The organism is Bradyrhizobium sp. McL0615 (assembly GCF_049993905.1).
GTDB lineage: Bacteria > Pseudomonadota > Alphaproteobacteria > Rhizobiales > Xanthobacteraceae > Bradyrhizobium.
The window spans coordinates 6,019,362-6,073,743 of sequence record NZ_CP188254.1; the positions used below are offsets into that span (position 1 = coordinate 6,019,362).

A 54,382-nucleotide genomic window follows, 5' to 3' on the forward strand; every position below is an offset into this window, starting at 1 on the left:
GCATGCAGAAGAGCAGCAGGCGGGCGAACATCTGCGCCAGCCGGCCCTTCTCCCCGTGGTGGCCTTTCATTTTTGCGGGCAGAATGGTGACGCCAAGCAGCGGGGTGAACAGCACTGCGACGATCCACGATACGATCAGGGAGACCGCGATCACCACGAACAGGGTGAAGGTAAATTCGCCGGCATTGCTGCTGTTCAGCCCAATCGGGATGAAGCCCGCGACGGTGACCAGCGTGCCCGTCAGCATCGGAAAAGCGGTCGACGTATAGACGTGGGTCGCCGCCTTTTCCAGCGGATCTCCGACCTCCAGGCGGGCCACCATCATTTCGACGGCAATCATCGCGTCATCGACCAGAAGGCCCAGCGCGATGATCAATGCACCCAGCGAAATTCTCTGCAATGAAATGCCGGCATAGTTCATCACCACAAAGGTGATGGCGAGAACCAGCGGGATCGCAATTGCGACCACAAGCCCGGCGCGCATGCCCAAGCTGAGAAAGCTGATGGCGAGAACGATGACCACCGCCTCAAACAGCGCTTCGGTGAACCCCGACACGGCATGTTCGACGACAACAGGCTGATCGGCGACCAGATGAACGCCGACGCCGATCGGCAGGTCGGCAATGACCTTTGACATTTGCTCCTTCAGCGCCTCGCCGAAGTGAAGCAGGTTCGCGCCGGACTTCATGCCGATTGCAAGCCCGATTGCGGGCTGGCCGTTGTACCTGAACAAAGTCTTGACGGGATCGGCATAACCGCGCGTGATGGTCGCGACGTCAGTCAGCGGAAAGAAGCGGTCGTTGATCCGGAGATTGACCGCGTTCAGGCTCGCCTCCGACGTGAAGCGGCCGTTCACCCGCACGCTGATCCGCTCGGCCCCCTCCTGGAACACGCCGGAAGGCGCGACCGCGTTTTGCCCTTGCAGGGAGGCCATGATCGAGCGGACGTCTAGGCCAAGGGCCGCGACCTTCCGAGTGGAGAATTCAAGGTAAATCACCTCGTCCTGCGTTCCCAGAATGTCGACCTTGCCCACATCCGGCACGGTCAAGACCTTGGCGCGGATACCTTCGACCTCGTCGCGCAGCTGACGCTGGGTCAAACCGTCGCTGGTGAAGGCATAGATGTTACCGAACACGTCGCCGAAGCGATCGTTGAAGCCCGGTCCGATCACTCCTTGCGGAAAATCTCCCTTGATGTCCGCGATCATGTTGCGGACCCGGACCCAGGTTGGCTTGACGTCAGCCGCCTTTGTCGTGTCTCGCAGATAAACGAACACGGTGGTCTGGCCCGCCACCGTCACGCTCTTGGTGTAGTCGAGCGATTCCAGCTCCTCGAGCTTTTTTTCGATCCTGTCGGTGACCTGGCGCGTCATCTCTTCAGGCGATGCGCCCGGCCACTGCGCCTGGATCACCATGGTCTTGATGGTGAAGTCGGGATCTTCCTGACGACCAAGCTGAAGGTACGCAAACAGCCCTGCCGCCATGAAGGCGATCATGAAATACCAGACGAGAGAACGATGGCGGAGCGCCCAGTCGGAAAGGTTGAACGACGTCATGGCTTCTGATCCTGTTCGATACGGACTTGTTGTCCTTGCTTGAGGCTGCGGATTCCGGCGGTCACGATGCGCGCGCCGGGGGCAAGCCCGCCGGCGACGCGGGCACCTGCGGGGTCGCCGGCGAGATCGACCTTGTGCAGCGACACGGTGCTCGCAGGCTGATCGACGACCCAGACGAAATTCGCGCCATCCCTGGCGAGCACCGCTGAGGCGGGAACGCGCAATGTCGGACTTTGCGCTTTGCCGAGCTTTGCCGTAACGGTCGTACCCAAGCGGAAGCTTTCGGGGGGATTGTCCAGCGCGATGCGGACTCGCCGCAGGCGTGTCGCGGGGTCCGCCTGCGGGGCGATCTCGCGAACCTTGCCTTCGACCTGCACACCGGGGAGCAGCTGCAAGCCGATCGTGAATGGCAAGCCAATTTCAAGCGGCACCGGGAAATCCTCCCCGATATCTACCACCGCCTCCCTGATATCGGGCCTCGCGACTGTCACGACATTTTGGCCAGGAGAGACCACCTGTCCGACTTCTGCGCCCACCGCGGTGACGACGCCGGCGAAATTGACCTTGATCTGTGCATAGCCCCGTTGCTCGATCGCCTTGACCAGGTTGGCCTGTGCGTGCGCCACCGACGCAGCGGCGCCAGCCCGCGCCTGCTCGGCATTGTCCAGCGTCTGCTTCGTGGTGGCGTCTGTTGTGATGAGGGTTCGCTGCCGCTCTTCCGTCGCTGTTGCGGTCGAAAGCTGCGCCTCGGCCTTCGTCAGCTCAGCCTTGGCGGAGCGTACCGTAAGCTCCAGAGCCGTGGGATCGATGACACCTACAGTTTGTCCTTCGCTGACGAGGTCGCCAACCGAGACGGGACGCCCGGTCAGACGTCCCAGGACGCGGAAGGCGAGATTGGTCCTGTACTGCGGCTCAACAACGCCTACGGCGACCATGCCCTCCGTGCGGCTCGGCTCAAGGACCATCGACAGCACGGGTCGTGCAGGGTCGGGCGCTTTCGCGTCCTGCTGACATCCAGCGAGCACCACGGCGGATGCAAATGTGCCGGCTGCAATCATCGTTCGCTTCTTCATGACTGGTCTCCCTCATATGTCACGGCCTGGCCAACGCTCAGCAGCTTGCCGCCATCGATCACGACGCGCTCGCCCGGTTTGATGCCCGCCTCGATCAGCACTTCACGGGCTTCATAACCGCCGATTGTCACCGGCTTGAGCGCAGCCGTTTTGGTCGCCGGATCGACGATCCAGACCGCGGGCTTCGATCCCGCCGCCGCCAATGCACTCCAGGGCAATGCGATCTGCTGCTGGGCTTTCGCTTTGACGGTTCCTGCAACGGCGCTTCCAAGCGTCATCGCGGCCGATGGATCATGAATGGCAACCTTGACGCGGATGGTCGCGCTCTTCGCGTCGATCGCAGGCGAGACTTCCCTGACATGCCCGCTCGCCGTCACGCCTGTGTCGGAGACGAGCGCCAGCGATACGCGACTGTCATCGAGATCGCCAAACAAAAGGGATTCGTAGATGTCGAACACGGCATCGCGTTCGCCGTCCTGCGCCAGCAAGAAAACCGGCTGCGCGGCCTGTACCACCTGGCCGACCTCCAAATTGCGCGCGGTGACCACGCCTGCCACTTCTGCGTGCAGCGCGGTATAGCCAAGGGCGTCTGTCGCCGTTCCCAGCCCCGCGTTTGCTGCCTCAAGCGCACCTTCTGCGGTTCGCAATCCTTCCTGCGCCTGGTCGTAGACCGTCCGCGTGGTGAAACCGCTTGCGATCAGCGCTTTCTGCCGTTCGAAGGTTACCTTGGCCACGCGCAGCTGAGATTCTGCGGCCAGCACCGCCGCGGTCGCGGCATCGACGTCGGCCTGCTGCTCCGCCGGATCGAGCAGAGCCAGGACTTCCCCAGCCTGGACACGGGCGCCAACATCGACATAGCGCGCGAGCACGCGTCCGCTGACGCGGAACGAGAGGTCGGCGCGAAAACGGGCCTGGATTTCGCCGGTCAGGGTGACGGAGGCTTGGCGGTCGCGCGGCTGCACGATCTCCGTACGCACGATCGCGGCACGCGTGACGGGAGTAGCGGCGTGATCGTTGCAGCCACTCAGCGCGATTGCGACAAGCGCGACCGCCAGGCTACCGGCCCAACTCAGCTTGCGTTTGCGGGCAGCTTGATCAACTACGGCGTTCTTCGCGGCATGATGTTTCATAGCAAGGCCATCTGTTAGCGGGGTGACAACAACTCGCCCAGCGCATCCGCCGCTGGACGGGGAGAGACCGGTTGGGCTCCGCGAGCCGGAGTCGGATCCGGTCGAGTTGCAACGGGGCGGCTGCCTCGATCCGGGCAGTTCGCTCCTGTCCAAAGCGCCGAGGCATCGGATGGGCTGTGCTTTGACCAGCGAGGTGAATGTACGATGCGACGCTTCGCCATCGCCCGGTCCGCCTGTCGCTCACGCCCTGCCAGCGGAATCGACAGGACGACGGACGTGAAATCGGTACCGAAGCCGCGCTCGAGCCGGCCGCCGAGACCTTTGGCAAGATCATTAGTGATCCGGAGGCCCCGTCCCGCGGCCCCCCGTGCCGGCCGTGACCCGTTATCCAGGACGACGCAATTCACCACCGTGCCGACCCGTGTCAGTTTGACCGTGATTTCTCCGGTCCGCGCCTCGAAGCAGGCATGCTTCGCGGCGTCGGTTACAAGTCCGTAGACGATCAATCCGAGCCGACGGCATCGCTCTGGTTGGAGCGGGAGAGATTCGGTTGCGAGTGCCAGCCGGATGTTCATTCGGTCCAGCAACGAACGACGCATAGCGGAGCCCATCATGCGGACGTACGTCGCGGCGTCGATCAGCGCCCTGCCCCTCGGCGTTGCGAGCGCCCGCTGCAAATCGGCATAGCCATGCAACAGTTCGACCATATCGCTTAAGGCCCGCTTGGCTTCGGACCCCTCAGCTCGGACGGCCGCAGCCGAGACGAGATTGATCGTCGAGGCGAGACCACTATTGATCCGGTGATTCAATTCGCGCAGCAGAATGCCCTGCTCCACAATTGGCGAGTCCGGGCTGCACATACTCACGGAGATCTCCTTTTCTAGCTGTAATGAGTGTCGCAGGCCCGCAGACCAAACAAGACATTAACTACACTATACCGTATATTTTCTTTTTCTTGCATTTCCTGCCTGAGGGTGTCAAGTGGGATCTTGATGCGCACAAACTCGTGATTAGGAGACGATGATGGCGAAGAACAAAAGCCCGAAACGCGGCCGGCCGTCCGCTGACCTTGCCGGCGACGTCCAGGCACGGATTCTCGATGCGGCTCAGCAGCTCTTTCTCGAGAAAGGATTTCGGAGTGCCAGCATCGACGAAATCTCCGAGTTGGCCCCTGCGAGCAAACCGACCATCTATGCCCACTTCCCCGGGAAGGAGGCGCTGTTCGTGGCTGTGGTGGCCCGAACCATCAGCGGATTAACAGATTTCGAGGGGTTCACGTCGGCAGGCCGCACCATCCAGGAAAAGCTCACCAATCTCGGCATCGAGATCGTGGAAAGATTCGTCGAGGACACGCTGGACCTCACGCGCGCGACGATCGCCGAGGCGCGGCGATTTCCCGAGTTGAGCCGAAATGTTCACGACGCGGCGCGCGACCGGGCGGCCGGGGCGGTTTCGCAACTCTTGAACGAGGCAACGCAGAGGATCGCGCGCTCACCTAAAGGACCTTTCAGCGCAAAGCGGAGCGTTGCGACCGCGCAGATGTTCATGGATCTCATCCTGCTTCCGATGCTTATGAGATCTCTGATGGGTGAGGACCTGAAGGATCTCAAAAAAGAGCTGCCAACGTTCCTGCACGAACGGGTCAATTTCTTTCTTGCGGCTTGCGAGGCAGACTGGAGGCCGTGAATCAGCCGCGGACCCCGCTCGCTATCCCACGGCTTTGGGACTTAAGTCCGCGGCCAGGTCGGTCGACTGAACCCACGGTGCGTGATGCAGGGCGCTTGCGCAGAAATCCAACATCTCGTCAAACGTGGGCCGAACGGTAGCCGCATTGATCCGCGACGGATTGAGATATCCATCCATCGCTTCAAGCAGGCAGCAGGTCATCGCCATCGGACTTCCTGGTCGCAGTTCACCGCTCCCCTGTCCGCCAGCAATGATCGAGCGCACAAGCCCTCGTATCCGGTCCGCGTAAGACAGCGCGACTTCCCAGTTCTCGCTTACTGCCGCAGCGACCAATTCGTGTAATTTGCTGTCGTTCTCCAGCCGATGTTCGTGCAGCTGCGCGATTGCGCTCAAAGCGGCCGCTAGACGCTCCAGAGCCGAGCCGCTCAAGAGAGCCGCAAGCGTTGCGGCCGCGGAGACCTGTTCGAACAAATCCGTCACGACCGCCTCTTCGATCACCTGCTTCGAAGCGAAGAAGCGGTAGACGTTAGCGGGCGACATCGACGCTCCGCGAGCAATATCGGCGACGGTAGTCTTCTTGAAGCCGATTTGGCGATGCAATCGGATCGCTGCTTGTACGATCCGCTGACGAATGCACGGCGATCCGGCCTGAGGTATGCGTTCCTGCATCGCTTGGCACCTCAGTGAGATGGGATCGTATGCAATTCGCGTCGGCAAGCTTCCCCGAAGCCACGCAAGGGATCCATTTCCTCCATGAAGTCAGGCAGATCGCCAAATTCGCGGTTTGGTGACAGGTAGGTTTCGATGATCAGGCGACCCGCCCGCTCCGCGGCTTGAACCACTTGATCGCTGGACAGAATCCTCATTCGCCCTATGAGCGCATACAGATTGACCAGTTGCGGAATCTCGGATTTGTCGCTGACGAGCGCGTCGGCGTAGACTCGGGAGGCCTCCTCGATGAAGCTTCGATAGAGCCGCTCGCGCTTGGAAATCGACCGGGCATGGTGACGCTCGCGAAGCCTGCGGCGCCGGGTCACCCATCCAGTTACGATCGTGGAGATCGCTCCGAATGCCGAGCCCCCAAACGCGGCGAAAGCGGGAGCATAAATCGTGTTCATATGGTCAGTCCTCATCTCTCGGGCCGAGGTTGCGGGATGATCCGATAGTCCTTACGGCAGCAGTTCCTGCAGCGCGGTCGAAGACGGCCCTGCAAGCATCGCTCAGTTCTGACTTTCTTTGCCTCAGACAGGCCTCCACATTTGTGGCGTCGGGGACGTAGCTAAGGCACAACCGGAAGGCGTCAGGCGTGCATGCGGCCCTCTGTTCGGGAGTGCCGCGGTTCTCCTGCGCAAAGGCAGTCCCATTGCCAAACAACGCCACCAGCATGACGATTAAGGTGTACTTGAACATTCAGAATCCTTTCTTCTGCTGGCATCGCGCGTTCGAACCAGAACGCAGCGTCATGCTCCGATTTCCCGCCCGTTTGAACTGCCTCAACACGAGCTTGTGAGTCTTCGCTCTTGACACACCCCGCGGCTCGGGTTGTATACGAACTATACGGTTTAGTGTATTTCTGGAGATGAGAATGTCAACACTTTTGTGGCCGCTAAAGGAGAATCCGTTCCCGGGGCTTGCGCTCGCATGCCTGAACCTGGTCGTGGCTCTGGCTCTCGTGGGCCTGAGCCTGCTGCTGGGTCTTGGTATTTCCTTGCTTGCCGGGCTGCGCGCGTTCGTCGATCGAGAGGCGGTACCGATCAAGCGGCAAGCCCAGCGGCGGTGGGCCACTTCATGACGCCAACCCTCCTCCTAGTTCGGAATTGCATCATCCATTCGGTCAATGTCTGACTCATTCTCGTTGAATGCGCATTCAACATGATTGAGTCGGAGCTCGTGCGAAGAGACGTCCAGCTATATTCAACCGAATAGCACTCCGCGCGCACCACCTCATGGCGCATTCGCGATTGATCCGAAACCCATGAGCTACGGTCCATGCGACTGGCGGGACAAGCGCCGCCATCTCGACGCTGCATCTGAGAACGAAACGGAAGCAACATGCCGCACACGCCAAACCGAACAGCCCACGAGCGGGCCTGGATCGCATCGAAAGGACTTCAGCGCGGGAGCCCGGCGCTGTGAGCAGGAGATCTGTTCTGTCCATACATGCGCGCGGTTTAGTCGATTCTCAAATTCCGCTGCGGAGTTATTTTCTGTGGGTCGGCGGGGCGTTGCTGGCGCTGCTGTTTGCAGCCGATTCCCTGCTCCCCGCGCCTCCGCCAAACAAGCTCATCGAATCGCATTTTACGCGACCACCGATCCGGATCACCTCCGATCTGAAGCGACCGGAAGCAGTTGTCATTGAGACGAGCCAGCCCGACCTCCTGCCAGCGCTCCCGGGCAAGGAGTTTGCCGTGACCCCATCCTCGCCGCCCGGTTCTGACGTGGCCGATGCGGTACGACAACCGCCCACGTCATTGTCCCAGCAAGCCGATGCGAGTGACGGGACCCCCGCAATCTCGTCTCGTGTCCGTGATACGCTGGCGCGGTTAGGTCTGGGAGCTTCCGATCAAGCCGCCTCAAGCAGGAGGCAGTTCGGCCTCGCGTCGGAATCACAGCGCATTTTCGCTCAGACCCGGCCAGTGAAGCTGCAGCGATCCGCTCGGCATCGGAATTTCGATACACGCCAATAAAGCCACCGGTCAGTCTTGACCAGCACAGGATCTACCTCATGTCCAAGAAGCGATTATTGGCGATTATCGTCTGGTTCGCCGCACTTGCTACTACGGGCGCGATAGCCGATGTCACCCATACACCTTTAGACGGCGCAAATCCGAGCGCTGCCACGCAGCGCGATGCTGCGGAGGCAGTGACCCGCCGCTTGCTCGATGAATTTCGCACCATAAAAATGCCGCTCAGCCAAGCGGTAGCGATCGCCGAGCATATACATGACGGTTCAAGGACCGCCGACATTAGCTTGGACATATCCGGTCCGCCCGTTTACCGAGTGCGGACGGTGAAAGATGAGCGAGTCTGGGAAAATGTTATAGATGCGAACACCGGAAGCGTTACAGAAACGGAAATTTCGTCATCGCTGACGGAGCTCGACCCAGAATATCTGGGCAACATCATTGCCCTGAAATCAGTTGAGCTAGAGCTATCGGACGCCGTACGCATCGCCGAGAAAGCTGCGGCGGGAAGCGCTCTTGCCGGAGGTCTAATGAAGCACGATGGCAAACTCAACTTCGTGGTTTTCATCGCCAGTGGTGATCGCTTGAAGGAGGTCATGCTCGAACCGCCCAGGTCCGGTAGGTAAAGGGCAAATCGCCACTGGCCGTGCAGCCTTTTCTGCCGGGTATTGAGCCGGAGGGGGCGAAGCCGCAGTCCTTGGCGCCCATTCGTCGATAGAACGGTGCGGCATCTGGGTCGGCTTCGATCAACATACGATAAGCACCCATCGCAGTTGCTTCGCTGGTAGCCCAGTGAATAGTTGCATCTTTACGCCACCACGAAGCATTGTCGGCTCGACGAACAACTTCAACAAATCAGCCTCGCCTCCGTTGACCTTGACTTGGGCGACGCCGACAACCTTGCCGTTCTCTTCCGCCACCGCAATTGGAGTTGATTGCAGTTCACATGCTTGAATGGTGAGTTCGCTGCGACAGGCTTCCATGAAGCCGCCGGCGGGCCCGTTTAGATGGCCGCGACTTTCAACCTACCCTCAGGTTTTCGGCGGATTCCTTCCCGCGGTTGGCCACCACTTCGAAGCTTACCTTCGCGCCCTCATTCAGGCTGCTCAGCCCCGCTCTTTCGACGGCCGAGATATGGACAAATACGTCCTTGCCGCCAGTGTCGGGCTGGATAAAGCCATAGCCCTTTGTCGCGTTGAACCACTTCACCGTACCTACTGCCACGTCGTTTCTCCCCATGGATTTTAGAACCCGATAAGAAGGTGACTGAAATCCGGCAGAATAATGGACCAATGCAACCCTGGCACGAAAAAAGCCGCCGCTGGGTTGAGACAGCGACGGCTCTACTCTCACTCTCGCGGGAGCTTGAGGCTACCCGCGATTGATCAGACATTATCGACTGCCAGTTAAGGAAAGGTGGCCTCCACCGTGAACCGGCGGGCCAGGAAGCGATGACTGTCTTAGTGATTAGCAGCTTTTTCAGAGGCTTCCGCAGCAAGCAGAACGGCGTCCCATGCCACTCCGAAGGCTACCATTTGATTTTGAACGCGGAGCGGGCGACGGTCCTTGTCACCAAAGCCCCTTTCGAAAGCCATCGCAGCTGTAGCCTTGAGCGCAATCTCATCGAAGTTGAGCGCCCGAACTTTCGCTAAGCTCATTTGGGCGTCGTGGTACACCTTTCGCGCGGCAGCCCAAGCGTTGTGAGCGGTCTCGTACTCGATTTCCTCCATATAACCACAACCGTGGCCCGATACAGACAATATTTTTCAGTCGGTTAGCGAACTTAGCGATGCCGTAGCGACATCGCCCCCTCCGCTAGCGACAAATCTTGGATGTGCAGACAGCGACTTAGTCGCACTCAGGCGACATTGCTTTTATCTTGCCCTACCCCCAACCCTGCTTCGTTTCCATATTTTGGAGGCATGGTTTTGCTCAAATTGCCAACCCGATAGCCCGCCCGTTTGTGGCAGGAGCGGTCAAGGTTATCGTCGCTCGCGTCAGCCGACGAAATAACACCTTCGAAGACCGAAAGTCAGAGCTCGATGCAAGGCGGAATTGCGATCGCCCGGACAAGAATCACTGCTCCGAGATGTATCCTGTTGATCGCATTTTTCGAACGGCGAAATCCCTTCTCTGAACGAAAAACTCCATCCGCTTCTCGTTAAAGCGGCGCAGGAAACACAAAAGGCCCCGCCCCCGAGGAGGCGGGGCTGGCGATCCAGAGCGATCAGTCGCCGCTGCGGCGCGACCAGATCAGGTTGTAATCTTCTTCGCCGTCGACCCTGACCAGCGAGGCGTAGACCGGAGCCGGGAAGCTCGGATCGTCGAGCTTGACCGAGAGATATTCCCGGTCGCTGTCGCGCGCGGTCTTTTTCCAGGCGGCGCCGAACTCGGTCGCGCCGGCGAAGATCCGGTAGTCGGGAGCCTTGTCATTGTCCTTCCCGGACGCAACGAACTTGGCCTTGATGCTCAGCGTCACCGTCTTGATCATGCCGGTGTAGCCGTTGTCCGAAGCGGTGAAAGTGCCGATGGTAGCCATGGTCATCTCCGTCTGTTGCTCGGGCCGCGTCCATCGCGGCCTCGATGGCGATCCTTGGCTCGGGGAGCGATCGGCCCGCAGCCACCAGGCCCGCAGCGCCAGCGGAGGACGGCGACAGCCTGCTTTTTTGTCTTGCGCGAGGAATGCCGCCACTTGGCGACAGGGGAAAAAAGCAAGTGCAGCCGTTGCGGGAAGGCGATCGAGGCTCTTGCCGTCCCTCGGGCTTGATTAGCCATTTGAGGGTGGGTTGGACGCGTGCCCGTGCCTGGACTGCCGGCGATTACCACGGCTGCCACCGCCATGGCGCGGTATTGGAAAACGGTGGGATCGATCAGAAAGAAGCCCACGTGTGCGCATTAAGCGCAATGCCAGTACGGCGCATAACCCAGGCGGACTCGGATCCATATTCGAAAAGGGAAACGACAACGCGGGCCAGAATCAGAGACCTCATGGCGCCCCGACACGCGAGGTCCTGACACGGTCAATGCCCAACGCTCGATCGCCTCGTGCGCCGCATACGCTAAGAGAGTGCGAAATCTGCGAGGCGACCCACTTTAGGTCCCATCGCTCCACGGGACTTCGCATTGACTGCTTGGGGCCGCAGGCCCTGATCAGGCGTGCGCCCAGTGGCGCATCGCCCTACTGCAATAACACCCGGAGAGCGTGAGCATAGCGACCCGAAGGGGCACGCGGGTCCGAGTGCGGCGACGAGGCCGGTTAACAGCGGCACCCGGGACAGGGCAGTGATAGCGATCGCCGAAGGCGAGCCCCCTTCCCGAGTGTCCCCGGCGAAGAGCTCCGCAGTCTCTGCGCGAGGGATCGAAGCCGGAACGGCCGAGACGCAAAGCGGCTCGGTTCACGAGAGCCCGGTGCGGCGAAGCCGCACGCGCCCGACGAAAAGCAGAGAATGCCAAGACGAGGCAATTGTTGCCAATTTCGCAATGCCTGAACGCCTAGCTCATCTTGTGCGAGACGTTCTTGGTGACCGTGTAGCACTGCAAGCCTTCGGTGCCACCCTCCCGGCCGTAACCACTTTCCTTCACGCCGCCGAACGGCGTTTCGGCGACCGACGCCACGAAGTCGTTGATCGAGAGATTGCCGACTTCGACCTCGTTGGCGAGCCGGTCGGCGTTCTGCGCTGACCGCATGAAAGCATAGGCAGCAAGGCCATAGGGCAGCGAATTGGCTTTGTCGATCGCCTCATCGATATCGCGAACGGGGTTAACCAGCGCGAGCGGACCGAATGGCTCATCGCGCATGACGCGCGCATCGTCGGGCACGTCGGCAAGCACAGTCAGCGGGAAGAACTAGCCGTTATTGCCGATACGCCGGCCGCCCGCGAGCGCTTTGGCGCCCTTTGACTTGGCATCAGCCACGAAATTCTCCATGGCGTCGATCCGGCGCGAATTGGCAAGCGGCCCAAGCTGTGTTGCCGGATCGCGCCCGTTGCCGACCTTGAGCTGCGCGGCCTTCTCCGCGAACGTGTCCGCAAAACGCTTGTAGATCGAATCTTGGACGAAGAACCGCGTCGGGGCCACGCATTGCAAGGCTACCAGCTCGCTCGAAGCGCCGTTGCGTCACCCGGATTTTCTAGTCGATGTCGAGCGTAGCGGAAACCAGTTGAGGTAACGAAAGTGTTTATGGGCTTGACGGTACTTCCGGACGGCATTGTGCTCTTATCATTGGCCGAAGGGAAACCATCTGAGGTCGTCGCGTCGCCGATCCTGTAGATGAGAGAGGTCAGAGAGCCATGAGCAACATGAAAAGCGGAATAAAAGGCCTCCTGGTTGCAGTCAGCGTCAGCGCGGGTCCGTTTCTCAACGCCCAAGCAGCAGAAGCGCAACAGGGTTCGACGCCACTTTCATCCGAGCAAATTGCCCAGATCGTGAGGAGCTCCGATCGCACTGCGGCAGATCGCGCCAATGATGGACGACGCAAGCCTGAGCAGATGCTGGGCTTCATCGGCATTCGTCCCGGTATCGTCGCGGTCGATCTCAGCGCGAGCGGTGGCTACACCACGGAATTATTAGCCCGTGCGATCGGCCCCTCGGGCAAGGTTTATGGTCAGAGCCGGCCGCGCGATCCAAACCGGGCAACCACGCCTCCGGTGGCGCCCGAAGGCAACAGCAACCCAGCCAGCACGCCGAGTGCAGCGCCAGCAACAGCGCCGGCAAGCGCGCCACGCCCATCCCCGGTTGCCCTCGCCGAACGCGAAAACAATCTCCGAAGCAATGGCGTTCAGGCCGCGCCGATCGTCGCGCTCTCCCGACCGTTCGAAGATCCCGTTCCGTCCGAGCTCGCGGCGGGAGGCGTCGATCTCGCGACCTTGATGTTTAACTATCACGACCTCGGACACCTCGGCGTGGATCGCGCGGCGATGAACAAAGCTGTCTTCGGCGCGCTCAAGTCGGGAGGCCTCTACGTTATAGCTGATCATTCGGGTCGGCCTGGAACCGGCATCTCCGAATCCGGTGCCTTGCATCGCATCGAAGAAGCGTTTCTTCGGCAGGAAGTCGAGGCGGCAGGATTCAAGCTGAGGGACGAAGGCAATTTCCTGCGCAACCCGAACGATCCCAGAGATAAGAATACGCCGGACCCGCCGCAACCGATGGACGAATTCGTGCTCAAGTTCGTCAAGCCGTGAGCGGTGCATGTCGCGTTAGGGTCTGGCCGACGCGTCGCAGTTCACTAGTCTAGGAGCGGGATTGTAAACAAGGAGGCGAACATGACCGCAATCTCCTCTTCACCCACCCGGCGCAGCCTGCTCGCAGGGTCAGCCGCAACCGGTGCCGTCAGCTTGCTTCCAATACATTTCGTCGCCGCACGCGCGCAATCGAAGCAAGGAGGGTCCCCGCTTGGTACGACCAAAGCCGACGTAATTCTTCCCTTCCGCGTCAGTGTCCGGGGTGAAGACCTCGCTAATCTCCGCCGGCGCCTCGCGTCCACGCGCTGGCCGACCAAAGAGCTCGTTGAGGATCGGTCGCAGGGTGTGCAGCTGGCAACGCTGCGGGCGCTCGCCCGCTACTGGTCGACTGAGTACGACTGGCGCAAGTGCGAGGCACGGCTGAACGCGCTGCCACAGTTCACGACCGTGATCGACGGGGTGAGGATTCATTTCATCCACGTCAAGTCCCGGCATGAGAACGCGCTGCCGCTGATCATGACGCACGGCTGGCCTGGCTCGGTCATCGAGCTCCTCGATACTGTCGGTCCCCTGACTGACCCGACCAAATATGGTGGCACTCCCGACGATGCATTCCACCTGGTGCTGCCGTCCTTGCCTGGCTACGGCTTCTCGGGTGAGCCGACCGAACTCGGCTGGGACACCGCCCGCATCGCGCGTGCGTGGGCGGTCCTGATGGATCGCCTCGGCTACACGCGCTACGTCGCCCAGGGTGGCGACGTAGGGGCGGCAGTGACGGATGCGATGGGGCGCCAGGCACCCAAGGGACTTCTCGGCATCCACGTCAACTTGCTCGCGGGTGTGGCGGCAATGTCCGACAAGCTGCCCGCAGAATCCGAGAAGGAACGCGCGGCGCAGAAGGCGGCCGCGACGTTTAGGGCAAGTGGCTTTGGCTACTTCCTTGAGCAGTCGACGCGGCCACAGACGATCGGATACTCCCTGCTGAATTCACCCCTCGGGCTCGCGAGCTGGATGCTCGACCATGACACGGACAGCTACTACAAGATTTCCCGAGCGTTCGTGGAGGGTAAGCCCGCGGGCAATCTCACCCGGGACAGCATCCTCGACAACATCACGCTGTACTGGCTGACGGGCACTGCGGCCTCGGCCGCACGGTGGTACTGGGAGGCCGGACAGGCCGCAGCCCGTGCGGCTGGCAAGGCTCCTCCGGCGGTCGCGGTTCCCGTGGGATTTACGACGTTCCCCGGCGAAATCTTTGCTGCGCCCCGAAGTTGGGTCGAGATTATGTACCCCGGCCTCGCCTACTTCAGCGAGGTCGAACGTGGCGGACATTTCGCCGCCTGGGAGGAGCCGAAGCTGTTTTCAGATGAGGTACGCGCAGCCTTCAGATCTTTGCGCAAATAACGGACCAGAGGGCGAGCGGACATGCCCGCGAAAGCAGCCTTGCGCCAGAAGCGGCCACTGGGAACGCGTCGCATTCGCACTCAAGAAAGCGCCGGTCCACGCTGATTAAACTCGGCGGCATGGAGCTTCACAAAATCCCGCATGTTGGTCGGCGTAGCGCCGGTGAGCTTGGACATGGTGTCCGTCATGCGGTCATAGCGCCCCTCCTTGTTCAATTCGGTCATGGCAGAGAGATGGTTGACGACGTGCTCGGGAAACCGGACCTGCCGAAGGCCTTCGCTCCACGCCTGGAGCGGGACGTCGCGATATCGGATGGGCCTGCCAAGCGCCTCGGAGAACACGTGCGCATAGTGATCCAGATCGGCCGATACCGGCCCCGTCAGGTCGTAGATTTGGCCGATATGCGGTGCGGGGTCGTCGAGGATCGCCGCTACCGCACGTGCCACGTCGACCGCCGAGATTGGCGAGATCTTGCCGCCGCCCATCGGCAGCGCCAACTCGTCGGAGGCCCGCACGCCGGCGGCGGCCAGCGTAAGAAAGAAGCCCTCAAGGAAGACTGTCGGCCGCATCGTGACGACCGGAAGTCCCGACCAGGACAGGGCCTGCTCCGCCAGCCAGTGCAACTTATGCTGCGGGCTCTTGGTCGTCTCGCTGATGCTCATCTGCGAGACCGTCATCTGCGACATGTTGACGAAAGCCTCGATGCCGTGGTGGCGCGCCACCGTGGCGATGTTGATCGTGGCTTCCAGGTAGGCCGCAGAGACAGACATTCCGAAATAGATGCGCCGGCAGCCTTCGATGGCGCGGTGCATCGAGGCGAGGTCCGTCAGGTCGCCCTGCACGACCTCTGCGCCGAGCCGCCGGAGCGCTTCGGCCCGCTTGTCCTCCCGCCGAACCAAGGCGCGCACCTTGTGTCCCCTTGCGAGCAGGAATTCGGTGAGGTTGCGGCCGATGCCGCCCACTGCGCCGGCTGCTCCGGTCACGAGGATCGGGTTATCGTGTTTATATTTCGTCGTCATGTTCCTGACCTCCGGTTACCTTCAAAAAACGATGTGGCGGCCTCGCTCGCGGGGGGGCGCTCTCAATTTCGTGCTGTGACCCGGCATCAACGCGCGGGCAATCCGGCCTGGCGCATGACGAAGCGCTGGATCCGCGGGATGACGACGATCAACATCGGCACTACCAAGACATAGCTCGTTGCCGCGGCCTTCAGCCATCGCCAGGTGAAATCGGGCTGGAAGCCATAGTTCAGTGCGAGTCCAACGAACGACATGCTGGTCGAGGTGATCAAGCCGGTGATCGAGGAGATGGTGGGTCCGATCAGTTTCGGCGGAAGGGCCATTTGCTTGCTCCGGGGAAAGAGGTTATTACTTATACGACGTAAAACTTATACAACGTAAAAGCAATAGGGCCGATGCCGCGAACCGCCGATCCGGAGCTGCCTCACAGGATTTTGAAGGCCGCCGACGCCCTGTGGCAGTCGGGCGGCGAAGAAGCCGTGACGATCCGCGGCGTGGCAGCCGAAGCATCCACCACGACCCCGACGGTCTATAGCCACTATGCGGACCGGGAGGCGATGCTGACGGCGCTGCGCGCGCTCGCCTTTCGGCGCTTCTCGGCCCACCTCGCAAAATCGCGCGATTTCCAGGACGTCTGTGTACGACATCTCGAATTCGGCACCCGCCACCCCCGCGATTATGAATTGCTCTATGGGCGCGGCTGGATGGAGCGTGTCACAGGAGATACACAAAGGGGCGAGATCGAACGATACGCCGCCCATATCGTGCGCGCCGGCGTCGATGAAACCAGGGCCGTGCGCGTTGCGTATCCGATCATGATGATGCTCCACGGCGTGGTGATGCATCGGTTGTTGAACAAGAAGCCGAGTCCCCTTGGCCGGACGATTGCTGCAGCCTGTCTCGAGGCCTGCATGACGCTGCTCGAAAGCGCGCGGCAGGGGAAATAGAGATGTCGGCGCGTTTATAGCGTATGAATCTGAGCCGCCGCTGGAATTTTGAATCACAGAAGCCGCAAGGAGACTGTCAGGCTTGCATCGCGACTAGGCCACGCGGTTGCGCATGGCGAAAGAGCGGCTTCACGAAATGAAGAGTCTCCCGGCTGCCCCCGGATCGACACTCCTTTTGATGCCGACCAATGCACGCTGCTCGGCATGTACGGTGTTATGCACCTGATTAGGATCCGCGAGGTTTATCCAACAACGGAGAACCTCAATGCCAGTCCTCAAGTCACTTTCGTTCACAGCCTCCTCAAGTTTACCCATGATCCCGTCCAGCAACGCCGGACCAAATTCGTCACCAAGCTCGAAGAGCAGAAGCTGGTCCTGAATGATTCCAACCACGTGCGGTCCGTTCAACGATGGACCAAGGTTAACGGCGAGCGACAGGCGACCACCAAGCAGCAAGCTGTCCGGCCCTGGTGGAAGACGGATCCGTCCGGCCAGGTCGTGATGTCAATCAAGTTTGGAGCCAAGCCATCGAGTTCGAGAAGGGCAAGGCCGGCATCGCAGTCCCGTCCAAGGACAAGCTCCCGACCGTGATCGATACCCTGATCGCAGCGGTCCGGGCCGGCGAGCTGGATGACTTGTTCAGCCAAGCGGCTAAGACCGGTACCATCGGCAAGACACGGAAGGCTGCTTAATCGTCTTGAGCCGGGCGATGGATGACCACCTCGCCCGGCTTCGTCGTGTCTACTTCTCGAAAGCCCCGTACACGACATTCTTCAAAGCTATACGTATCCGCCCGCGTTGCGACACAGTCTGCGCCATAAAGATGACGAACATATCTTCTTTTGGATCAATCCAGAACGTTGTGCCACCCGCCCCAGACCAGTTCATCTCCCCCACTGATCCTTCTATAGGGCTTACCCCGGCTTCGGTACGGACAGCAAAGCCAAGCCCGAACCCAAAGCCCGGACCCGGTAAGTAGTAAGGACCCGGCGTCACACCAGAGGCCAATCCGATATGATTGGAGCCCATGTAGGCGATGGTCTTCGGGCTCAGATAGCGCCTCCCTTCTAACGTGCCTCCATTTAAGATCATTTGCGCGAACCGGGAATAGCCGTTGATGGTGGAAACCATCCCCCCACCACCCGATTCCCACTTCTGTGCGAGGCGAGGGTCACCCATTACGGAGTTGTTGCCGATGGTCCTATCGTTCGGGAAAGGCTCCGCAACCAAAGACTTCTTGGCTGGATCGGTCACGTAGAAAGTCGTGTCTTTCATTCCAAGCGGGTCGAGCAGGCGCTCCTTCTCAAACTGATAGAGCGATTTTCCCGAAACGACCTCGATTACCCGACCGAGGATATCGGTCGATTGGCTATAGTCCCACGTCGTGCCGGGCTGATAGGCCAGTGGCAGCTTCGCTATCCGCTCGGCGAACGGCGTTGTCGGGGTCTTCTGCGTTCAGCTTAGCGTCCACGTAGGTCTTCTTGACCAGGCCCTCGCCAAAGAAGCCGTATGTCAATCCCGACGTGTGACGCATCAGGTCTTGAATGGTGATCGGCCGCCTAAGCGGCACTAGTTCCAGGCCCATTGTGCCGTCCTCGCCCTTCTTCTCGACGCCTACTTTGACGTCGGCGAATGCGGGAATGTACTTTGATAACGGCTCGTCAAGCTGAAGCTTGCCCTCCTCGACCAGCATCATGGCGGCCACGGTGGTTATGGGCTTCGACATCGAATAGATGCGGAAGATGGTATCGGGCGTCATCGGCTCCTTAGTGTTTGGATCTCGGACTCCGAGGCTGCTGAAGTAGGCAGTCTTGCCCTGACGCTGGATCATCATAATTGCGCCGGGAATCTTATTAGTGGCGATCTCGTTCTTGATGTACGCGTCGAGACGAGCGAGGCCTGCTTCATTGAACCCGGCTTCGGCTGGCTTGACGGGTACTGGGCCCTCCGCAAAAGCGCTGGGGGATGCGGCAATTAGCGCAGCAGTGATGACGAAGTTGCGTAAGCGTACGGACGTAAGCATCTGCACCTCCCTGGGCGTCGGTTTCTAGCTCCCGACGACGCGGCATCGCCTTAATGGCGGCCGATTGGAGTCGATACTTACTGAACGGGCGGTACGAGGCAAGAACAGAACGACCCTAACTTAAGCCAGCCATTCACGTTCGGGATCGCGGCACGCAGAGCAGCGGAGCTGCGACGCGCGACGGACTTGCCGCACCGGAGGGCAAAAAAGAAGGTCTTGCTGGGGGTTGAGGGGCAGCGCCCCGCAAGTCCCCACTCGCATAATGGCTCAAGAATCTCAGACGATTTGCAGCCTATCGCCGCGGTCTTAGATCACTCCGGCACGCGCGAAATCGCGAGTTGTTTATAAAATTGCGAGCGCGCGGGCTGTCCTGGGCTCAGAAATCTATGCAGAGCGTATTCGATGGCTACCAAAACGAGCTTCGGCGGACTAGATGCTTGGGTGGAGATGGAAGCACTTGGAAAAGAGTCCTGCTAACGGATTTACGCTGCTTCAATATCCACCGACAGTCTTCCTGGTCGAGTGGATGCCAAATACGTTACTAAAAAACGCATGTCGCGTTCCTAGTAAACTTCATTATGAGGAGGTTTGGGCTAGCTTCGGTCATACAGCGACGGCTAGGTCCAACTTCACTTCCCCGCCTTACGATCTCAACAAAATATGATCGCTAGCTCCTTCTGTGTCGGTCTGCCTTACTCCGAATCTAGAGCCCTCTAGGTGCCCTACCATGCGCCAAGCTTCTTCTCCCTTCAGTGGAGCAATCGCTGAGATTCATGGTTGAATGCACGACTAACTGCGCCATCGCTTGCGTACCCCTGCCTGGATGTCGAGAGCCCGATTTACTGAAGCAGACGTTAAGCGCGCTGTTAGAGGTGTCCTCGACAGTGGCGGCAAAGTCGCGCGCGTCGAGATTTGGCCCGATGGACGCATTTCTGTGTTGTTAAGTGAAGAAAGATCGATTCCAATCGATCCTGAGGACGACCCGGAGGTGTCCAGGAGTTTGCTGTGATGAGAGTGGGACGTTCCGCGCTGCCGCTGCCTCGCTACACAAGACGCAAGCGCCTTCGGAAAGAGAGCCTTGCGTACTTTTTCGACGTGCCAACGTGGGCACGCAAAAAAGGTTGCCCGGTCAAGAACGAACCGCTCGGAACCGACTACGAGCTGGCCGTGCAGCGCGCCGAGAAGATCTTGCTACCTGCGTTCGACAGCTGGCTCACGGGTGGTGATCCCGTTGGCATCGGAGTCGTGATCGGAACGCTCGACTGGATGTTTCACGAGTATCGTCGAACGTGGAAACAGAAGACCGCGAAGCGTTTGCAACCTTTGAGCCCCGGTCAATGTCGCGTGCATGAAACCGGCATCAAGATGATCTGCGAATACATATTGAAGGACGGAAGGCGCCTAGGCACGCGGCGCGTTTCGAGTATCGATACGGCGTTTGCGGACGACCTGTTCGAGAAGCTGCTCTATAAAGATGTCGACGGCGAGAGAGTGGAACGCCGCACGACCGTGAACCATGCGATGAAGACCGCTCGCGGCGCATGGAACACGATCTCACGGGCGCACCCCCACCTATTTCCGACGAAGAACCCATTTGAGAAGATGGGCCTGCAATCGACCTCGCGCGAAACGCCGCATGCTAATTTTGACGAGCTGGCGGCGTTCCGTGCGAAAGCGATCGAGTTGGGCTATCCGTCATTGGCAACGGGTGTCCTGATCGGTTGGGAATGGCTGCAGCGCAAGGCTCATATCTTCATCCGCTTCATGGCGGAACACTATCGGCCGGAAAGCCGTCCAAACCACGTCTATGTCATCAACTACAAAACAAGTACGGGCTCGTGGGAGCCGCTTTTCGATAAGAAGAGTAAGCCGCTCTATCCCCTGCTGATGGCAGAGCTCGACGCCCTGAAAGCATTGCGGCCGACGGGCGGCCTGATGCTGCGCCGAGACGGTAGTAGTTTGCCCTGGTGCGGCAAGGGCGAGATGCTGACTCAAGTCGAGCGCATTGCGAAGAAGATCATTCTGGCCGCGGACTTGCGTCCTGAGCTGACCTTCACGTCGTTTGGCCGGCATGGCGGGACCACCGAGGCGAGCACGTCCGGCCTCACAGAAACGCAGTTGATGAAGAAGGGCCAATGGTCATCGACCAAAGCGATGGCGCACTACCTTCATCATGACGACGAGGCCAAGCAGGACGCACAGATCAAGCGCATCAAGCGGCGCAGGAACGCGGCCAGAAAGTGAACATTTGTCGGAATGGATTCCGCTGTCTTGTCGGAATGGAAATCAAGAAATCCGATAAGTGCTTGAAAATACTGGAGCGGGTGAAGGGAATCGAACCCTCGTATTCAGCTTGGAAGGCTGCTGCTCTACCATTGAGCTACACCCGCGTGCGGGGATGCACTAACACGGCGGGCCGGCAGCCTCAACCCGCCCTGCCGGTCCTTGTCCGGACAGCCCTTTGCCGCCGATCAGCCGGTCCGGGCCCTTAACAGGGCCTGATTCGGCGCCTATATTGATGTTTCCATCAACAATGAAAGGAGGTGATCCAGTGTCTTTTACCAAGCGCTGTCACCTCGCTGGGATCGCCCGCTAGGCCCTGTTTGAAGGCCTGGCTCCGGGCGCTCTCAGGCCTGGACCAGCGAGTACAAGAGTTGGAGCGCGGCGGGAGCCATCCCGCCGCGCTTTTCTTATTGTGGCTACAAGCTGGCGATCAGAACCCGCAGAGATTGACCAGACGCCGGCGGCGACGGTCTTCGACGATGCGCTCGCCGCCATTGATCGCGGAACTGCCGTAGTAGCGGTGATGGCCGGTGACGTCGTGCCAATCGCCCGCTTGCGACGACGCCGGCTGTAATGCGCGCGATCTGGCGACATCGCAGATGATCGTGGCTGGCTGGCGTCGCACGACCGTCTCCTTGAAAGGGCGCGTTGGCTCGCGTTCTGCTCATCAGTCGTGAGCCTGCCGGGCGACGTTCAAGGGCAATCCGATATATCGTGTTTCCGGAATGTTTCGTCGCGGCCCCCTATGTCGGGATGATCGGGGCCCAATCGTCTTTTAAGGGGGCGGCCAGTCCGGTCCGTCCAGCAAGGAGAAGTCGATGCTCTATGCCATTCTCGCCTATCACGTCGAAGCCGAGGTGACGTCATGGACGCCAGAGGAGGATGCGGCTGTCATGACCGGCCTGCTCGCGGTGCGTGACCGGCTGAACGCAATGAAGCTGCTCGGGCCGGCGGCGCGACTAGGTGGCACGGCGGAGGCCCGCACCTTGCGCGGCCCGGGCGCCGGAATGGTGATCGACGGGCCGTTTGCCGAGACCAAGGAGCAGCTGTTGGGCTTCTACGTCGTGAACTGCGAAAACGCGGACGCCGCGCTCGGCGTCGCGCGCGACCTGCGCCGCGTCAATCCGTCCGCCGTCTACGAGATCCGCCCAATCAGGCTTTATCTCCCTGGCGAAGCCGTGCCGGAAACCGCGAGCGAGGGTCAGGGCTGAGGCTTGCCGGCCGTGACAAGCTTGCGGATCAGGAAGGCGGTCAGCTTCACCGTACCCACGATCGCGGCAAGCAGCAGGCCGCCCAACACCTCGCCCAGGATTTCAGGCAGATCGAGAATCCAGATCAGCAGCAAGCCCGCGAGCAGCAGCGGTATCAGCCATTCGAACATGATGCGCTCCCCTGCCCGCTTGGTCGCGGTCGCCGGCGGGAGAGTTCAAGGGGGCGGCTCGCCTCCAAGGGAACAAAAGCGAATTCGTTGACACAACCGATCGACGGCGTAGGCTTGTCGCATCGCGTTTTTGCGGGAACTTGCTTGTAGCCTGCCGCGAGCTGTCGGCCTGTTTTCGGGATGAGCCGGTCGAAACAAAGGCTCATTCATCCTTCTCAAAGCAAATGACGGTCACGCGCCCGTCCATCCGCCCTCGATCTCCTGGCGCTTGATCTAAATCAAGCTGAGCGCCTCCCACAGGTCTCGAAATCTGGCTGCACTCTTTTGTAATTGAGTTCATCCGATGCAATCCTGGCCCCGAACGTTGATTGCCGTTGTCCTGGCGCTTACGTCATTGAGCGCGATCACCGAGCGCGTGCGCGAACCCGGCGTGACCGACACTGAAATCCGCATCGGGAACGTCATGCCCTACAGCGGGAGTCTGGAGGTCTTCGGAGCGATTGGAAAAGCCGAAGCGGCGTATTTTGAGATGATCAACGAGCGCGGCGGGATCAACGGCCGCAAGGTGCGCTTCATCTCCTATGACGACAAATCCGATCCGTCGACCGCGCTGGACGTTACGCGCGGCCTGATCGAGAAAGACGACGTCCTCTTGATGTTCGGTTCGTTCGGAACGCCGGGAAACTTTGCCGTTCGCGCCTACCTGAACGAACGGCAAATTCCTCAACTCTTTGTCGCTTCGGGAGACGATCATCTGAGCGATCCGTCGATGTTCCCGTGGACGATGGGCTGGCAGCCCTCCATTCGGGAAGAGGGACGCATCTACGCCAACTACATCCAGGCGTTCTACCCCGGAAAGAGGATCGTCGCGCTCTGGCAGAACGATCATTTCGGTCGAGAATTGTTCAAGGGGTTGGAAGACGGGCTCGGTGACATCGCCCGGATGATCAGGGTCGACATCGCCTACGACATCGCAGATGAGAATCTGGACACGCACGTATCGATCCTGAAGCGATCAGGAGCCGAAATTTTTGTGTTTGCAGGGATGCCTGCAAACGCAGCGAAAGTCGTTCGGGTTGCGGCGGATCTCAACTGGCATCCGGTGTTCATCCTGAACCATATGGCTGCATCGATCGCGACGGCGCCACGGCCCGCCGGCCCGGACAACGGCTCTGAAAACGCCTTGGGCGCGATTACAGCCACCTTCCTGAAAGATGCCAATGATCCGGCCTGGAAGGACGAACAGGCCAGCAAGGACTGGCAGGCATTTGTCGAGAAATATAATCGGGCCGGAGGCAAGGACGACAACGCCGCCGTCTTCGGCTACGCCGCCGCCGAGACGTTGGCGCAGGTGCTCAAACAATGCGGCAATGACCTGTCTCGCGAGAACGTCATGAAGCAGGCAGCGGCCCTCGAAAACTACCAGGGCTCCATGCTGCTACCCGGGATCAAGATCAGCACCGGCCGCTGGAATTTTCGACCGATCAAACACCTGCGGCTGATCCAATTCGACGGCCGCACGTGGCAGCCGATTGGCGAAGTGCTGGAAACGGCTTTCTCGAATGCGCAGAAGTAGGTGGCACGCGGCTGAGCGGGCGGTCGGTGGAGAGTTCAACGGGACGGCTTGCCGAGCCGTAGCTCGCGGCGACAGCCCGCCTGCGCCCGTTGGGCTCGGCGCGGCGGCCTTCTCTCGCTTGGCGAGCGAAGGCTGGTGGGGGAAGAAGGAGTGACATAAATCAACAATTTCAATCATTTGCTTAAAGGTGCGGGCGAAAAAGTGCCCTTGATTTGTAAGCGCTATTTTCAGCGACGCCCTCACCTGTTGTGGCTGGGGAACGCCAACAAAAAAGGTTGAGGCGCCCTACGCATTGAGTGAAAACTGGTGCGATTTGAACGCACTACCTGACCTGCCTGGGCGTAGGGCATCCACCGGTTTTGTAAACCGAAGGTCGGGAGTTCAATCCTCTCAACCGGCACCAGAAAAACCTTTGTATTATAGGCTTTTCTGGACTTCCGGCCCGCGGCAAAGGCGGCCAAAACGGCAACTAACTGCGGTCGCGACAGGCACGAAAACAGGCACATTCGTTCCGGCTCCGTTCGCGTTCGCGCTACCGTGATTTGAGCGAAGCCCGCGAGTTTTCCCGCCGCTAAGTGGCCCGATCTGTTGACATGCAGCGGGGGCGCAATACCGTACTCGCAAGGTACCGCCACCCCGGGGAAATCCCGAAGTGGCGGCCCTCGGGGAGCCATCCCTACGATACGCAAGCCGTCCTCGCTCGAACCGAGGGCGGCTTTTCGTTGGGCAGTCTGCTCGCGACAAACCGCAAAGCATTGACGATAGCGTGACGCGGCCCGGTGGGGACCGCAAGGGGCTGTGAACACTTTCCCCACCCCCGGAAATACGCATAACACGAAGGCGTGACTGGCCATGTGCACGCTTGGAGAACTCGCCAAGGCGGGGCAGGCGCAACCTGTCGGACCCGCCTGTGAATAGCCGGGGAAACGTGAAATCTCCAGACCTCCGCACGCATTGCGTGCCATCTTGGAAGCCATTCCCGAATCAGGACGGTTTCGATGCGGCCTGTTAAAACTACCTTCCCAGCCTTTTCCTCCGGCGACGCAGTCCAGACAGAACACTTCCGAACCATTTTGCGGAAGTCGTCTTCAGCAGGACCGTTCAACGACAAGTTTTTCGAAATGATCGATAAGCGACGGGGGGAACTCGGACAGCTCCAACGCGCGATATTTTTTTTGCAACTTCCAACGTTCGTATATCTCGTTTTGCTTTTGACGGGTACGGATGTAAATCTGAATCTATTTGGGATCACCGCAGGTAAAAACCTGCGAGAGGCTTTCATCCTCATATCTTCCGCGCTCGGCCTGTGGGTAACCTGGATTGGCCACCACAAGGGCGTCTTGGGAAATATGCTGCGGTCAAACAACGACCGGCTTGCCAAGGGAGATGCTCAAAAAGCAACGTTTCTCAACTTTGCCTACGGATTAGATTTTTCCTTTTTAGTGGGGCCAAACCATCCCGACTGGAATCTTAGCCGCTGGCACTTGATATGGGCTTCATTGTTTGTGATCGCTTTGCTGGCTCTTTTAGCTCTCTTCGTCACGGGCGTCGGAGCCGTGCACATCATGACCCTGTTAGAGGTATACCGACATCCAAACTTTTCGCCGCTAGCCTCCGGCATAACCATAATCTTCGTTGCGTTGACCGACATCATCACAGCGAGCAGCTTTGCGCTGACATCCGGCGTTCTCCCATATCGAAGCTCCGAGAACTTAGCGCGGTTGTCCCGAATTAGAGAAACCAATCCAGAGAAGTGGGACCAACTGATTACATCAGCCGTGATGAACCATCGGAAAAAAGGGTTTTTCAGGCGAATTCTCGGCCGCCCCATTATCCGCTTGGACCCTTAGGGCCCTGACCAGGAAGAGCGATCCGACTACACTTGAGCGCCGTCCTAGTTGGATGCGCAATACAGCGGACTGCGTTCGACCGTGATAACGAGCCCGCTAAATCGATATGGCGTCGTCACGGCACTTCAAGCGAGAGGGGCAAGACGTGGCGCTACCGAGATTTCATAGGAAAGTTGCGAGGAGTGAGCCGGCCGGGTCTGTCTCGATAAAGGACATTGCTGTTCTAATACCCCTCTTCGCCACGTCCCTTGCAATCAGTTGGGAGGTGGGCAGATTTCAACCGCTGGGCGGCTTCCTTTCTTTTTCTTTGTCGGAGCATTTGTTGGCCGCGACGCAGGCATTGCCTACTGCATTATTCGTCTCTGCTTTTTTTGCCGGCCTGATGCGCATAGCTCGCACCAGGACCCAACGTCCGCAAAAATCATCCCGGCTAAAAATATTGGCCAAACTGGGGATCTCTCTCGCCATAGTCGCGGTGTTCGGGCTCATCATCAAAGACGTCTACAAGAAAGGTGTGCATTTGCACGAGCTGTACCTTTGGGCCGCTTTAATTCCAATTTTTGCAATTGTGCCCGTTAACAATTTGTTGCTTCGGCGGCCTTGGAGTAGCACCGGTATGTTATTCTTGCTGGCATCCACTCTGATCTTCGTTGCCATGATGATGGGCGCCGGCCAAACCCATTTCATCCTCGATCAAATCAAGACCGGCAAGGCCGACGGTAGAATTGCGACGATTGTCTCGAAGAATGACACATCTAGAGGCTATTTATTAATGATGGGCGAGCACCGGCTGTTGATTTATTTCCCCGATAACGACCGCCTCAGCTTGCAGAAAACAGAAGAGATTCAGAGAATCGAATGGCAGAGATGATCACCGCGAGCCGATCGGCGCCGAAGTGGTCGCCGGCGCTGCGGCGCTGGCCTTAAAGCCTGCCCAGAACGCGTAGACGCCGCCGCTAACGAGCGCGCCAAGCACGCCGGCAATGATGACGTTGCGCGCCTGACGCATCGAGTAATGAAGGTTTCGAAGGGTCGCGAACTGGTTTTGAACGGAAAGAATTGCATCGGGCGTCGATACATTGAGCCCGAGCGAGAGAAATGTTTCCGAGACGGCTTCTTTCGCAGCCATCTTCGCGAGCTTTTCCATTTCGCCGGCGTTCATCACTTGCCCCCGTAGCTCTTGCGAACGCCCTCGTACCAACCGGCGGAGGCCGATAGGCGCGCGTTCGCTTCGATCAATGCCGTTCCGGTAAGTCGCAGCGCGGCGCGCGCGTCTTGCCCCTTGTAGATTGTCGGAACCGGAACCGGCGTCATGAGCCTATCGGCGACCGGCGGCAGATCGCGCGCCACTTGCGTCGGCGGGGCGCTTGCGCAGCCCGCTAGGAATGTCGCCGTCATCGAGAAGGCAACCAGGTTCAGGGCGGAGCGCCAGCGAGCGAATATATTGGGCGTCGGTTTCATGTTGGGCATTGGCAGAAGCCTCGATTTCGCTTGCGCGCTGGGTTGCGTCTGCGGCGGATTTCGCCGCGTTGTCTAAGTCCGCCTTTTGCGCGGCGATCGTCGCGCGCAGGCGGCCGGCTTCTTCCTGTTCGCTGGCGAGCCGGAAACCGAGCTTGAAGCAGATCACCGCCGCCACCAGCACCGCGACGATCTTTGCGGCCGGAACATACGGGCCCACGACCGGCAGAAATCGAGCGAACGGGAGAAACCCGACGACGAGCGCCGCGGCCAAAATCAGCCCATCGACGCCGAGCGCGAGCCCGGACGTTGTGACGTTCCGAAAAATTTCGCTCATCATTTCGCGGCCTCGCATTTGAAGATCCAGCAACGCAGCCGCGCGAGCAGAGAGCGCCACCAAGACGGTTTTGGAGCTTCGACCACACGAGCGGCCGGCGGCGCCGGCGGAGCCACCACAGGCGGCGGGAACGGTACGGGAGCGACAGCAACGAGCGGCGCAGGCTCACGAGCCGCGGCGAGGCATTTCTTGCGCTCATCGGCGCGGCGGTTGATTAGACCGGGCTGGACGACTAGCGGCGTTCCGGGACCAGCGGGACGTGAGGAAATGCGCCACCCGTTAAATTCACCGTCCGGCCCTTTCGACAGGATCGCCCGGCAACCGCCTTTGACGTCGCCGGCGTTCCACCTCTTGACCATCGGAGAATTGCAGATGGCGCCGGGGCCGGCGTTCCACGACATCGAGAGCGCCATCGCTCGAACGCCGTCCGGCAATTCGACCGTGATACACTTGCCTATGCCAGTGTCGTAATCTTCGGCCAGGCGCTTCGCGAGGCGATCGGACCAATACTTTTCCGAGTGCGTTTCGTCGAGCTTCACGCCTACGGTTTCGCCGTAGCCGCCAGTCGGAAGGCCGCCGGCGAGCTTGTCCGGAACGACGGTCGGAGCGTAGCCCTCATAATGCTTGATCGCGGGCACGGCGAGCGCCAGGGCGCCCGCGCTCGCAACCGTGAGGACAGTTTTCCGCGCGCTCATTGCGGCTCACGCTGCTTTGCGAGGCGAGCGAGCGGGATCACGGCCACATTCACGAACACACTAAGGCAGACCAGAAACCACGGATTGAAAATGTCCGTAAAGGCGCCGAGGACAGCGGCAACGCCGTTAAAGACGCCGACAGCGAGCGAAATCCGGATTGTCCAAAGCCGATGGAAATCCCGCCAAGCGTTATCGATCAGCCGCATAGCTCGCCCCGTAAAAAATATCTATTTGCGGCGGGCCGGGCCGATGGACCTACCCGCCGCCATAGTCGTGATCGGCTTAGGCCGCCGGAACTTCGGAGACGTGGACCGCGGCGGGGAGCGGGCCCGCGCTCGCGGTGAACTCCTTCGTCTCGCCACTGGCGACAAACGTAGCGGGGACGCCCGAGCCCGACACGAACGCGCGCTTGGTGGTGTCGGTCGGACCCCGAACGGTTACTTTGATGGACATTTTGAGTTTCCCTTTCGATCGGAGGTTGATCGCGCCGCAAGGTAGGGGCCGCCGGTTAACGGGCAAAATGCCGAGCGATCAGAGAACGCGGATCACGTAATTACAGGTGATTGTCGGCGGCTGCGTCCGGAACGCCGCGCTTGTTCCGCCCATTGCACTGCCAGTGAACGAGGCCGAACTTGCAGCCTGAGACGCAGATAGTGAATTAAAGCCGGGAATGCCGAACTGGCCTCCGCCACCAGCGCCGCCCCCTCCTGACGTTCCCATGTAGGCGTAGCTACCCGCGCCGTTGATGGTGATTGCGCCATTTGAAACTGAAACGGAGCCCGAGGGCGTCATGGGTGGAAGATTGCCGATCACAAGGCTATTCTTTTCCGAGCCGCCCACCGTTCCGATGATCGTACTGTCACCGCCGAAAAACGCCGGCGTCAGGAGAGAGGCCGCGGCCTCGATCATCGCCGACACCTTGCCGGCCTTGTTCGGAACGTTGAACGTCGTGGAGCCGTCGCCCGGCCCGAACTTTATTCCCCACCGCGCGAAGGCGGTCGCATAGACGGTTCGAGAAATCGCCTGACCGAGCGGGAAGATGAAGGCGCTATTCGGCGCCACCGTATCCCAATAATCCATCCCGCCCAGGAACGGGACGCTAAAGGGATTGCCGAAATACCCATGAAGATAAAACGCGCCGTCCGTGTGGTTGTAGGTCACAGCGTAAGGCGTGCCCTGGATCAGCACCGCACCTTGAAGGCCGACGCCGGGCGCCGGCAGGATGGGTTTCACGCCGAGCCCGTCGACGTTGAGGCTTGTTCCGTTGGCACCGTTGGTGACGTGCGGCGTAAAGCAGATCATCGCGCCGTGCATATGCGCGAACGTGTCGAAGCCTTGATTGCTGAAAATGGTGTAAGCGGTTGCAGATCCGCCCGTTACGACCACGCCGGCGATATCGTCGCGATACTTGGCAAGCGCCGCCATCTGACCCCGCGCACCATCATTGAGCGCGGCCGGGTCCATGCCTTCCGGAAATGGGCAAGTGCTATCCGCCGTCCCGTTGTTTGCGGCGCTGGTTGACCACTTCCAAAACGTCATTCTAGCCCCTCAGAGAAAACGGCGCGGTTTTCAGTCCGAAGAGGTTAGGCCGAGGCCGCAAAAGGTTTGTAAGTTGCGGCGTTGCCGTGAGCGCGGCCAGGTTCATGGCAGGAGCGCCACCACCCGAGCCGCCGATTTGGAAAGCCGGCGCTTTTGCCTCCGGCGCGGCTGAGACTGCCGCGGCCGCAGGGTCCACAGCAGCCGGGGCCGCCGGCGCTGGCGCTGCGGCCGGCCGAGGGCCTGCCATTGACATAGGCGCCGAGGCGCCGCCCATCTTCCGATCAGCCCAGGCCGCCACGTCGCCAGCTGACATATTGGCGAGAAACGGGTTCGCCTTGATCGCGGACGGCCGGAGAACGGCCGAGGCCGGCGTACTCGGATCAGCGTTCAAGAGCCCAACCGCGCCCTGCGGCCCCGCGAAATGAGCGAGATATTGCGTTCCGGGGGTGACAGGGAGTCCGGCGCCCTTTAGGATTCCGCCGTTGTCCGCCGCATAGGCGTCCGTCATCTCTTTGGAGAGGTCTGCGTTGGTCCTCAGTGCCAGAAGGTCAGCACGCGAACTGGTAATGTCCGGGCGGTGCTTCGCAGCATCGAAAGCCAAGTCTCCTCGATAAACTGGCCGGGCCCCGTTGCGGTCGACCGCTCGTTTTTGGCGTTCGCGTCCCCGCCGCTTTCCACTCCGATAATCTTATCAGCGAGGCCCATTTGCGCCCTTTAATCCTGGTTTGTGTCGTCGTCTTTAGCGTCGTCATGCTTGGCGTTCGCTTCGCCGCCCACAGCATCGTTGACAACTACGGTACGACGGGCGGTTTAGTAGTCCTTGCGGCGATATTGGGCGCCGCATACCTCTACGATGGGCGTCAGCGCGAGCGCCCTTGATTGATCGCGGGAAGTGCGCCCTGCGACAGCAGGCCGGCGCCCTTGGCAAACCGCGGATCAATCGACCGCTTGCCCTGGTCCCCATAAAATAGGCTAGTTGCCTTGCGCGCCGCGTTGGCGTTGCCGATCGCGGCAAGCCCCTTGTCGACGCCGAGCGCCACAGCCGCGCCAGGAAGGCCGCCGCCGGAAAATCCGAGCAGTGGCAGCAGCGAGGACCGCGCACCGTTCGCGATCTTCGCCAACATCGGCGCTGTTCCGCTTGGGTTCGTCGTGCCCTTAACGGGGATCATCTGCTTATAGACGCTCGCAAGCTGGCTCATCAGCTCCAATTCCCGCGGCGAAAACAGCACCTTCGACAGTTGCGAGCCGCTTTCGTTCAAGAACTCATGGAGCCGTTGCGACAAGGCTTGCGCCTCGAACGGAATTTTGCCCTCGCCGGAGTTCGTGAGCTTTTCCCACATGCCTTGACGAACCGCCGTCCAGCCTTCGGGGGTTAGCGACTGTTTCAGCTTCACGGCCAGGTCGACCGCAAAGCGGCCGTTGCCCTTGCCGGTCGCGCCAAACAGATCGTTGACGATTTGGTTTCCGGACGCCGGCGGACCGCCATCCGCGCCGCTATAGCGCCGGATCGCCGCCACCGCCGCGCCAGGCTCGACCGCTTGCGGCGCCGAGACGCCGCGGATCCGCTCCGCATAGCGCGCCAGCGAAGCGCGCTCGCCGGGCTCGAATACGGTATGGGCCAGGAGCCGGCCCTTTGTGCCATTGAGGAAGTCGACAATCCGCGCCGCGGCCTTCTCCGGCTCGCCTTGCGTGAGTTGCGCGAAAAGACCCTGTTTATAGGTCGCGAACTCATCCGAGTTGCGGCCAAAAATCCGTTCGATCCGTTGCGCGATTTGCACCGGCATTTGACCGCCCGGCGAAGCGCCCGAGCCATAGGCGAGCTTTACGATTTCGTCCGGCGTTGCCCGCGTGTCGGAGAATTTCCCCAGAATTTTTTCAACGGCCGCGCCGATCGTGTCGCCGGCGCCACGCTTCGCAAATTTCTGTTTATAGTCCGCGAACGCCGCCCGCGCCGCTTCTTGCATCTGCAATACAGCCGGACCGTCGCCGGCGAACTTGCCTTCCGCAATCATCTGCGCCACGCGCGCGTCAAAATGATCGGTGATTTGCTCGAGCGCTTGAAGATCCGCGCCCGATCCGCCGCCCATCATCGCCCGCCGCGCGTCGCCGTACAGCGTCGAGAGCTGCTTTCGCACCTGTTCAACGTCGCGCATGGTGAAGCCGGAGCCAGGCGCTTGCGGCGCCTGAGCCGCCGGCCGATCACCGGGGAAATCGGCGTGCAAGGCGCCCGCCGCGTCCTCATGTTCCAGTTGGCGAAAGGCGCGTTCCACCGCGTCATCGGCCGCCGCGCCCTCGTCAGCCATTAATTTGACAGCGCGCGCTCTCACATCGCCGCCAAGTTCACCATAGCCGGCGGCGTTCAGATCCTCGTCAATGCCGCGCAGGTGCGCATCAAATTCGTGTTGCTCACGCTCCGAGCGCGCGGCGGCTTCGCGCTTGCCAACATGGCCCTCGAAACCTGCCGGGAAACGCTTTTGGCCGCGCATTTCCGCGTCGATCGCGTCGAGCAGATCGTTCACGGTCGACGTGCCGTTATGGTTTCCGTGGAGGTAGCCGGCCTCTTCCGCCGCCTCGCGCGCATAATCGAGCGGCCAGCCGCCTTGCCGAACCAGCTTGCGACGCCCCACGCCTTCAACGTTAACGGTGTGACCGTGGCCGCCGATCGCCTCTAGCTCCGCATCAGGCCCCAAACCGCCCTTTGACGCGATGAATTCGAGCAGGCTTTGCGATTTGGGCGCAGCGGAAGCCGGCGCCGGCGCAGCCGCCGCTTTCTGCCGCTGATAGGCGCTCGCGACGTCATCGCCGAATTTCGCGCGGATATCAGCGACGTTTTGCGCGTGCTGGTCGACCGCGGCAGCGTCAGGCGCCGCCGGAGCGGGAGCCGGCGCCGGACGCGCCCCAGGGCCGGCCGCGTTCAGATTGTCGTCAATGATTTCGAGCGCCCGAAGCGATTTCGGCGTATTGGTCGGATCCAGCGACACCGGATTTTCTCCGGCGCGCAATCCCTTATCGACATCGTTCCGGAAACCCGCCGCAGAGCCCGGCGCGAACTCGCCGGGAGCTTCCGAAACTTCGCGATACTTCCCGCGGTAGTCCGCGCGCGCCGCATTGCGGGCCGCCGCAAAGCGATCGGAGAGGATTTCAGCGGCATCAGCCGGAGCCGCCGCGCGGATCTGCCCGCCACCGAGCGAGCGCGCCAAATCGGCGCCGTGTTGTTCCGGAGACATCGCGCCGGCATGGACGCCGGCCGCCGAGGCTTGCCGCGACTGTTCCGCCGCGATCAATTCCGCCGCGATCTTTTCGGCCGCATCTTGTGGCGCGGTTCGAGCGCTCGCGCCGGTTGGGTCCAGGCCAGCCGCGAAATCCTCGCGCGCCTGGTTTACCCGCGCGTCTTGCAGATCCTTGAAGCCTTGCGCGCTGTTCTGCGCCGCCTCGCCGCGGCCGCCGCGCAACAAAATCTGTTCTTCCGCCGACAACGCCGGGTTTTGCGTGACTTGCGACTGTGACAGGGGAATTTCAACGTCGCCGACCTTAGCGACATTTTGCGGGACAGCCTCCGCCGGCCGGACGCGATCGGCAATCGCCGCGACCGCCTTCCCGACGCCCTTTCCGATCGGGCCCGCCACGCCGCCGATAACCCCGCCAATCGTTGCCGCCGGTGCGACATCATGACCGCGCACCGCCGCGTCAGCACCCGACAAGGCCGCGCCGGAAATTGCGCCGTTCTTTGCCATGTCCCAGACAGTGCCAGTGAGGCCGAACGCCTTAGGCGCAGCGGACATAACCGGAGCCATCGACGCCACGCCGCCGGCGAGCTGCGCCGCCGTGTCGACAATCGGATGTTCTGCCGAAAACTTCTTGTCGGCGCCTTCCTGGTCGCGCAACGAGTTGCTGTAACGCTCCCGAAACGTTTCACCCTGCAACTGATCTTCCGGCGCGAAGAAGCGGTTGAGCGCCGGCGCAAGCGCCGCATTCGTTGCCGCGTCGAGCTTGTTCAAGAGCCCGCCGACGATCGGAACGCCGGTCGCGGCCGAGCGCGCAACGCCGTTGACCGTCGGCGCGGCGGGAGCCGGCGCCGCGGCCGGCTTGGCACCGATCGAGGCCGCGATTTCGTCAACGGTCGCGTTTTGCTGGTCCGGCGGGAGTTTCAAGAACTCATCGCCGACCGACACCTGTTTGTCGCCGATCGTCAGAACAGGCATTATTGAACGCTCCAAGTGATGCCGCCCGACGTTTTGCCGCTGGCAGAGGTTGCCGCCGGCGCCTTGTAGCCAGGCCCAGCGGACCGGCCCATTTCCTGCATCAGTTGAGCCCTAAGCGCTGCTTTTTGTGCCACAGCTTCCGGCCCCTCGCCGGGTTGCGGAAAGAACGTCTTGTCAGCGCGAACGTACTCATTCGAGCCGATCGCCGCGCCGCTAACGTCGCGAAGATGCGCGCCCAGGAACGCTTCCTTTGCGGCCTTGTACTTCTGATACTCCGGCGATTGCAGATAGGCGCCCCCCAGCGGAAGTTTGTCCGTAAGCGGACCCCATACGCTTTGCCCCTGCGCTTCTAGCTGTCTAATGACGCTATCGGCTTGCGTGGCGATCGTGGAAAATTTGGCCGATTTGGCTTGCTCGCCGGTCTGTTTGCCGGTCAATGCGTCCGCCGTGGTCCGGCTGATATGGTTGATGAACTCCTTGCGGTTGACGCCCGGCGGGATCGGTATCCGTTCCCCGCCGGGACCGGTCACGAAATCAGCGCTGCCAGAAGCCGGGCCGGCGCCGGCGCCGCCCTGAATGTCCCGCAACGTGCCGTCGACCTGGTTCTGTTGCATGAACTTCTTGCGGCCGTCCGCGTCCTCGCCGACCTGGACGACGTTCCAGCGATCCTTGCCGTAATAGTTATCAACTAGCGCCTTCATCAGCGCCGGATTGTATCGTGCCGCCTGCACTTCCGCCGGCGAGGCGCCCTTTGCCAGCAGAGCCCGCGCCGTCATACTGCCCTGTTCTGACGCGATCGAACTTGGATCAGTGTTTTGCCCGGTGACGAGCGCGCCGACGCCGCCGGCAAGCGCGCCAATCGGACCGTTGCCGAGGTTGCCGAAAAAGCCGCGCGTCGCCTTCATTAGCCGATCGCCAGCGGCGTCACCGAACCCAGCCAAAGAGAATGGCGCGGCCGCGGGGGGGCCGCCGCGAGCCACGGCACGCACAGCGGGAGCCGCTTCCGCAGTCGGCGCCGGTTCGCCGCCGCGAAATGCCGGCATTTGATAATCGCCCACAGGAATAGAAGCGTCCGGCGCGCGGTCGCGCTTGACCGATGAAAGATCCGTGGCCGGGCCCGCCGGCGGTTGAGCCGTCACCGGGCCGCCAGCGAACGGCACCGGTTTTGCACCGCCGGCGAAGGGCGATGCAGGCGGAGCCGGCGCGATATCGGCCGGGCTGACATTCATCGAGCCCGGACCGGCGAAGCCGAACGGCGTTGCACCAGCGCCGAACGGCGCCGGCGCGGCTTCCGGCGCCGGAGCATGGGAAGCACCACGGAAACGACGCGCCAGGACCGACGCGGCAGCGTCACGCGCCTGTTGCGCCTGGTCCGCTTCCAGGTTCAGTGTCGACGGATAGAGCGCGCCCCACTGCGGCGGAATGCTCGCCGGCGTGGTTGACGCCGCGGGTTCAGGTTTCGGCAAGCCGCCGTTGTTGCCCGAGCCTGTCCCGGCCATCGGGTCGCCACCTTGCGGGAAAGGCGCGGGCACCGCCTGCGGATCGAAACCGGGCGGAGCGATGCCGCCGCCGTAGTACGGGGAAAGAAAGTAGTCCAGCAATCCCGGCATTTTACTTTGCTCCGAACGAAATATTGCCCTTGGGCCACAGCGAACCGAGCCCCTGCGCGATCGTCGCGAATTGCTGCGCGCCGCTCATTGTCTGTTCGCCTTCCGAGTGGCCCGTTTGCGTGCCGAACTGCGCCGCCACCGGAGAGATTGCCCCGAGCAGCGTTGCGTATTGCGATGCCGGGATACCGAATTTCTGCGCTTCCGCCTGGAGCGTGGCGTTCGCGCCGAAATTGTTGACATCGAGCGTGGTCCCTGCGGTGCCAACGCCGTTGGTGAAATTCTGATTTGCGGTCGCGTTGTTGCCGTTCAGAATGCCGTAAGTCGTGTTTCCAGCGCCATAAAGTGAACTCGCCGCGGCGAGTTGGTTCGCGACGTCGGTATTGTATTGCGCGGCGATAACCGGCGCCTGTGCCGTCGTGATGCCGCGCGCGAGCGCCTGCGCGTTGCCCGGCGAGAAATCGCGCCCGGCCGCCGCCCATTGGCCGTTGATGCTGTTAGTCGTGTCCGCCGCCGCCGCGTCCAATTGGGCTTTCAGCGCCGTGTTGTTGCCGATGTTCGCACCGCTCGCCGTTGAGCCCAAAAGCCCCTTGTAATCGGCAAGGTTCTGCGTGATCGCGCCATCGTTCGCCTTCGCCCCGCCGCCATTGAGCAAGCCTAGCGTTCCAGAATTGACCGCGGGGGAAAACGCCGAACTCGCCGTGTTGGCGTTGTTCGTGATCGTGCCCAGCGCGCCCGACTGGTTGCTGTTCAGCCCGGCCTGCGGAACAAGGTTCGTCAGCCCACCGAGAATGCCCGTCAGCCCCTCTTTCGCCGGATCATACGGCGCGAGGCTCTGCGTTTGGGTTTGCGAGCTTGTGCTAGTGCCGCCCATTAAAGAGCCCTTTCGAGAACGACGTTCGAGACGTCATAGTTTTTGAGGACGCGAGCCCAGCCAGGCCGGCCCATAACGCGGACGCGCGCGGCGCCTTCCGCCCTCGCCCAATCTTCGATTTGTGGCAGCAGCGGCAACCAGCTTTCCATATCGTCCCCGCCGAGCGCGGTTATCAGGCAGACTAGATGCCGATCGGTTCGCGTCAGAAGCGTCACCGCCGCGGCCTTGATTTCCTGACCCTCGCAGGCCAGCCACAAAACGCCGTCGCCGTGCAGCACATCGCGCGCAATGTCGATCGAATGACTAAGATCCGTCCGCCGCGCGGCCGCATAGAGCCTGTCCCGCACCATCGGCCAGATTTCGCGCGCGAGCTGCGGCGGGATGCAATGTAGACTAGCCGAGGCAGACATAGAAAAAGGACCGATCGGTTTGAGCATTGTTCGCGTGCGATATCGTGAACGACTGTTTGCCAACCGAGTTAATGAACGTTGTGCCCGCGGCGAGCGCGGCCGCGGCATTGCCCGTTTTCGGGAACAGGAAAACCGCGCTCTGCGGCGCGCAATTCGGCGCCGCAACCGTCGTGGACGTCGCGCCGGCGGCGAGCGTCACCGATCCGGTAGCGTTCGAGCGGCCGGCCGCGAGCTGTTGCAGCGACAGCGCATATTTGGATAAGTCCTTTTCCGTTGTCGACGGGAGAAAAACGCTCATCGTTTCCCCGTCGCCTTGAGGTCCGCCGGCTCAACACCGTTGATGAACGTCCAGGCCGTCCCGGCCGGAATTCGGCACTTGAGCCGCGAATACCGAGTGTCGACCAGCATGTTGCAGATGCCGGTTTTCGCGTTCACTAGCCTTTCGAAACCAGCCGCCGCCGGCTGTTGCAAGTTCTCGCGGCGCGAGGCCGAGCCAAAGACCGTCACCGCGTCCGACACCGGGCGAAAGCCGACCCTCATTTTGACGCGCCGGCCGTCCGTGCCCTGTTCCGCGGTTTCAAGCGTCGCTTCCAGGTTCGCGCCGCGGAAGAAGTTGGCCGCATGCCCGGCGTCAAAGGCCGCCAGCTCCGGGACGATCGCCGACGTCAGGTTATCGAACGACTGCGTTATGGCGTCGAGGTTCGACCCCAGGAGCGCGGAAACGCCTTCAAGCGTGAAGCCGGGTTGCGCCATCTTGAAAAGGAATTCGCCGGAGAAGCGCAGCGGCGTGAACCGATCTAGCACCGGATCATAGCAAAGCGCCTTGTCGAACTGGCCGGCTTGGCCGTTGACCGACTTGTAAACCCACAAGATCCGCGAGCTTCGCGGATCGGCGAGCCCTTGGAATAACTGCGGCTGCGTTGCGTCAAGATCCGCGAAAAAGGTTCGGTCGACACGTTCGCGGCCGATCGGGACCGGCGCGCCGCCGGGGTCGATCCGATGAAAGCCTTTCAGAGAATAGAAAAACACGCTGGAGCCGGAGCGGACCAGGCTCAAAGGCCCAAAGATGCCAAGTTCCTCCGCGATCTTGTCAATCTGGAAAACGCGCGGATCGCCGGGCAAAAAGATCATGCGCCGGACGATGCTGTCTTGCAGGATCACGCCGCTTTCGCCACCGGCGATGCCGCGGCAAATGCCACCGTCGACCAAATCTTGTTCGTCGCTCGAATTGATGCCGGCCGTCCAGGAATTCGGGCCGTTGACGTCGTTCAGGCCCGACCACTTAACCCGGCCGGGGTTGCTAAGAAGGCCCGTCAGAACGACGAACCTCCCAACGATGCCGATATAGCGCGCGAAGGGCGGATTGCCGGCCAGATTCGCAAAGGCCGCCGAGCTCGAAATATCGAATGCCTGCGGGGCGACGTTCGCTTGCACGAAAATCACCAGGTTATTGAACTGGACCGCTTGCCATTGATCTTTAGGAGGAACGGCGGCATAGGGACCGCCGCCGAGCGAGACTTTCGACCATGCAAACGTCGTGTTGTTCAGCAAATAAAGATCGGTCGCCGAGGCCGCGAACACGACCACAGAGCCGTCAGTTTTGTAGGCAGTAAAGGCGCCGCGGCATTGCAGGCCGAGCGATTGCGAGATTGCAGCCAGGCTTGGGAAGGGCCCATAGCCATCCCCGCGCGGGACCACGTTCAGCAGTGAGCGCCCGCTTTGCGCCTGGTAGTCGGAAACGTCCGGCCGATACTCTCCAAAGGGGATCAGCGACATTACCAGGACGTCCCGCGAATGCGGCCCGTCCCAGCGCGCGCCGAGGTTTTGTAATCGAGCCGATCCTTATAGGACTGGATTTGCCCGGCCATGAGCTGGGCGCCTTCCGTATCCCCGATAAGATTTGTATAGAGCAGCAATTTCGCGTGGCAGCGGATCAGTTGTTCCGCGTCGTTGCACCAGGCGTTCGTGTCCGTGTCCTGCACCAGCGGATCAAGCGCGTAATGCATGTGCGGCCGCATGGTGTAGACCGCGACCGGGACCGGCCAGAGCAAAATCTGACTGTCAACGTAGGTATAGGCGCACGGCCGGCCGGCGCCGGTCATTGAACCTTGCAACCACTCGAATTCGTCCGCCTCGTACTTATCCAGCTCGAGCGGCCGCGTTCCGTCGAACAGGAAGAGGGTATCCAGCCCGATAATGTTCGGGATCTGCGCCAGGGCCGAGCCGCCATAGGCCGATTGACCGGCCACGGTCGGAAAGGTCAGCGAGCGGGTGACGTTGAAGTAAAACCGCGAGGTTTCGTAATGCTCAATTGCGTTTTCGACCGCGCTTTTTATTTCCGACGTCAGATCGTCGCGCGTCAGATCCGTTGCGATTTGGTTTCGGAGGGCGAGAAACGTCTTTGGCATCTGCCACCGTCACGGCCGGAGAAGCGAGGGCTAGCGCGGCTTCCGTCGCCAGCATATGGACCGAAGGCGGCGCCGGCTCATTGAGAACCAGCGACGCCCCCGCGAAGTGCAGCCAGATTTCCACCGGGCTTAGAGATCGTTGTCCGGAACGTACTTGATGATGACGATTGCCTTACCCGCAGTCGCGGCGCCGCCGGTCTGCGTAAAGGTCGCCTTCACCACGCTATCCGCGACCAGCGGTACTGCCGCGATGCCGCTTGGCTTGATGTTCTGCGTTAGGCCCGCAGCCGTTTCCACCGCATCCGCAGTCGTGACCACGTTGTTTGCGACGCCGCCGATACCCACCGTCACGTCGTTGGTGGTTCCGGCGTTGAACGGGGTTACAACCAGAACGTCGGTCCCGATCAGGATTGCGCCGGCCGGAAGCGTCTGCTTATTGACGCCGGCGGCAATGCCGGCGTCGTTCCAGTTGATCGCGAAGCGCAGATAGTGAACGAGCTGCGCGGCATTCTTGCGAGCGGTAGACATGAGTTTTTGCCCTTTCAGAGCTTTTGAGAGGCCGCCCGCGAAGCGCCTTGCTTCGCGGGACTTACGCCCATCAGGTTGAACAGGATCAGCAGCCGCCCTTAGTGCGCGACGGCGTAGGTGGTGAACGGGATCACACCGAAGTCAGCGCCGTTGAAAACGCTCTTCTTGATGCCCCAGATGGTTTGCGCCGAAACGCCAAGCTCGCGCTCGTAATCGAACAGCTCTTCAATCCATTTGAAGTGCGAGCCCTTCGAAAACTCCTTGCCGAAGCCGACCGCCGCCGCCTGTGCTCCGGCGAACACGCCGCGCCGAGTGCTGGTCGCCGCGGTGTTGTCGTTCTTGATGCCGACCGGCAGTCGGTTCCAGCTATGCAGGATAACGTCCCGATACTCCCCGAGCGCGTCGGAATAGATCAGGCTATCCTTGCCAGCCCCGCCGGCGAGCGCGGCTTTCTGGATATCGAGCCACTGACCGGCGCCGGCATCCGTGCGGAGGTCCGTGACCTGGAAGTCGTGCAGGAAGGCGAGATATTTCTTTTTCCCGTTGACCTTCACCGGCCGGATCAGCGGCGACATGGTTTTCGCCCGTTCCAGCATGTGATCCAGGAACTGCAACTTCATCGTTTTGGTGTTGTCGGCATTCACCGCCGCGTCGTCCGTCAAGCCGCCCGGACGATAGACATTCGTGGCCGGCATGATTGGGTTGTTGCCCGTATAGCGAGGGTCTACCACCAGCACGTTGCCGGTGAGCTGGTTCGCCATGCAGGTATCGAGCCGGTTGCCGTACCAATCGGTAAGGCCGTCCTTGCTTTCCGCGCGCAAGTTGAACGGGACGCGCTGGGCGTCGATGGAATTCTTGTTCTTGGTGCGGACCGCGTGCGAAAGCTCGTTGATGGTGAGCTTGTCGTTATACGTGGTCAGATCCTCTTCGTTGCCCTGCTGCGTCTGACCTTCGGTCACACCGTCGCCGACCAACTGGACGCGCAGGCCGATCGTCACGCTATCGCCGGCGTTCGTCTCGAAGTCGGTTTTCTGCTGGATCATGTTCGAGGCGCCCTCGCCCATGAACTTGCCGAAATAGGTTTCCTTGAGTGCTTCGACGTTGAGCTTTTTCGCCCAAAGCTTGTTGGAAAGGACGTTGTTCACGCCGTATTGCGTAACGGACATTTTATGCCTCTAAGGTGGGAATTCGGGTGCTGTGGGTTGACCGCGAAACGCTGCGATCGAGCGCAACACCGAGATTTCCCGCCTTCGGTGGAGGCGTGGCGCTGTGACGGGCGCCAGTCGAAAACGGGATTGAAACTCCCGCGGGCCTTACTCACTCACAAGCGGCGTTAGCCACCGAACAGTCGCCGAGCCTTCGCCGGGTTTTTGTTGCACCAGGCTTCGAACTCGTCCGCCGGCATGGCAATCAGTGCTTCCGCCGTCATGTCTGCATCGCCCGAGCTTCCGCCCATATCGTTCAGGCTCTTATGTGCCGCCTGCCCGCGTTCGATCGTCTCAAGCTTCTCCGCGGCCTTGCCCTTGTCGGGGTCAGCCGCCGGTTTCTTATAACCCCGCTGATTTGCCAGATCGTAAAGCATCTGCGCCGGACTCTTGGCGCGCTGCATCGCCATTTGCGCAATGGCGAACTCGTCGGCAATAAGCGCCTCATGCAGTGATTGCGGCGTATCGTAGCCAATCGCCTTCAATTCAGCGGCGCGGGAGTTCAGAAGGAAATTGTAAGCCGCTTTGAAATCCGGCGTAGTTTGCTCGAACTCGTCGCAAGCCTTTGTGTAGTTATCCACAAAAGTCTTTTGTTCGGTCGCGGCCTTCTCGTTGGCTTCGCTCGCCGCCTTTTCGTCCGCGGCCCGCTTTTCCATCTGTGCGACGGTTTCGCCGATGTGTCGGACCGCGCCAAAAATATCATCTTCGACCTTCGGAGGGCCGGCCGGCGTTTCCGGGGCGGGATCGCCGCCGAGCTTGAGCCGGTCGATTATCGCGAACTTGCCGCGCAGCTCCGCAAGCTGCTTTTCCGTATCCTGGTATTTGGTCGCCAGCTCTTTGCGGGCTTTCTTCTCTTCCAGGAACGTCGCAAGCGGGACGTGATCGTTTTTCGGCGCCGCGGCGTCAGGTTTGGCCGAACCGACGGCAGGATTTCCCTCGCCGCCTTCGCCGTCGCCAGTTGAACCGCCGGCATCCGCGCCATCGTCGCCCGGAATTGCGCTTTCGCCGCCGCTCGAAAAAAAAGCTTCTTCATCCGCCGAAAGTGACGGGCCGCCAGTGTCGACGGGTGTTGATCCTTCGTTGAGGGACATCGTTGCTTGCCTTCCGCCGGCGCTGCCGGCTCAGAGAACGCGGGAGCCGCCGCGCGCGGAAATCCGGGCAATCGCCGGTGGCTCCCGGGTTAAGGGGTCTCAGCAAGCAAAAAGTAAGAGCGAGCAGGAACGACGATGCCGCATTGAAGTTGATGGCGAGCCTCCGGTATCATCCCTGCCCGGATCATCCGTCTGGAGGTGGCGGCTCTGGCGCTAACGTGGCGTTTGCGTCAGAGCCGTCCAGCGCGCGAAAAGCTTAGGAACGATGGCGCTCGTTCAGCGTAATTTATTCAGCTTCCGGTCCTCCAGGCTGACCTGATCGGAGGTTGGCGGCTCTGGCGGCAACCGGCCCGTTTACGCCAGAGCCGTTTTAACAGACAAGTAGCAAGATCGCCTCTTCCTCGCGCCGGCGTTTCTGTGCCGCCTGCTTCGCAGCCGCAGCCGCCGCAGCGCGTTCATTCTCTACCGCCTGCATATCGACCGCGGGCGCGGCCGTAGCGACAGGGGAGGCTCGCAGAGGTGCGAACCGCGGAACGGTGCGACGGTCGATCGGCACGCCAGGCACCTTGCGCGTGATCGCCGCGAGCTGGCGAGCGCGTTCGAGCTCTAAGAGATAGTGCCCGATGCCGCCATATTGCTGCTTGTCGTGATCGTAACCGGTGCGCGATAGCTCCGCGTTGCCGGTTGTGCTGCTCGCGCCGGCGTCCGCCCGCATGATGGTCGTTGCGGATGGCGCGATTCCGTTGATGGTGAAGGCGCCGCGAGCGACCGCAAGGCCGATCGTAAACGATACCGGCTTGCCCGATGCCGAGACGGCGCCTGCCGAGACAACGAAAGAGAGCTTGCCGGCGACCGGCTGGCCCGAAACCGTGTAGCCGCCGACCGAAACCGCTTCGATGATTTGGAATGACGCATTGCCGGAGATCGAGAGCGATCCAGGCGCCGCGGCGAGCTGCGTTTTGAATGTGGCCGCTTGCCCTGCGGTCGAAAATGCACCGGCGTCGCTCGCCTGCACCGTCCGGAAAACAACAACCTGACCCGTAGTCGAGAACGAGCCAGGGTCAGCCGTCAGCGTCCCGCCGCTTACGGGCGTATAGACAACGACGATAAGACCTTGCTTGCCTGCACTCGGCGAGCCGCCGCCACCGCCAGAGCCACCGGCCGCGCCGGCAGTCTGGACGATCCGTGCACCGCCACCACCGCCACCGCCACCACCGCCTCCAGCGCCTCCACCGCCTCCGGCTCCGTAGAGACCGGATGCGCCTGCGGAGCCGCCAGTTGTACCGGGGCCGCCTATAGTGGGGGGAACTGAGGTGCTTGGCGCTCCAGCGCCGGGGCTTCCACCGCCCGGCCCGCCTGATGCGTTAGAGCCGCCGCCGGAGCCGTGCGTGGCGTCATACTGCGTTCCGTTGGAAGCTGCCGCCGTGTTCCCGGCATCGCCAGAACCGCCGGAAGCGCCTGCGCTTGCGGTGCCTGCGCCGTGGGGACCAGCAGCACCGCCACCGCCGCCGCCTGCCCCACCAGCACCACCAGTGCCGCCGTTGCCGCCAGCTGTGATGCTACCTGCTACTCCTGGGCTTCCGCCCGCGCCAGAGCCGCCAGCAGCAGCACCACCGCCGCTGAACTTGGTGGTCCCGATACCTGCACTGGCTTGGCCGCCTAGGCCACCCGATGTTCCGCCCTTTGCCGCAACCGCAGCAGCAGCGAAGGACGCGCCGTTGAACCATGTATCTCCGCCATTAGTGGAGGCTCCGCCGCCGCTCCCCACGTTAATCGGGATAGATGCCCCAGGCGTGAGCGCAACAGGGCCAGCGGAATACGCGCCACCGCCGCCCCCGGTGCCACCATTGCCGCCAGTGCCTCCAGTGCCGCCGGCACCGCCAAAGCTGCCTTGAGGTCCGTTTTGACCTGTGAAGCCAGTGCCGCCTCCAGCGCCAACGATGCCTCCAGCGCCCGCGCCGATACACTCGATTGTGGCGCTTGCGCAGTCGGTAGGGACAGTCCAGCTTGTGCCAGACGCTAGAAAAATCGTGACGCTAAGAACGATCGGCTCAAACCGAAACGTCTTTTTCGGACCGTTCTCGAGAACTTGTTGCGTTAGGACCGCTTCGCGGCGTTGCTCGCTGGCGCCGGCCTGGACGTCCCGATAGGACAGGGTTAGCGCCGTGCCGCCGATCAAAAGCGAAGCGACGGCCGGACGTATCCGGCTCTTTCGCTTCCTCAAGTCGAGCGGATCGTTTGCGCGCCTGACACTGCTAAGGTCGATCATGCCGGCGGCTTTTAGTTAATCGTGAGAACGCCGTTCGCTGCGTCGCAGTCGACCAGGAAGCTATTTCCGTTCGTGATGTTGACAGCCGCCTGAAAGTCCCACCAGCCGATAAGCGGTTTCAGCGGTACCGCCGGCGTGCTGTTGTAGAGGACGGCATAGCGAAACGTTGCGATCGTTCCGCCTACCGCGGTAAACAGGACGTCGTTAAGCACCAGCTTGTAAAGGCCGCCCGTCTGCACGCCCGAAACGAACGTTGCGGCGCCGCCGCCGGCCGTATAGCCGAAGCCCGCGGCAATTTCGGCAACGTCAGCCTTAACGGCATTGGTCGCGACCGGCGCCGTATTGGTCAGCATAACCATCAGCGCGGCCGTGTTGAGATTGTGAACCGCGGTCGCAAGATCCTGCGGCCACTGATTGAATTTGTTGAAAGCAGCCATTTAGCCCCCCATAGGTGCAATCCCGACGACTTCGCCGGTTTGCGGATCACGGATCAGTTTCTTCGGAGTGTTGAGCGCCTGCGCCAGCGTGGTCATGTCGCGGCGCATTTCGTTCATCATGCCCATGATGAGCGCGGCGACGTCGCCCCCGCCCTGCTCCGGCTGGCCGTCCGGCCCGGTCGCCGCTGGCGCCGTGAGCGCCTTCAACATTGCGTCGTTTTGCGCGGCCTCGCGCGCGAGCTGCGCCTTCGTTTCGGCCTCGCGACGCATCGCCTCGATTTTCGCGTCAGACTGCGCTTTGTCGTTCGCAATTTTCGCCTGCGCCTTGTCGTTTTCTAGCTTCAGATCCGCTTCGCGCGCGGCCTGTTCCGGATCGGCCTGTTGCTGCGATTTCTCAATACTGTCCGAAATGTCCTTTTGCGCGGACGTCGGGAGCGGCGAATACTTGAGCAGCGCGAGCCAGGTTGCCGGCGGCAGCATCTTGCCGATAACCGGCAAGATCTGTTGCAGCATCGCCCAGGTGAGTTCCTTTTGGTTCGCCGAGGTCGCGCTTTGGTCAACGATGACGTCGTACTGAGTTTTTCCGTCGAAGGCGTCCTTCTTGATGAGCGGGACAAATTGCGCCTCTTCCGGGCCCTCGATTTTCACGAGCGTTCCGTCCGGGATGTAATGCTCAATGATGTAGAGCATCAGCCGGCCTTGTTCCTTCCGGTAGCGCCGGAGGCTATCGAACAACGGCTGCAGGATCGTCAGCGCGGATTGCTTGCGTTGCAGATCCAGGCTTGCCGCCTGCCCTGCCGAGCTTTGCATTCCCAAAATCTCGACGTTGACGCCGGACACGTCGCGGTGCGATTGCACCGCATACTGCATCAGCTCGAAAGAGCCTTGCGGAAATTGCGACGTCGGCTTTGCGATCATTTTCGGGTTAGAGCCCGAGAGCGCGCCGGGTTTCAGGTACGTTACCTGATCCTGATGCGCCCAAGACTGTTCGCCCTGCGCGTCATTGTCGAAGAACTGGCCCCTTTCGACCGCAACACCACCCTTCGCCGTGGTGTTCATGATGTGCATTGTCTGCGACATCCACTTATTCGACCAGCGAGCCGGGTCTTTCATGGCGCGGACGATGCCGAAGAACGTATTTTTGTTGCGGTCCCGCTTGCCGGTCATGCACTTGAACGAGAAGTGGCCCTTACAAGGCGCGTCGCCGACTTCGAGCAGCACGTTCCCAAGGTAGGCTTGCCGGTAAACCTTCCGCGTCGTTTTGGTGAAGCGCAGTTTTCCGCCGGCGAGCTTGGCCTTTTGGCTCAGTTGCTCGAACTCGTCTTTGCCGAGCTGCAAAATGTTGTCTGGGTTGGTCGGATCAATCACCAGGTAAGCCGGGACGCGCTCCCACCACTGGACACGAACCAGCGTCACGCATTCGTCGTCGTCGCCGTCCTCGCCGCTTTCGGCCTTATTGTAGGTTTCGCCGTCGTTGTGGTGCGGCTTCTCGCCCTCGTCCTCTTCGCCGAGCCAGGTAGCGTTATAGTCGGCATCTTTAAACGGCCGATCGGGATCGCCCGGGCAGAGCGCGCGCGCCTCGTCAATCGGGACGTCGCGCCGGATGTGCGCCAGGCGCCGGCCGTCGACCAGGTTTCGCTTCTTGGCGCCGCTATCCCACACCATTTCGAGCGGGTCGACGCGATCAACCTTGGGATCGCCTTCCGGGTTGTCCTCATAGTCCAGACGGGTTTCCGTCCAGCCCATGCCGCACACCACCAGGTCGCGAAAGGCGTCGCTTTCCTCATCTTCCGCGTCGCATTGCTGGCGAAACCACTTCGCCGCGGACGTCAGCAGCTCGTTTTTCTTCGCAACGCCGAGCCGGCGCGGCAGAAATTGCACTTCCTGCCGGTTGCCGACTTCCTGACCGGCCACGCTATCGACCGTCGTTCCGACGCGGTTAAAGATGACGATCGGGCGCTTTGCATCCTGCAAAATCGCCTTATCGTCGTCCGTGAGCTGTTCGCCGGCGTCAAAGTCGAAATCTTCGCGCGCCTCTTTGCGCCAGGCGACTTGGCCTTTGCTGTTCCGATCGGCTTTGACGAACCGTTTCAGCTTGCGAAAGAGGCTCTCCGCGTCCCTTACGGGCTCGCTAGCCTCGCCGCCACCCTGATAGCTGTCCGCGTCGTTGAGCATTCAAACCGATCCTGTTGATCAGGATCGGTCCTAACAGCGTGCCGGAAATGAATTATCCGGGGCTCAATTCAGGCTACCCTCTTTGGGGTAGCGGGGGCTGCGTCATGCGTCTCCGAGACGGGATCGGGGCCCGACTGGATCATGCCGTCGCGGCGAACCAATAGCTCTGACTGAGGGTCAACCGCCAGCCGATCGAACAGCGCTTGCAGTTCGGGCCGAAGACCGTCGCCACAGAGGGCGGCGATAGAGTGAAATTTGCGCATATCGTGCTCCTTTGGATTTGGAACATGGTAGGAGTTCGGGTGATGCGTGCCACCCGATTGCCGACAAGGTGCCGCGACAGGAATTCCTAGGTGGGACTCGCCGCAGCCTTGGCCGCCTGCCCGACTTGGTACGGCATCCAGGAACAGAAATAGCCGTGTTCGGGCTTTGGCTCGTCAGCCTGCACAAGCGCGACGCTCGTTCGGCTGTGAGGGACGCCGTTGCTATCGAAAACGCTCAGGTTCACCAGCGCGTCGCCGAAAACATGAGTAACGATCGCGGCCAGCGGCTTTCGGCTGTCAATGTGGGTAAAGCCATAGTCGCCGGTAAGCGTCGAAGGTGTGAACCACACAACGCGGCCGACAGTGGGGACAATCTTGGTCATGGAAGCATCCTGTTTGGTTTGGATGCTTCGGAAGTACAGCGCTGCCGGAAATGATTTCTCCGCGCGACAGGAACGGTTGCCCAGCATGCTGATTATGGTGGATGTCCCTTCCGCATAGTGGACAGTCTCATGACTTAAGCGGTCCCGGAGTTCGATAGCCCGGGATTGCTAGCGGCTCTGGCGAGAAGTAGAGCTCCCGCCAGGGCCGTTCTTTTGCAGTCTCCAATTCGAGCTGCGCCGCATCAATGGAGGCGCTTACGAAGCTTCTTGATAATCGCCCGCAGATCTTTGGCGTAATCCTCGACGATCCGTCGCGCCTCGGCTGAGCGCGTCGGCTTGGGCTTTGCCGGCGCCTTTTTAGCTTCCCTTTCCTTCTCATGGCGAGGGTTCATGACCGGAGGATGCATACCAGCCCATCCTGGGGTCGTTTGATCTAAATCAAGGACCCCGCAGTTTTTGGTAATATGGTGCGGGTCGATGAGCGCACTGCTAACTGACAAGTACCTTTACGCCTTACGAGCCGTCGCCCTTGGCAAGGTTTTCCGTACGTATACCAGTGTAGCCTTCACGATAACCGGCCCATGTAGCAGCAAACTCCTTTGGTCGATGGCCCGAATGAACTTGATTGCTGACCCTCCGGGCGGTCCTCTACGGGGCTATCACCACATGGTGCTCACTGCCAAAGGGGCGGAAACATTGCGGGCCGCCTTCGGTAGCGATTTACGCTATTTACGCGCTTTGCCAGGACCCGCTACTCCGTGAGCTTCGCCGGTCCTGATACCGCTCGCGAGGGGGCGGAGCGCCGTCCTGTTGATCGTAATGGATGCACATCAGGCGAAGCGGTCCGCTTTTGAGCGCAAAACGGACTCTGCTCGGCCGGTAGTTGAGGTCCGCTAAGGGCCACAAACGGACTTCGATAGCCCGATCTTCGCCTATATAGTGGTGTGGGGTAGCTTGGAATACTGCCGGATCATCTCGTGAGAAAAGGTGCCATTGTTGTTTTCGTTGTTGTTGCCGTTATCGGTGCAGCGATTCTTGCCCTGCACCGGCTAAACTTTCCAGACACATCATCATCCACTATCACCCAACGAGAGGTGCGCATTAAGGATGCTGTAGTTTTCCATAATCCTACCCACGACTCCTCCAAATTTGTTGCTTTCGTCGAAGCAGTAACTGAAAAGAGAGGGGCAGCGCCTCTGCAAGAATGTCAGGAGGAATTGCTGCTGATCAATAAATTGTACAAAAGTTCGGTACGAAAGGAATTCGGCGCGGGTGACAGCCAATCTGTAATAAGCATCCTGATTTTTGCGCCACGCGATATGTACCGGAAAGAAGCGAAGGTCCGTATGGTTTGCAAATCGACTGCAACCGATTGGTATCCGGTAGAACTGCCAGACCTAAAACATCAATGAACGAACGAAGCCGAGCTTGTTTCGCGTTCAGACAAATAAGTCACCCAAAATCGTAAAAATTCCTATCTGTGCGGCGAGCCAACAGATTGGCCGTACACCTGGCGGGGCGAAGGCGTAGGCGGGAACATAAAGCAGCCGGGCGACGACGAACACCCAAGCTCCAATTACCGATAGTGATGCAGCGGCATGAGCCGCGTGCACCAGGAACAGTGCGGCAACGAACTGTGGAAATATCTCTAGCAGGTTACGGTACGCACGAACGAAGCGCCCGCTAACACCCGTAACCTCGCGCACTTCGTCACGAGGCCCTGCGACCCAAGAGCCTCCTAGCTGACGGAGTGTCAACACACTGGATAGGGTGAGCTGAAGAGTAGCCAACAACATCGCCGCGGCCAGTGCCCAGAGATCACCCGTCATCGAAATCGCGCTCCCCGACGCTCCGTCGGCGCGGGGATGGCCTTACACCGGGCCAGCCGCGCTCAGTTGATAGTTCATATCCAACGCAACGCGTTTTTTGTGTGGAGCGTCAGGATTCCACCCAACAATGGCGAACATCACGAAGAAGCCCACAATATACGCCACCACGATAAACCAGCCGTGCCGCAGCCACAGGCCGACCGACTTTGCCTGTGGATACATATTGGAGATCGCGACGCCCGCAGACGAGCCGAACCAAATCATCGAACCGCCGAAGCCCACCGTATACGCAAGGAAACCCCAGTCGTAGCCGCCCTGCTTGAGCGCCAGCGCGGTCAGTGGGATGTTGTCGAACACGGAAGACAGGAAGCCGAGTCCCAGCGCAGTTTGCCATGAGGCCCGCGGCAATTCCTCGACCGGCATAAGGGACGCATTGGTGACAAGGGCCAGAAGGAAGACCGTGCCCTTGAGCGTTTCCGGCATGGTGGCCCAATCCGGCCGCCGCAGCGGCGCGGCCGCGAGGATGACGATCCAGACCGCAAGTCCGATTACGGGGATGGCATCGAGCACCGCCGGAAATTTCAGGTTGGCGATGACGTTCGCCGCAATGGCGATGGTCAGGATTGCAGCGACAACTGCCACATACGTCCAATCGACGCGCAGGCCACGCTGTGCATTCTTTTGAATTGGCGAATAGCGGTGTTGTGCCAGCGAAGCCGGTATCCCGTAGATCAGGAAGCCAGCAACGGCTGCTACGTAGGCTTCGACGACGCGCAGCGGGCTGATGCCGTCGATCCACATCATGGTGGTAGTGGTATCGCCGACAACGCTGCCTGCGCCTCCTGCATTGGCAGCCGCAACGATAGCGGCAAGGTAACCGATATGTACTTTGCCCCTGAACATGTGACGCGCCATCGTGCCGCCGATCAGCGCAGCGGCAATATTGTCGAGAAAGCCTGACATCACGAATACAATGGCAAGCAGGACTAGGCTGCCGCTCCAACCGTCCGGCAGGAATGCTGGCATCACATCGGGGATTCGACTCTTCTCGAAATGGCGCGACAGGATGGCGAAACCCATCAGCAGCAGAAACAGGTTGGCGAGGATCACCCATTCGTGATGAAGCTGAAGCATCAGGCCCGTCAGGCCCTTGCCTTGTCGGAAGCCGGTAAACACGACCTTGTAAAGTGAAACGGCCACAAGTCCGATCAACGCCACCTCAAGCGTCTTGTGGTGGAACACGGCGACACCCAGCAGCGTCAGGCCGAACAGAATGAAATCAACCGGGATGCCAAACAAGTAGACGGGCTGAGCCGAATACAGGCCGGTAGTGGATGCTGCCGCAGCTGGATTTGCGAATAGGATGAGCGGGAGGGCCACCGCGGCGGCAAGAAGAAGCCGGGGCACGTTCACGGCCCGCCCGGCGAGGGATTGGGCACGGAGAATTTCCTCGTCAGAACGGCGATGATGCATTGGGCGCACGCTTTCCGCGTGGCGGCCCGACCATCGCTTGACCTGTCACTGCCACATGCAGCGAACACCCGAGTGCCGTTCTACACCGCAACCGGCAGAAAGCAATGTGCCAGCGGTCCGAGTTGGGTCATTAGCGGACGTATCACGGCCGCCCGGCAATGTCCGCTTAACCCTGGTGGTCTCAACCGGTCGCCGCAACACTTTATCTTAGAGGGAAAAGATGGAGTGTGGGATGGAACGGAGATTTCATAGAGGTTTTACTGCGGCGGAGAAGACGGAATTATGGGATCGCTGGAAGCGTGGGGAGTCGCTGAAGGCGATTGGACGAGCTTTTGGTAAGCAGTCATCGTCGATCTATTTTCTGGTGGCTCCGCATGGTGGGATTCGTCCTGCGGAGCGGCGTCGCTCCAGGTTGGCGTTGACGCTTGCGGAACGCGAGGTGATTTCCAGAGGTGTTACGGCACATCGATCGGCCCGGTCGATCGCCAAACTGCTTGGCCGCTCACCCTCGACGGTGAGCCGGGAAATGGGTCGCAATGGCGGCTATGATCGCTACCGAGCGACACTTGCGGACGAGAATGCCTGGGCGCGATCCCGTCGTCCAAAATGTTGTAAGTTAGCGACCAATCCGCGGCTTCGGCGGGCGGTGGCAGGCAAGCTCAGATTGGATTGGTCACCCGAGCAGATAGCCGGTTGGCTGAAGAGAACGCATCCTGAAGACGAGTGTAATCAGGTGTCACACGAGACCATCTATCGCAGCTTGTTTGTCCAAGCACGCGGCGTGCTCAAGAAAGAGCTGCTTAGCCATCTTCGATCGAAGCGCTCGATGCGTCGCTCCAGGCCGGTTGACCCAAATGGGGATAGACGGGGGCACATCAAGGATATCGTCTCAATCAGCCAGCGACCGGCGGCGGTTGAAGATCGGGCGGTGCCTGGCCATTGGGAAGGCGATCTGTTGTCCGGACCGAACAACAGCTACATCGCGACCCTGGTCGAGCGTCATACGCGTTACGTGATGTTGGCCAAGGTGGCAGGCAAGGACACCCAGACGGTCGTATCCGCGCTCATCAAGCAGGCGAAGAAGCTACCAAAGGAGCTGTATAAGTCCCTGACCTGGGATCGGGGCAAGGAACTTACGGATCATCGTCGCTTTACGTTGGCGACCAACATCGACGTCTATTTTTGCGATCCGCAAAGCCCGTGGCAGCGCGGGTCGAACGAGAATACCAATGGCCTGCTGAGACAGTACTTCCCGAAGGGCACCGACTTGTCGGTGCATTCGCAAGCCTATCTGAACAAAGTGGCTCGTCAGCTAAACGAACGACCACGTGAGACCTTGCAATTTGAAACACCAGCGGAGAGATTTAACGCCTGTGTTGCGTCGACCGGTTGAGCCGGCACCTCCTAAGCGGTCAAGCACTTTGCCAGGAGCCGCTACCCCGTGAGCTTCGCCGGTCCCGATACCGTTCGCGCGGGGGCGGAGCGCCGTCCGGCTGGTCGTAGTGGATGCACATCAGGCCGAAGGCGTCCGCTTTTGAGCGGCAAACCATCACGCGCCTTTCATAGTCTCACGGATATTGTTCGCGAACGCCTTAATGGTGAACCCTGCCGGCAAAGAATCGATCAAGATTATGTCGGAGATCGCACTCTTGATCCGGAGAGCGCGAAGGGCGGTGTAAGCCGCGGAGTTGTACCACTGGTCAGCCGCCTCCCGGGTCGGGAACTCCATCAGCACGACAGCGCCAGGCCAAGCTCCCTCGATTACGTCGCCTGGACCCTGCGCTAGCCATTTACCGCCATAGGGCGCAACTGTTGCCTCAACTTGGTCAAGGTAGTTCAAGGCATCGTTGCTCGGGACATCGCCCGGAATCCGCAGATGATTTACGAGGTAGGTTGGCATCGTGGTTCCCTATGGTTGCTAATAGAGATCGATAGCATGTGAAGACATAGCGAGATTCCCAATTTGAACGAATTAAGCGACTTTGCGGGACGACCGGGCTACTTCCGCTTGCCCTCCATCGCTTTACTCCTGAGCGGTCAAGCACTTTGCCAAGAGCCGCCGCTGCTCGAACTTCTCCTGCCTCGATATCGTTCCCTCTGCGGCGGAGCTCCGTCCGGCTGGTCATAGTGGATGCACATCAGGCCGCCGGCGTCGGCGCCGTGCGAGCTCCAATCGTGGTTGGGCCCGAGCCCTATGTTCCGCTCATCGTTGGATTTCTTTTCGTGATACCAGCCGAGCGCGTCGCGCCCCGCTTCCGTCGTTTCCGCGTTGAAGAAGATCCGCGGGAAATGCCGCCGCATGGTCTCAATGCGGGCCGAGGCCGCGCCGGCGCCCTGGTTCGGGATCACCAGGACGTCAAACTGCGCCTCGCGGATCGCGCTTTCGTAGGACGTCGCAAACACCTTGTCGCCGGCGGCGCCGTCGTGCGGCAGGATCACCCAGGCTTTGCCCCATCCACGATCGCGCATCCATTGCAGATGAACCGAGAGCGGTTGCCCTTGCGCCTCGTAATAGTCCAGGACGTTGATTTTCTGCCCGACAAACTGACAGATCCAGATTGCCACCGCGTCAGCCCGCGCGCCCGTTCCGCCTATGTCGAAATAGGCGCGGATCTGCATCAGCGGATCGACCGGAACGAAGGTTATTCGGCCCTGTTCCTTGGCTTGCAGGAGCAGCTTGGAGTAATAGGCGCCCTCCACCACCGTTCGGAAACCGCCGTTCCATACCCAATCGTATTGATCGGGGCGGTTCTTTAGATCATCGAGCCGCGTCGCGTTGAGGATCTTGGGGAAGAACGGGTTATCCCGCCAATTCAGCTCAACGATCTTCGAGCCGTCCGGCGGGGCTTGCCGAAAGCGAATATGGGTCGCGCTCTTCTTGCGATCGGGATTCCATGTCACCCAGATTTCGGCGCCCTCTTCGCGCACGGTCGGGATTGTCACCGTCCAGGCGTTCGCGCTGACTGGTTCGGCTTCATCGACCCATAGAAGCAGGATCTTCGCCTTTGACTTGATGCTGTCGAGATTATGCCGCAGGCCCGCGAACACGAACGAAATCCGCCGGCATTTGGTCCGGATATAGGTTTCGCCGGCATCGAAGAAGTCCGCCAGCCAGCTTTCCGAGGAAATGGCCGCTTTGACTTCCGCAAATGAACTATCGGCCAGCGAATTCATGAACTCGCGGCCGCAGAGAATAATCCCCTCGCGGCCTTCTGTTGCCCACATCATCGCGCGCACCGCCGCCATTTTGGCGAACGAGCGCGTTTTAGCCGAGCCGCGGCCACCATAGGCGCCGCGAAACATGGCCTCGCCGGTAAAGACCGGGACGAGCTTAGGAGGAAGGAGAAGCCGCGGAACGGTCAAGGCGCAATCAGCCGCGGCTCACCACGACAGCGCCGAGCAGGA

At 60.7% G+C, this 54,382-nt stretch carries 59 protein-coding genes, 1 tRNA gene and 1 pseudogene (2 of these 61 only partly in view); 14 read left to right on the top strand and 47 right to left on the bottom strand.

Annotation, left to right across the window (positions count from 1 at the left end):
- The 4 genes in view from ACPPVP_RS28945 to ACPPVP_RS28960 are tightly spaced (at most 14 nt apart) and all read right to left on the bottom strand, a layout consistent with a single transcriptional unit that may run on beyond the window.
- Positions 1–1,555 carry the start of an efflux RND transporter permease subunit gene (locus ACPPVP_RS28945; RefSeq protein WP_426526736.1) on the bottom strand. The gene continues 1,598 nt to the left of window position 1, outside the view, so only the first 1,555 of its 3,153 coding nucleotides appear in the window; the start codon lies at positions 1,553–1,555; its stop codon lies beyond the left edge, outside the window.
- Positions 1,552–2,628 carry an efflux RND transporter periplasmic adaptor subunit gene (locus tag ACPPVP_RS28950; RefSeq protein ID WP_426526738.1) on the bottom strand — a complete coding sequence of 359 codons (1,077 nt, stop codon included), beginning with the start codon at positions 2,626–2,628 and terminating at the stop codon, positions 1,552–1,554. The genes ACPPVP_RS28945 and ACPPVP_RS28950 overlap by 4 nt, the downstream gene beginning before the upstream one ends.
- Complete coding sequence (locus ACPPVP_RS28955; RefSeq protein ID WP_426526740.1) at positions 2,625–3,758, bottom strand: efflux RND transporter periplasmic adaptor subunit; 1,134 nt, start codon at positions 3,756–3,758, stop codon at positions 2,625–2,627. Before ACPPVP_RS28955 ends, ACPPVP_RS28950 begins: the two co-directional genes overlap by 4 nt.
- 14 nt (positions 3,759–3,772) lie before the next feature.
- Positions 3,773–4,618, bottom strand: a complete 846-nt coding sequence (locus ACPPVP_RS28960; protein WP_426526742.1) for a sensor histidine kinase — start codon at positions 4,616–4,618, stop codon at positions 3,773–3,775.
- 163 nt (positions 4,619–4,781) lie between these two features.
- On the opposite strand from ACPPVP_RS28960, the gene ACPPVP_RS28965 reads away from it, so the two are divergent.
- The gene (locus ACPPVP_RS28965) at positions 4,782–5,444 is read left to right on the top strand and encodes a TetR/AcrR family transcriptional regulator (RefSeq protein ID WP_426526744.1); all 663 of its coding nucleotides are present in this window, start codon (positions 4,782–4,784) and stop codon (positions 5,442–5,444) included.
- A gap of 21 nt (positions 5,445–5,465) precedes the next feature.
- Here the strand turns inward: ACPPVP_RS28965 and ACPPVP_RS28970 are convergent, their stop codons facing one another.
- Both ACPPVP_RS28970 and ACPPVP_RS28975 read right to left on the bottom strand, forming a co-directional pair.
- Complete coding sequence (locus tag ACPPVP_RS28970; RefSeq protein ID WP_426526746.1) at positions 5,466–6,113, bottom strand: TetR/AcrR family transcriptional regulator; 648 nt, start codon at positions 6,111–6,113, stop codon at positions 5,466–5,468.
- Positions 6,114–6,124: 11 nt separating this feature from the next.
- Positions 6,125–6,562, bottom strand: a complete 438-nt coding sequence (locus ACPPVP_RS28975; protein ID WP_426526748.1) for a hypothetical protein — start codon at positions 6,560–6,562, stop codon at positions 6,125–6,127.
- Positions 6,563–7,029: 467 nt separating this feature from the next.
- Between ACPPVP_RS28975 and ACPPVP_RS28980 the strand changes: the two genes are divergently transcribed.
- Both ACPPVP_RS28980 and ACPPVP_RS28985 read left to right on the top strand, forming a co-directional pair.
- A complete protein-coding gene (locus ACPPVP_RS28980; RefSeq protein ID WP_426526750.1) occupies positions 7,030–7,236 on the top strand; it encodes a hypothetical protein in 207 nt (68 codons plus the stop codon).
- Positions 7,237–8,169: 933 nt separating this feature from the next.
- On the top strand, positions 8,170–8,754 hold the full coding sequence (locus ACPPVP_RS28985; RefSeq protein ID WP_426526752.1) for a PepSY domain-containing protein: 585 nt from the start codon (positions 8,170–8,172) through the stop codon (positions 8,752–8,754).
- Positions 8,755–8,874: 120 nt separating this feature from the next.
- On the opposite strand, the gene ACPPVP_RS28990 is transcribed toward ACPPVP_RS28985, so the two are convergent.
- The 5 genes and pseudogenes from ACPPVP_RS28990 to ACPPVP_RS29010 all read right to left on the bottom strand — a co-directional run bounded on the left by ACPPVP_RS28990 (position 8,875) and on the right by ACPPVP_RS29010 (position 12,205).
- The gene (locus tag ACPPVP_RS28990) at positions 8,875–9,111 is read right to left on the bottom strand and encodes a hypothetical protein (protein ID WP_426526754.1); all 237 of its coding nucleotides are present in this window, start codon (positions 9,109–9,111) and stop codon (positions 8,875–8,877) included.
- A gap of 37 nt (positions 9,112–9,148) precedes the next feature.
- Positions 9,149–9,352 carry a cold-shock protein gene (locus ACPPVP_RS28995; RefSeq protein ID WP_426525017.1) on the bottom strand — a complete coding sequence of 68 codons (204 nt, stop codon included), beginning with the start codon at positions 9,350–9,352 and terminating at the stop codon, positions 9,149–9,151.
- Positions 9,353–9,588: 236 nt separating this feature from the next.
- Positions 9,589–9,858, bottom strand: coding sequence for a hypothetical protein (locus ACPPVP_RS29000; protein WP_426526756.1), 270 nt, complete (start codon positions 9,856–9,858; stop codon positions 9,589–9,591).
- Positions 9,859–10,355: 497 nt separating this feature from the next.
- On the bottom strand, positions 10,356–10,667 hold the full coding sequence (locus ACPPVP_RS29005; RefSeq protein ID WP_426526758.1) for a DUF736 domain-containing protein: 312 nt from the start codon (positions 10,665–10,667) through the stop codon (positions 10,356–10,358).
- Between the two features lie 953 nt (positions 10,668–11,620).
- Positions 11,621–12,205, bottom strand: a pseudogene (locus ACPPVP_RS29010) (aldehyde dehydrogenase family protein).
- 212 nt (positions 12,206–12,417) lie between these two features.
- Here ACPPVP_RS29010 and ACPPVP_RS29015 point away from each other — a divergent pair.
- Both ACPPVP_RS29015 and ACPPVP_RS29020 read left to right on the top strand, forming a co-directional pair.
- On the top strand, positions 12,418–13,311 hold the full coding sequence (locus tag ACPPVP_RS29015) for a class I SAM-dependent methyltransferase (RefSeq protein WP_426526760.1): 894 nt from the start codon (positions 12,418–12,420) through the stop codon (positions 13,309–13,311).
- Positions 13,312–13,392: 81 nt separating this feature from the next.
- Positions 13,393–14,715 (top strand): epoxide hydrolase family protein, encoded by a 1,323-nt coding sequence (locus ACPPVP_RS29020; protein ID WP_426526762.1) that lies wholly within the window; start codon positions 13,393–13,395, stop codon positions 14,713–14,715.
- Between the two features lie 80 nt (positions 14,716–14,795).
- Here ACPPVP_RS29020 and ACPPVP_RS29025 read toward each other — a convergent pair whose 3' ends face one another.
- Together ACPPVP_RS29025 and ACPPVP_RS29030 are read right to left on the bottom strand one after the other, a co-directional pair.
- On the bottom strand, positions 14,796–15,734 hold the full coding sequence (locus ACPPVP_RS29025; RefSeq protein ID WP_426526764.1) for an SDR family NAD(P)-dependent oxidoreductase: 939 nt from the start codon (positions 15,732–15,734) through the stop codon (positions 14,796–14,798).
- 86 nt (positions 15,735–15,820) lie between these two features.
- Positions 15,821–16,057 carry a DUF2798 domain-containing protein gene (locus ACPPVP_RS29030; RefSeq protein ID WP_426526766.1) on the bottom strand — a complete coding sequence of 79 codons (237 nt, stop codon included), beginning with the start codon at positions 16,055–16,057 and terminating at the stop codon, positions 15,821–15,823.
- A 72-nt stretch (positions 16,058–16,129) separates the two neighbouring features.
- Here ACPPVP_RS29030 and ACPPVP_RS29035 point away from each other — a divergent pair, with 72 nt between their 5' ends.
- Entirely contained in the window at positions 16,130–16,681 is a 552-nt protein-coding gene (locus tag ACPPVP_RS29035; protein ID WP_426526768.1) for a TetR/AcrR family transcriptional regulator, read from the top strand.
- Between the two features lie 129 nt (positions 16,682–16,810).
- On the opposite strand, the gene ACPPVP_RS29040 is transcribed toward ACPPVP_RS29035, so the two are convergent.
- Positions 16,811–17,137 (bottom strand): hypothetical protein, encoded by a 327-nt coding sequence (locus ACPPVP_RS29040; RefSeq protein WP_426526770.1) that lies wholly within the window; start codon positions 17,135–17,137, stop codon positions 16,811–16,813.
- A 14-nt stretch (positions 17,138–17,151) separates the two neighbouring features.
- Here ACPPVP_RS29040 and ACPPVP_RS29045 point away from each other — a divergent pair, with 14 nt between their 5' ends.
- Complete coding sequence (locus ACPPVP_RS29045; protein ID WP_426526772.1) at positions 17,152–17,373, top strand: hypothetical protein; 222 nt, start codon at positions 17,152–17,154, stop codon at positions 17,371–17,373.
- 49 nt (positions 17,374–17,422) lie between these two features.
- Here ACPPVP_RS29045 and ACPPVP_RS29050 read toward each other — a convergent pair whose 3' ends face one another.
- Both ACPPVP_RS29050 and ACPPVP_RS29055 read right to left on the bottom strand, forming a co-directional pair.
- A complete protein-coding gene (locus ACPPVP_RS29050) occupies positions 17,423–18,100 on the bottom strand; it encodes a serine hydrolase domain-containing protein (protein ID WP_426538120.1) in 678 nt (225 codons plus the stop codon).
- Positions 18,051–18,704, bottom strand: coding sequence for a serine hydrolase domain-containing protein (locus ACPPVP_RS29055; RefSeq protein ID WP_426526774.1), 654 nt, complete (start codon positions 18,702–18,704; stop codon positions 18,051–18,053). The genes ACPPVP_RS29050 and ACPPVP_RS29055 overlap by 50 nt, the downstream gene beginning before the upstream one ends.
- Before the next feature lie 1,008 nt (positions 18,705–19,712).
- On the opposite strand from ACPPVP_RS29055, the gene ACPPVP_RS29060 reads away from it, so the two are divergent.
- On the top strand, positions 19,713–20,948 hold the full coding sequence (locus ACPPVP_RS29060; protein ID WP_426526776.1) for a hypothetical protein: 1,236 nt from the start codon (positions 19,713–19,715) through the stop codon (positions 20,946–20,948).
- A gap of 72 nt (positions 20,949–21,020) precedes the next feature.
- On the opposite strand, the gene ACPPVP_RS29065 is transcribed toward ACPPVP_RS29060, so the two are convergent.
- A tRNA-Gly gene (locus tag ACPPVP_RS29065) sits at positions 21,021–21,094 on the bottom strand.
- Positions 21,095–21,417: 323 nt separating this feature from the next.
- The gene (locus ACPPVP_RS29070) at positions 21,418–21,612 is read right to left on the bottom strand and encodes a hypothetical protein (protein ID WP_426526778.1); all 195 of its coding nucleotides are present in this window, start codon (positions 21,610–21,612) and stop codon (positions 21,418–21,420) included.
- Positions 21,613–21,805: 193 nt separating this feature from the next.
- Here ACPPVP_RS29070 and ACPPVP_RS29075 point away from each other — a divergent pair, with 193 nt between their 5' ends.
- Positions 21,806–22,198, top strand: a complete 393-nt coding sequence (locus tag ACPPVP_RS29075; protein ID WP_426526780.1) for a YciI family protein — start codon at positions 21,806–21,808, stop codon at positions 22,196–22,198.
- Here ACPPVP_RS29075 and ACPPVP_RS29080 read toward each other — a convergent pair.
- Positions 22,189–22,368 (bottom strand): hypothetical protein, encoded by a 180-nt coding sequence (locus ACPPVP_RS29080; protein ID WP_426526782.1) that lies wholly within the window; start codon positions 22,366–22,368, stop codon positions 22,189–22,191. The two genes, ACPPVP_RS29075 and ACPPVP_RS29080, sit on opposite strands and share 10 nt — an antisense overlap.
- 394 nt (positions 22,369–22,762) lie before the next feature.
- Between ACPPVP_RS29080 and ACPPVP_RS29085 the strand changes: the two genes are divergently transcribed.
- The 3 genes from ACPPVP_RS29085 (at position 22,763) to ACPPVP_RS29095 (ending at position 26,665) form a co-directional block, all read left to right on the top strand.
- The gene (locus tag ACPPVP_RS29085) at positions 22,763–23,944 is read left to right on the top strand and encodes an ABC transporter substrate-binding protein (RefSeq protein WP_426526784.1); all 1,182 of its coding nucleotides are present in this window, start codon (positions 22,763–22,765) and stop codon (positions 23,942–23,944) included.
- A gap of 998 nt (positions 23,945–24,942) precedes the next feature.
- Entirely contained in the window at positions 24,943–25,794 is an 852-nt protein-coding gene (locus ACPPVP_RS29090) for a hypothetical protein (protein ID WP_426526786.1), read from the top strand.
- 322 nt (positions 25,795–26,116) lie between these two features.
- On the top strand, positions 26,117–26,665 hold the full coding sequence (locus ACPPVP_RS29095) for a hypothetical protein (protein WP_426526787.1): 549 nt from the start codon (positions 26,117–26,119) through the stop codon (positions 26,663–26,665).
- Here the strand turns inward: ACPPVP_RS29095 and ACPPVP_RS29100 are convergent, their stop codons facing one another.
- From ACPPVP_RS29100 to ACPPVP_RS29210, 23 genes are all read right to left on the bottom strand, one after another.
- Positions 26,666–26,956 (bottom strand): hypothetical protein, encoded by a 291-nt coding sequence (locus ACPPVP_RS29100; protein WP_426526789.1) that lies wholly within the window; start codon positions 26,954–26,956, stop codon positions 26,666–26,668.
- Positions 26,956–27,108 (bottom strand): hypothetical protein, encoded by a 153-nt coding sequence (locus ACPPVP_RS29105; RefSeq protein WP_426526791.1) that lies wholly within the window; start codon positions 27,106–27,108, stop codon positions 26,956–26,958. Before ACPPVP_RS29105 ends, ACPPVP_RS29100 begins: the two co-directional genes overlap by 1 nt.
- Positions 27,109–27,112: 4 nt before the next feature.
- On the bottom strand, positions 27,113–27,592 hold the full coding sequence (locus tag ACPPVP_RS29110) for a hypothetical protein (RefSeq protein ID WP_426526793.1): 480 nt from the start codon (positions 27,590–27,592) through the stop codon (positions 27,113–27,115).
- The gene (locus ACPPVP_RS29115; RefSeq protein WP_426526795.1) at positions 27,589–28,284 is read right to left on the bottom strand and encodes a glycoside hydrolase family protein; all 696 of its coding nucleotides are present in this window, start codon (positions 28,282–28,284) and stop codon (positions 27,589–27,591) included. Before ACPPVP_RS29115 ends, ACPPVP_RS29110 begins: the two co-directional genes overlap by 4 nt.
- Entirely contained in the window at positions 28,281–28,490 is a 210-nt protein-coding gene (locus tag ACPPVP_RS29120; RefSeq protein ID WP_426526797.1) for a hypothetical protein, read from the bottom strand. Before ACPPVP_RS29120 ends, ACPPVP_RS29115 begins: the two co-directional genes overlap by 4 nt.
- A 76-nt stretch (positions 28,491–28,566) precedes the next feature.
- Entirely contained in the window at positions 28,567–28,737 is a 171-nt protein-coding gene (locus tag ACPPVP_RS29125) for a hypothetical protein (protein WP_426526798.1), read from the bottom strand.
- Between the two features lie 78 nt (positions 28,738–28,815).
- Positions 28,816–29,748: a tail fiber protein gene (locus tag ACPPVP_RS29130; RefSeq protein WP_426526800.1), complete on the bottom strand. Its 933-nt coding sequence runs from the start codon at positions 29,746–29,748 to the stop codon at positions 28,816–28,818.
- A 935-nt stretch (positions 29,749–30,683) separates the two neighbouring features.
- Complete coding sequence (locus ACPPVP_RS29135; RefSeq protein WP_426526802.1) at positions 30,684–34,025, bottom strand: hypothetical protein; 3,342 nt, start codon at positions 34,023–34,025, stop codon at positions 30,684–30,686.
- The gene (locus ACPPVP_RS29140) at positions 34,025–35,635 is read right to left on the bottom strand and encodes a hypothetical protein (RefSeq protein WP_426526804.1); all 1,611 of its coding nucleotides are present in this window, start codon (positions 35,633–35,635) and stop codon (positions 34,025–34,027) included. Before ACPPVP_RS29140 ends, ACPPVP_RS29135 begins: the two co-directional genes overlap by 1 nt.
- A 1-nt stretch (position 35,636) precedes the next feature.
- The gene (locus ACPPVP_RS29145) at positions 35,637–36,506 is read right to left on the bottom strand and encodes a tail fiber domain-containing protein (protein WP_426526806.1); all 870 of its coding nucleotides are present in this window, start codon (positions 36,504–36,506) and stop codon (positions 35,637–35,639) included.
- Positions 36,506–36,943, bottom strand: coding sequence for a hypothetical protein (locus ACPPVP_RS29150; protein ID WP_426526808.1), 438 nt, complete (start codon positions 36,941–36,943; stop codon positions 36,506–36,508). The genes ACPPVP_RS29145 and ACPPVP_RS29150 overlap by 1 nt, the downstream gene beginning before the upstream one ends.
- Positions 36,900–37,214: a hypothetical protein gene (locus tag ACPPVP_RS29155; RefSeq protein WP_426526809.1), complete on the bottom strand. Its 315-nt coding sequence runs from the start codon at positions 37,212–37,214 to the stop codon at positions 36,900–36,902. Before ACPPVP_RS29155 ends, ACPPVP_RS29150 begins: the two co-directional genes overlap by 44 nt.
- Positions 37,211–38,692: a hypothetical protein gene (locus ACPPVP_RS29160; RefSeq protein ID WP_426526811.1), complete on the bottom strand. Its 1,482-nt coding sequence runs from the start codon at positions 38,690–38,692 to the stop codon at positions 37,211–37,213. The genes ACPPVP_RS29155 and ACPPVP_RS29160 overlap by 4 nt, the downstream gene beginning before the upstream one ends.
- Entirely contained in the window at positions 38,692–39,324 is a 633-nt protein-coding gene (locus ACPPVP_RS29165) for a hypothetical protein (protein ID WP_426526813.1), read from the bottom strand. The genes ACPPVP_RS29160 and ACPPVP_RS29165 overlap by 1 nt, the downstream gene beginning before the upstream one ends.
- Before the next feature lie 129 nt (positions 39,325–39,453).
- Positions 39,454–39,852: a hypothetical protein gene (locus tag ACPPVP_RS29170; RefSeq protein WP_426526815.1), complete on the bottom strand. Its 399-nt coding sequence runs from the start codon at positions 39,850–39,852 to the stop codon at positions 39,454–39,456.
- A 98-nt stretch (positions 39,853–39,950) separates the two neighbouring features.
- Positions 39,951–41,018 (bottom strand): N4-gp56 family major capsid protein, encoded by a 1,068-nt coding sequence (locus tag ACPPVP_RS29175; protein WP_426526817.1) that lies wholly within the window; start codon positions 41,016–41,018, stop codon positions 39,951–39,953.
- Positions 41,019–41,185: 167 nt separating this feature from the next.
- Positions 41,186–42,148, bottom strand: coding sequence for a hypothetical protein (locus ACPPVP_RS29180; protein ID WP_426526819.1), 963 nt, complete (start codon positions 42,146–42,148; stop codon positions 41,186–41,188).
- Positions 42,149–42,518: 370 nt separating this feature from the next.
- The gene (locus tag ACPPVP_RS29185) at positions 42,519–43,163 is read right to left on the bottom strand and encodes a hypothetical protein (protein ID WP_426526821.1); all 645 of its coding nucleotides are present in this window, start codon (positions 43,161–43,163) and stop codon (positions 42,519–42,521) included.
- Positions 43,164–44,428: 1,265 nt separating this feature from the next.
- On the bottom strand, positions 44,429–44,854 hold the full coding sequence (locus ACPPVP_RS29190) for a hypothetical protein (RefSeq protein ID WP_426526823.1): 426 nt from the start codon (positions 44,852–44,854) through the stop codon (positions 44,429–44,431).
- The gene (locus tag ACPPVP_RS29195; protein ID WP_426526825.1) at positions 44,855–47,029 is read right to left on the bottom strand and encodes a portal protein; all 2,175 of its coding nucleotides are present in this window, start codon (positions 47,027–47,029) and stop codon (positions 44,855–44,857) included. It abuts the gene before it with no gap.
- A gap of 68 nt (positions 47,030–47,097) precedes the next feature.
- Positions 47,098–47,292, bottom strand: a complete 195-nt coding sequence (locus tag ACPPVP_RS29200; RefSeq protein ID WP_426526827.1) for a hypothetical protein — start codon at positions 47,290–47,292, stop codon at positions 47,098–47,100.
- Between the two features lie 86 nt (positions 47,293–47,378).
- A complete protein-coding gene (locus ACPPVP_RS29205; protein WP_426526829.1) occupies positions 47,379–47,675 on the bottom strand; it encodes a hypothetical protein in 297 nt (98 codons plus the stop codon).
- A gap of 242 nt (positions 47,676–47,917) precedes the next feature.
- Entirely contained in the window at positions 47,918–48,082 is a 165-nt protein-coding gene (locus ACPPVP_RS29210) for a hypothetical protein (protein WP_426526831.1), read from the bottom strand.
- Positions 48,083–48,652: 570 nt separating this feature from the next.
- On the opposite strand from ACPPVP_RS29210, the gene ACPPVP_RS29215 reads away from it, so the two are divergent.
- Entirely contained in the window at positions 48,653–49,087 is a 435-nt protein-coding gene (locus ACPPVP_RS29215; RefSeq protein ID WP_426526833.1) for a hypothetical protein, read from the top strand.
- 27 nt (positions 49,088–49,114) lie between these two features.
- Here the strand turns inward: ACPPVP_RS29215 and ACPPVP_RS29220 are convergent, their stop codons facing one another.
- Positions 49,115–49,504: an MAPEG family protein gene (locus tag ACPPVP_RS29220; RefSeq protein ID WP_426526835.1), complete on the bottom strand. Its 390-nt coding sequence runs from the start codon at positions 49,502–49,504 to the stop codon at positions 49,115–49,117.
- Positions 49,505–49,546: 42 nt separating this feature from the next.
- Entirely contained in the window at positions 49,547–50,977 is a 1,431-nt protein-coding gene (locus tag ACPPVP_RS29225; protein ID WP_426526837.1) for a citrate transporter, read from the bottom strand.
- 232 nt (positions 50,978–51,209) lie between these two features.
- Between ACPPVP_RS29225 and ACPPVP_RS29230 the strand changes: the two genes are divergently transcribed.
- On the top strand, positions 51,210–52,370 hold the full coding sequence (locus ACPPVP_RS29230; protein ID WP_426526839.1) for an IS30 family transposase: 1,161 nt from the start codon (positions 51,210–51,212) through the stop codon (positions 52,368–52,370).
- A gap of 156 nt (positions 52,371–52,526) precedes the next feature.
- Here ACPPVP_RS29230 and ACPPVP_RS29235 read toward each other — a convergent pair whose 3' ends face one another.
- The 3 genes from ACPPVP_RS29235 to ACPPVP_RS29245 form a co-directional block, all read right to left on the bottom strand.
- Positions 52,527–52,877 (bottom strand): DUF1330 domain-containing protein, encoded by a 351-nt coding sequence (locus tag ACPPVP_RS29235; RefSeq protein WP_426526841.1) that lies wholly within the window; start codon positions 52,875–52,877, stop codon positions 52,527–52,529.
- Positions 52,878–53,014: 137 nt separating this feature from the next.
- Positions 53,015–54,340 (bottom strand): PBSX family phage terminase large subunit, encoded by a 1,326-nt coding sequence (locus ACPPVP_RS29240; RefSeq protein ID WP_426526843.1) that lies wholly within the window; start codon positions 54,338–54,340, stop codon positions 53,015–53,017.
- Positions 54,341–54,347: 7 nt separating this feature from the next.
- Positions 54,348–54,382 carry the 3' end of a hypothetical protein gene (locus tag ACPPVP_RS29245; protein ID WP_426526845.1) on the bottom strand. Its footprint extends 94 nt past the window's final position, so the window shows 35 of its 129 coding nt (coding positions 95–129); its start codon lies off the right edge, out of view; the stop codon is at positions 54,348–54,350.

Coding starts and splice junctions, on each gene's coding strand:
- ACPPVP_RS28950 (WP_426526738.1), bottom strand. CDS start 2,628: ATGAAGAAGCGAACGATGATTGCAGCCGGCACATTTGCATCCGCCGTG.
- ACPPVP_RS28955 (WP_426526740.1), bottom strand. CDS start 3,758: ATGAAACATCATGCCGCGAAGAACGCCGTAGTTGATCAAGCTGCCCGC.
- ACPPVP_RS28960 (WP_426526742.1), bottom strand. CDS start 4,618: ATGTGCAGCCCGGACTCGCCAATTGTGGAGCAGGGCATTCTGCTGCGC.
- ACPPVP_RS28965 (WP_426526744.1), top strand. CDS start 4,782: ATGGCGAAGAACAAAAGCCCGAAACGCGGCCGGCCGTCCGCTGACCTT.
- ACPPVP_RS28970 (WP_426526746.1), bottom strand. CDS start 6,113: ATGCAGGAACGCATACCTCAGGCCGGATCGCCGTGCATTCGTCAGCGG.
- ACPPVP_RS28975 (WP_426526748.1), bottom strand. CDS start 6,562: ATGAACACGATTTATGCTCCCGCTTTCGCCGCGTTTGGGGGCTCGGCA.
- ACPPVP_RS28980 (WP_426526750.1), top strand. CDS start 7,030: ATGTCAACACTTTTGTGGCCGCTAAAGGAGAATCCGTTCCCGGGGCTT.
- ACPPVP_RS28985 (WP_426526752.1), top strand. CDS start 8,170: ATGTCCAAGAAGCGATTATTGGCGATTATCGTCTGGTTCGCCGCACTT.
- ACPPVP_RS28990 (WP_426526754.1), bottom strand. CDS start 9,111: ATGGAAGCCTGTCGCAGCGAACTCACCATTCAAGCATGTGAACTGCAA.
- ACPPVP_RS29000 (WP_426526756.1), bottom strand. CDS start 9,858: ATGGAGGAAATCGAGTACGAGACCGCTCACAACGCTTGGGCTGCCGCG.
- ACPPVP_RS29005 (WP_426526758.1), bottom strand. CDS start 10,667: ATGGCTACCATCGGCACTTTCACCGCTTCGGACAACGGCTACACCGGC.
- ACPPVP_RS29015 (WP_426526760.1), top strand. CDS start 12,418: ATGAGCAACATGAAAAGCGGAATAAAAGGCCTCCTGGTTGCAGTCAGC.
- ACPPVP_RS29020 (WP_426526762.1), top strand. CDS start 13,393: ATGACCGCAATCTCCTCTTCACCCACCCGGCGCAGCCTGCTCGCAGGG.
- ACPPVP_RS29025 (WP_426526764.1), bottom strand. CDS start 15,734: ATGACGACGAAATATAAACACGATAACCCGATCCTCGTGACCGGAGCA.
- ACPPVP_RS29030 (WP_426526766.1), bottom strand. CDS start 16,057: ATGGCCCTTCCGCCGAAACTGATCGGACCCACCATCTCCTCGATCACC.
- ACPPVP_RS29035 (WP_426526768.1), top strand. CDS start 16,130: ATGCCGCGAACCGCCGATCCGGAGCTGCCTCACAGGATTTTGAAGGCC.
- ACPPVP_RS29055 (WP_426526774.1), bottom strand. CDS start 18,704: ATGCTTACGTCCGTACGCTTACGCAACTTCGTCATCACTGCTGCGCTA.
- ACPPVP_RS29060 (WP_426526776.1), top strand. CDS start 19,713: ATGAGAGTGGGACGTTCCGCGCTGCCGCTGCCTCGCTACACAAGACGC.
- ACPPVP_RS29075 (WP_426526780.1), top strand. CDS start 21,806: ATGCTCTATGCCATTCTCGCCTATCACGTCGAAGCCGAGGTGACGTCA.
- ACPPVP_RS29080 (WP_426526782.1), bottom strand. CDS start 22,368: ATGTTCGAATGGCTGATACCGCTGCTGCTCGCGGGCTTGCTGCTGATC.
- ACPPVP_RS29090 (WP_426526786.1), top strand. CDS start 24,943: ATGCGGCCTGTTAAAACTACCTTCCCAGCCTTTTCCTCCGGCGACGCA.
- ACPPVP_RS29100 (WP_426526789.1), bottom strand. CDS start 26,956: ATGAACGCCGGCGAAATGGAAAAGCTCGCGAAGATGGCTGCGAAAGAA.
- ACPPVP_RS29105 (WP_426526791.1), bottom strand. CDS start 27,108: ATGACGCCGGTTCCGGTTCCGACAATCTACAAGGGGCAAGACGCGCGC.
- ACPPVP_RS29110 (WP_426526793.1), bottom strand. CDS start 27,592: ATGATGAGCGAAATTTTTCGGAACGTCACAACGTCCGGGCTCGCGCTC.
- ACPPVP_RS29115 (WP_426526795.1), bottom strand. CDS start 28,284: ATGAGCGCGCGGAAAACTGTCCTCACGGTTGCGAGCGCGGGCGCCCTG.
- ACPPVP_RS29120 (WP_426526797.1), bottom strand. CDS start 28,490: ATGCGGCTGATCGATAACGCTTGGCGGGATTTCCATCGGCTTTGGACA.
- ACPPVP_RS29125 (WP_426526798.1), bottom strand. CDS start 28,737: ATGTCCATCAAAGTAACCGTTCGGGGTCCGACCGACACCACCAAGCGC.
- ACPPVP_RS29130 (WP_426526800.1), bottom strand. CDS start 29,748: ATGGACCCGGCCGCGCTCAATGATGGTGCGCGGGGTCAGATGGCGGCG.
- ACPPVP_RS29135 (WP_426526802.1), bottom strand. CDS start 34,025: ATGCCTGTTCTGACGATCGGCGACAAACAGGTGTCGGTCGGCGATGAG.
- ACPPVP_RS29140 (WP_426526804.1), bottom strand. CDS start 35,635: ATGCCGGGATTGCTGGACTACTTTCTTTCCCCGTACTACGGCGGCGGC.
- ACPPVP_RS29145 (WP_426526806.1), bottom strand. CDS start 36,506: ATGGGCGGCACTAGCACAAGCTCGCAAACCCAAACGCAGAGCCTCGCG.
- ACPPVP_RS29150 (WP_426526808.1), bottom strand. CDS start 36,943: ATGCTCAAACCGATCGGTCCTTTTTCTATGTCTGCCTCGGCTAGTCTA.
- ACPPVP_RS29155 (WP_426526809.1), bottom strand. CDS start 37,214: ATGAGCGTTTTTCTCCCGTCGACAACGGAAAAGGACTTATCCAAATAT.
- ACPPVP_RS29160 (WP_426526811.1), bottom strand. CDS start 38,692: ATGTCGCTGATCCCCTTTGGAGAGTATCGGCCGGACGTTTCCGACTAC.
- ACPPVP_RS29165 (WP_426526813.1), bottom strand. CDS start 39,324: ATGCCAAAGACGTTTCTCGCCCTCCGAAACCAAATCGCAACGGATCTG.
- ACPPVP_RS29170 (WP_426526815.1), bottom strand. CDS start 39,852: ATGTCTACCGCTCGCAAGAATGCCGCGCAGCTCGTTCACTATCTGCGC.
- ACPPVP_RS29175 (WP_426526817.1), bottom strand. CDS start 41,018: ATGTCCGTTACGCAATACGGCGTGAACAACGTCCTTTCCAACAAGCTT.
- ACPPVP_RS29180 (WP_426526819.1), bottom strand. CDS start 42,148: ATGTCCCTCAACGAAGGATCAACACCCGTCGACACTGGCGGCCCGTCA.
- ACPPVP_RS29190 (WP_426526823.1), bottom strand. CDS start 44,854: ATGGCTGCTTTCAACAAATTCAATCAGTGGCCGCAGGATCTTGCGACC.
- ACPPVP_RS29195 (WP_426526825.1), bottom strand. CDS start 47,029: ATGCTCAACGACGCGGACAGCTATCAGGGTGGCGGCGAGGCTAGCGAG.
- ACPPVP_RS29200 (WP_426526827.1), bottom strand. CDS start 47,292: ATGCGCAAATTTCACTCTATCGCCGCCCTCTGTGGCGACGGTCTTCGG.
- ACPPVP_RS29205 (WP_426526829.1), bottom strand. CDS start 47,675: ATGACCAAGATTGTCCCCACTGTCGGCCGCGTTGTGTGGTTCACACCT.
- ACPPVP_RS29210 (WP_426526831.1), bottom strand. CDS start 48,082: ATGCATCCTCCGGTCATGAACCCTCGCCATGAGAAGGAAAGGGAAGCT.
- ACPPVP_RS29220 (WP_426526835.1), bottom strand. CDS start 49,504: ATGACGGGTGATCTCTGGGCACTGGCCGCGGCGATGTTGTTGGCTACT.
- ACPPVP_RS29225 (WP_426526837.1), bottom strand. CDS start 50,977: ATGCATCATCGCCGTTCTGACGAGGAAATTCTCCGTGCCCAATCCCTC.
- ACPPVP_RS29230 (WP_426526839.1), top strand. CDS start 51,210: ATGGAACGGAGATTTCATAGAGGTTTTACTGCGGCGGAGAAGACGGAA.
- ACPPVP_RS29235 (WP_426526841.1), bottom strand. CDS start 52,877: ATGCCAACCTACCTCGTAAATCATCTGCGGATTCCGGGCGATGTCCCG.